This window comes from Coprococcus sp. AF21-14LB, assembly GCF_003458885.1.
Taxonomy (GTDB): Bacteria; Bacillota; Clostridia; order Lachnospirales; family Lachnospiraceae; genus UBA9414.
Window position 1 is genome coordinate 1 of record NZ_QRVX01000019.1, and the last position, 46486, is coordinate 46486.

Annotated in this window: 51 protein-coding genes and 1 pseudogene; 6 read left to right on the forward strand and 46 right to left on the reverse strand. The window is 37.8% G+C overall.

The window, feature by feature from the left end; all coding sequences use genetic code 11:
- Positions 1-159: 159 nt before the first annotated feature.
- From DWX73_RS13940 to DWX73_RS06480, 13 genes are all read right to left on the reverse strand, one after another.
- Entirely contained in the window at positions 160-384 is a 225-nt protein-coding gene (locus DWX73_RS13940) for a DUF262 domain-containing protein (protein WP_242996681.1), read from the reverse strand.
- Positions 354-692 carry a DUF262 domain-containing protein gene (locus DWX73_RS15510; protein WP_242996668.1) on the reverse strand — a complete coding sequence of 113 codons (339 nt, stop codon included), beginning with the start codon at positions 690-692 and terminating at the stop codon, positions 354-356. Before DWX73_RS15510 ends, DWX73_RS13940 begins: the two co-directional genes overlap by 31 nt.
- Before the next feature lie 203 nt (positions 693-895).
- Positions 896-1429 carry a hypothetical protein gene (locus tag DWX73_RS06430; RefSeq protein WP_118347966.1) on the reverse strand — a complete coding sequence of 178 codons (534 nt, stop codon included), beginning with the start codon at positions 1427-1429 and terminating at the stop codon, positions 896-898.
- Positions 1410-3689 carry a DEAD/DEAH box helicase family protein gene (locus DWX73_RS06435; protein ID WP_199413542.1) on the reverse strand — a complete coding sequence of 760 codons (2280 nt, stop codon included), beginning with the start codon at positions 3687-3689 and terminating at the stop codon, positions 1410-1412. The genes DWX73_RS06430 and DWX73_RS06435 overlap by 20 nt, the downstream gene beginning before the upstream one ends.
- A gap of 25 nt (positions 3690-3714) precedes the next feature.
- Complete coding sequence (locus tag DWX73_RS06440) at positions 3715-4164, reverse strand: hypothetical protein (RefSeq protein ID WP_118347968.1); 450 nt, start codon at positions 4162-4164, stop codon at positions 3715-3717.
- Between the two features lie 118 nt (positions 4165-4282).
- Complete coding sequence (locus DWX73_RS06445) at positions 4283-4660, reverse strand: TnpV protein (RefSeq protein WP_118347970.1); 378 nt, start codon at positions 4658-4660, stop codon at positions 4283-4285.
- Positions 4661-4670: 10 nt separating this feature from the next.
- Positions 4671-6167, reverse strand: a complete 1497-nt coding sequence (locus DWX73_RS06450) for a MobA/MobL family protein (protein WP_199413543.1) — start codon at positions 6165-6167, stop codon at positions 4671-4673.
- Between the two features lie 339 nt (positions 6168-6506).
- Complete coding sequence (locus DWX73_RS06455) at positions 6507-6734, reverse strand: DUF5348 domain-containing protein (protein ID WP_005340457.1); 228 nt, start codon at positions 6732-6734, stop codon at positions 6507-6509.
- A gap of 173 nt (positions 6735-6907) precedes the next feature.
- On the reverse strand, positions 6908-7150 hold the full coding sequence (locus tag DWX73_RS06460) for a complexin-2 (RefSeq protein ID WP_118347972.1): 243 nt from the start codon (positions 7148-7150) through the stop codon (positions 6908-6910).
- A 91-nt stretch (positions 7151-7241) separates the two neighbouring features.
- Complete coding sequence (locus DWX73_RS06465) at positions 7242-8396, reverse strand: AAA family ATPase (RefSeq protein ID WP_118347974.1); 1155 nt, start codon at positions 8394-8396, stop codon at positions 7242-7244.
- On the reverse strand, positions 8393-8716 hold the full coding sequence (locus DWX73_RS06470; RefSeq protein ID WP_023921617.1) for a plasmid mobilization protein: 324 nt from the start codon (positions 8714-8716) through the stop codon (positions 8393-8395). Before DWX73_RS06470 ends, DWX73_RS06465 begins: the two co-directional genes overlap by 4 nt.
- Positions 8694-9794, reverse strand: a complete 1101-nt coding sequence (locus tag DWX73_RS06475) for a site-specific integrase (protein WP_118347976.1) — start codon at positions 9792-9794, stop codon at positions 8694-8696. Before DWX73_RS06475 ends, DWX73_RS06470 begins: the two co-directional genes overlap by 23 nt.
- 21 nt (positions 9795-9815) lie before the next feature.
- On the reverse strand, positions 9816-9998 hold the full coding sequence (locus DWX73_RS06480) for a helix-turn-helix domain-containing protein (RefSeq protein WP_022250156.1): 183 nt from the start codon (positions 9996-9998) through the stop codon (positions 9816-9818).
- A 233-nt stretch (positions 9999-10231) separates the two neighbouring features.
- Between DWX73_RS06480 and DWX73_RS06485 the strand changes: the two genes are divergently transcribed.
- The 3 genes from DWX73_RS06485 (at position 10232) to DWX73_RS06495 (ending at position 11827) form a co-directional block, all read left to right on the forward strand.
- Positions 10232-10759, forward strand: coding sequence for a helix-turn-helix domain-containing protein (locus tag DWX73_RS06485; RefSeq protein WP_023921615.1), 528 nt, complete (start codon positions 10232-10234; stop codon positions 10757-10759).
- Positions 10760-11211: 452 nt separating this feature from the next.
- Entirely contained in the window at positions 11212-11592 is a 381-nt protein-coding gene (locus tag DWX73_RS06490) for a plasmid mobilization protein (protein ID WP_118347978.1), read from the forward strand.
- Positions 11576-11827, forward strand: a complete 252-nt coding sequence (locus DWX73_RS06495; protein ID WP_118347980.1) for a hypothetical protein — start codon at positions 11576-11578, stop codon at positions 11825-11827. The genes DWX73_RS06490 and DWX73_RS06495 overlap by 17 nt, the downstream gene beginning before the upstream one ends.
- Before the next feature lie 53 nt (positions 11828-11880).
- Here DWX73_RS06495 and DWX73_RS15740 read toward each other — a convergent pair.
- The 32 genes and pseudogenes from DWX73_RS15740 to DWX73_RS06655 all read right to left on the reverse strand — a co-directional run bounded on the left by DWX73_RS15740 (position 11881) and on the right by DWX73_RS06655 (position 42151).
- Positions 11881-12654, reverse strand: a pseudogene (locus tag DWX73_RS15740) (DUF6904 family protein).
- Between the two features lie 422 nt (positions 12655-13076).
- The gene (locus DWX73_RS06510) at positions 13077-14462 is read right to left on the reverse strand and encodes an ATP-binding protein (RefSeq protein ID WP_118348045.1); all 1386 of its coding nucleotides are present in this window, start codon (positions 14460-14462) and stop codon (positions 13077-13079) included.
- 38 nt (positions 14463-14500) lie between these two features.
- Positions 14501-15031, reverse strand: a complete 531-nt coding sequence (locus DWX73_RS06515) for an O-acetyl-ADP-ribose deacetylase (RefSeq protein WP_118347986.1) — start codon at positions 15029-15031, stop codon at positions 14501-14503.
- Positions 15032-15050: 19 nt separating this feature from the next.
- On the reverse strand, positions 15051-15461 hold the full coding sequence (locus tag DWX73_RS06520) for a peptide deformylase (protein WP_118347988.1): 411 nt from the start codon (positions 15459-15461) through the stop codon (positions 15051-15053).
- Positions 15461-15802, reverse strand: a complete 342-nt coding sequence (locus tag DWX73_RS06525) for an arsenate reductase family protein (protein ID WP_118347990.1) — start codon at positions 15800-15802, stop codon at positions 15461-15463. The genes DWX73_RS06520 and DWX73_RS06525 overlap by 1 nt, the downstream gene beginning before the upstream one ends.
- Before the next feature lie 9 nt (positions 15803-15811).
- Positions 15812-16498: a PAS domain-containing protein gene (locus DWX73_RS06530; protein WP_118347992.1), complete on the reverse strand. Its 687-nt coding sequence runs from the start codon at positions 16496-16498 to the stop codon at positions 15812-15814.
- A gap of 3 nt (positions 16499-16501) precedes the next feature.
- Positions 16502-17014: a YaiI/YqxD family protein gene (locus tag DWX73_RS06535; protein WP_118347994.1), complete on the reverse strand. Its 513-nt coding sequence runs from the start codon at positions 17012-17014 to the stop codon at positions 16502-16504.
- 53 nt (positions 17015-17067) lie between these two features.
- Complete coding sequence (locus DWX73_RS13530; RefSeq protein ID WP_158556830.1) at positions 17068-17235, reverse strand: hypothetical protein; 168 nt, start codon at positions 17233-17235, stop codon at positions 17068-17070.
- 36 nt (positions 17236-17271) lie between these two features.
- Complete coding sequence (locus DWX73_RS06540; protein WP_058351593.1) at positions 17272-17454, reverse strand: hypothetical protein; 183 nt, start codon at positions 17452-17454, stop codon at positions 17272-17274.
- A 9-nt stretch (positions 17455-17463) separates the two neighbouring features.
- Positions 17464-18612: a DUF429 domain-containing protein gene (locus DWX73_RS06545; RefSeq protein WP_118347996.1), complete on the reverse strand. Its 1149-nt coding sequence runs from the start codon at positions 18610-18612 to the stop codon at positions 17464-17466.
- Complete coding sequence (locus DWX73_RS06550; protein WP_242996670.1) at positions 18613-19299, reverse strand: hypothetical protein; 687 nt, start codon at positions 19297-19299, stop codon at positions 18613-18615. It lies immediately after the preceding gene.
- A 1-nt stretch (position 19300) separates the two neighbouring features.
- Entirely contained in the window at positions 19301-20101 is an 801-nt protein-coding gene (locus DWX73_RS13950; RefSeq protein ID WP_242996672.1) for a helicase C-terminal domain-containing protein, read from the reverse strand.
- Between the two features lie 77 nt (positions 20102-20178).
- Positions 20179-22548: a hypothetical protein gene (locus DWX73_RS06555; protein WP_242996673.1), complete on the reverse strand. Its 2370-nt coding sequence runs from the start codon at positions 22546-22548 to the stop codon at positions 20179-20181.
- A 19-nt stretch (positions 22549-22567) separates the two neighbouring features.
- On the reverse strand, positions 22568-24409 hold the full coding sequence (locus DWX73_RS06560) for a phospholipase D family protein (RefSeq protein ID WP_118348002.1): 1842 nt from the start codon (positions 24407-24409) through the stop codon (positions 22568-22570).
- On the reverse strand, positions 24402-25604 hold the full coding sequence (locus tag DWX73_RS06565; RefSeq protein ID WP_118348004.1) for a DUF6361 family protein: 1203 nt from the start codon (positions 25602-25604) through the stop codon (positions 24402-24404). The genes DWX73_RS06560 and DWX73_RS06565 overlap by 8 nt, the downstream gene beginning before the upstream one ends.
- A 14-nt stretch (positions 25605-25618) precedes the next feature.
- Positions 25619-28708, reverse strand: a complete 3090-nt coding sequence (locus DWX73_RS06570) for a type I restriction endonuclease subunit R (RefSeq protein WP_118348006.1) — start codon at positions 28706-28708, stop codon at positions 25619-25621.
- Between the two features lie 140 nt (positions 28709-28848).
- Positions 28849-29943: a restriction endonuclease subunit S gene (locus DWX73_RS06575; RefSeq protein ID WP_118348008.1), complete on the reverse strand. Its 1095-nt coding sequence runs from the start codon at positions 29941-29943 to the stop codon at positions 28849-28851.
- Positions 29940-31556, reverse strand: coding sequence for a class I SAM-dependent DNA methyltransferase (locus DWX73_RS06580; protein WP_242996675.1), 1617 nt, complete (start codon positions 31554-31556; stop codon positions 29940-29942). Before DWX73_RS06580 ends, DWX73_RS06575 begins: the two co-directional genes overlap by 4 nt.
- Before the next feature lie 137 nt (positions 31557-31693).
- On the reverse strand, positions 31694-31918 hold the full coding sequence (locus DWX73_RS06585; protein WP_118348010.1) for a helix-turn-helix domain-containing protein: 225 nt from the start codon (positions 31916-31918) through the stop codon (positions 31694-31696).
- Positions 31919-32085: 167 nt separating this feature from the next.
- Complete coding sequence (locus tag DWX73_RS06590) at positions 32086-33165, reverse strand: Piwi domain-containing protein (protein ID WP_118348012.1); 1080 nt, start codon at positions 33163-33165, stop codon at positions 32086-32088.
- A 345-nt stretch (positions 33166-33510) separates the two neighbouring features.
- On the reverse strand, positions 33511-33918 hold the full coding sequence (locus DWX73_RS06600) for a hypothetical protein (protein WP_118348016.1): 408 nt from the start codon (positions 33916-33918) through the stop codon (positions 33511-33513).
- A gap of 95 nt (positions 33919-34013) precedes the next feature.
- Entirely contained in the window at positions 34014-34304 is a 291-nt protein-coding gene (locus tag DWX73_RS06605; protein WP_118348018.1) for a hypothetical protein, read from the reverse strand.
- A 138-nt stretch (positions 34305-34442) separates the two neighbouring features.
- Complete coding sequence (locus DWX73_RS06610) at positions 34443-35189, reverse strand: helix-turn-helix transcriptional regulator (RefSeq protein WP_158556831.1); 747 nt, start codon at positions 35187-35189, stop codon at positions 34443-34445.
- A complete protein-coding gene (locus DWX73_RS06615; RefSeq protein ID WP_118348023.1) occupies positions 35186-35446 on the reverse strand; it encodes a hypothetical protein in 261 nt (86 codons plus the stop codon). Before DWX73_RS06615 ends, DWX73_RS06610 begins: the two co-directional genes overlap by 4 nt.
- A 4-nt stretch (positions 35447-35450) precedes the next feature.
- On the reverse strand, positions 35451-35957 hold the full coding sequence (locus tag DWX73_RS06620; protein WP_118348025.1) for a hypothetical protein: 507 nt from the start codon (positions 35955-35957) through the stop codon (positions 35451-35453).
- Positions 35947-37101 carry a nucleotidyltransferase domain-containing protein gene (locus DWX73_RS06625; RefSeq protein WP_118348027.1) on the reverse strand — a complete coding sequence of 385 codons (1155 nt, stop codon included), beginning with the start codon at positions 37099-37101 and terminating at the stop codon, positions 35947-35949. Before DWX73_RS06625 ends, DWX73_RS06620 begins: the two co-directional genes overlap by 11 nt.
- Positions 37102-38283: an SAVED domain-containing protein gene (locus DWX73_RS06630; RefSeq protein ID WP_147334778.1), complete on the reverse strand. Its 1182-nt coding sequence runs from the start codon at positions 38281-38283 to the stop codon at positions 37102-37104. It lies immediately after the preceding gene.
- Between the two features lie 313 nt (positions 38284-38596).
- Positions 38597-39136 (reverse strand): hypothetical protein, encoded by a 540-nt coding sequence (locus DWX73_RS06635; RefSeq protein WP_118348031.1) that lies wholly within the window; start codon positions 39134-39136, stop codon positions 38597-38599.
- A 62-nt stretch (positions 39137-39198) separates the two neighbouring features.
- On the reverse strand, positions 39199-40632 hold the full coding sequence (locus DWX73_RS06640; protein ID WP_118348033.1) for a relaxase/mobilization nuclease domain-containing protein: 1434 nt from the start codon (positions 40630-40632) through the stop codon (positions 39199-39201).
- The gene (locus DWX73_RS06645; RefSeq protein WP_147334779.1) at positions 40623-40946 is read right to left on the reverse strand and encodes a plasmid mobilization protein; all 324 of its coding nucleotides are present in this window, start codon (positions 40944-40946) and stop codon (positions 40623-40625) included. The genes DWX73_RS06640 and DWX73_RS06645 overlap by 10 nt, the downstream gene beginning before the upstream one ends.
- Positions 40947-41296: 350 nt before the next feature.
- Positions 41297-41743 (reverse strand): hypothetical protein, encoded by a 447-nt coding sequence (locus DWX73_RS06650; RefSeq protein WP_147334780.1) that lies wholly within the window; start codon positions 41741-41743, stop codon positions 41297-41299.
- Between the two features lie 129 nt (positions 41744-41872).
- Complete coding sequence (locus DWX73_RS06655) at positions 41873-42151, reverse strand: hypothetical protein (protein WP_242996676.1); 279 nt, start codon at positions 42149-42151, stop codon at positions 41873-41875.
- 287 nt (positions 42152-42438) lie between these two features.
- Here DWX73_RS06655 and DWX73_RS06660 point away from each other — a divergent pair, with 287 nt between their 5' ends.
- The 3 genes from DWX73_RS06660 to DWX73_RS13955 all read left to right on the forward strand — a co-directional run bounded on the left by DWX73_RS06660 (position 42439) and on the right by DWX73_RS13955 (position 44561).
- A complete protein-coding gene (locus DWX73_RS06660) occupies positions 42439-43113 on the forward strand; it encodes a helix-turn-helix domain-containing protein (protein ID WP_242996678.1) in 675 nt (224 codons plus the stop codon).
- Between the two features lie 186 nt (positions 43114-43299).
- Positions 43300-44289: a site-specific integrase gene (locus DWX73_RS06665; protein WP_330413516.1), complete on the forward strand. Its 990-nt coding sequence runs from the start codon at positions 43300-43302 to the stop codon at positions 44287-44289.
- The gene (locus DWX73_RS13955) at positions 44286-44561 is read left to right on the forward strand and encodes a hypothetical protein (RefSeq protein WP_330413517.1); all 276 of its coding nucleotides are present in this window, start codon (positions 44286-44288) and stop codon (positions 44559-44561) included. Before DWX73_RS06665 ends, DWX73_RS13955 begins: the two co-directional genes overlap by 4 nt.
- Positions 44562-44672: 111 nt before the next feature.
- Here DWX73_RS13955 and guaA read toward each other — a convergent pair whose 3' ends face one another.
- Positions 44673-46214, reverse strand: a complete 1542-nt coding sequence (gene guaA, locus DWX73_RS06670) for a glutamine-hydrolyzing GMP synthase (RefSeq protein WP_118348039.1) — start codon at positions 46212-46214, stop codon at positions 44673-44675.
- Positions 46215-46486: the final 272 nt, after the last annotated feature.

Sequence of the window (46486 nt, forward strand, 5' to 3'; positions counted from 1 at the left end):
CTTCTAATTCTTCCAATGATGACTGATTTAACTTTGTCAATGTAGTTTCTATCAAATCGTCCAGATTGCCTGTATATTCATATTTTTTTCCATCTTTAAATAACAAGTCATTAAAAAACAAATAAAATGCTAAAAATCTTGTAACTAAATAAGAGCCTTTCATCCTCGATCTTTTTTATACTCAATACGTGTAGCTTGCAAAAATTCCTGTGATGCAACTACTTCAGTTATCATATTTAACCCTCTGCCATGATACAGAGCATTTCTAATTTCTTGCTTATTTAATTTTGTTCCACCCCTATTAACTCTATCAAAAATATCAAATAATATTTTGTCCGGCGTAGGTGGTAAAATCACATGTGAATATACTTGATAATCTTCCAACTGAGACTGATATATTGATAATCTTCCAACTGAGACTGATATATTCCCAATTCATCTACTAAATTCTTGAATTTTTTTCCATTCAAAAATTTCAATATCTTTAATGATTTTAATGGAAAACCATCACTTAAAAAATCAAATAATGTTGATAATCTTTGCTTTCCGTCAACCACTACATATGTAGAATTGTTCTGCTGTTTGAAATAAAATATTGGTAATGGTAAGCCCATTAAAATACTTTCTATCAATTCACACTTCTGTTTAGGACCCCAAACTTCATTTCTTTGAAAATCAACTTCTAATATCAATTGCTTTTTCTTATATTTCCTGTAAAGTTCATATATTGAAAAATCCTTTTTCGTTACCCTAACAGACTCAAAAATTGGCTTTTCCTCATCTCCAAAGTACTCTAACTCATTTTAATTCTTCTTCATTTTCCAATAAAACTTCATCTTCTATTGACATTTGACTCATCCCTGCCTTCCTATTTTATATTAAAAAACACAATGTATCAGAGCACCCGAATCGTTATCATCTCATCAAGTCCAATCTCTCCAATATCACATTCTTCTTTTCCACGAAGATATGTCTGCATATGGTAAAACATCATACACTCCCTAAGGTATTTCAACAACTCTTGTGTCCGACGTTTATATCCATATGCTTTTAATAATGTCCGTAGTTTCATTCTCACATAATCTTGTCCGTCCAAATAAAGAATCTGCACTCGTTTCATTTTGAAAAATAAATCAATATCAAAATAATCCGTAATGAAGGCTTCTTCTTCCACATCCTTACCAAAAGAATGAAAATCTTTCTGAATAGCTGGAAACTCCTTATCTATTTCTGGTTTGTCGCACAAATAATCTGTCCAATAATGCACATCCAAATATAATTGACGCAAATTTGTTCGATAATATGGACTTAAATATTGATTATCTTCTTTCCAAATTTTTTCCAACATGATACTCGCTGTCTTAGTTCCCATGTCCAGACTATGTATGATACAAGCAAGATCAAATGAATCATAATATAACTCTATCAATTTTATCCCCCTTCACACCATTACATTGTCTACAAAGTATCTGCAAATTCTCTGCCACAGTTTTTCCACCTTTATTCATTGGTATCACGTGGTCTACCTGAAAGAAAATACGGTCTTTGCCTTTTGCTCCACAACAAGCACAGGTATAATTTCCATCTGTATCTTTTGACTTAGCAAATGCTGTATCTCGAAGATTTTTTTCCAGTTCCGGATTTACCTTTCCAATCTCAAACAATGGTAAATCCTCCAGCTTTCTAATACCTCGCTGCACGTTTTCTTCTTCATCATAAATATGCGGATTAGACAGTTTTGTTAACTCTATATCCAGTTGCCTCCAGAAATACAATTTTCGTCCAAAAAACAGTTTTAACAAATTATCATCACTATTTTCCCATAAGGCATTTACATATTCTGTTTTCTGTCTCTGCCCCATATCCTCATCCCAAATATGTTTTGCAATCGCAGCGACATCTAACTTGCTTCTGTCTATATCATCAAATGAATAGAACTGAGGAGAAGTTTCGTACTGGGCATAATACTTTAAAATTCGTATCACATCTTTTTCTTCATATGGCGGTATCATTTCTCCTAAGAAAAACGTGTTTCTACATTGCTCAGCCATTTCCTCAAGCAATTCTTCTGTCGGATATTCTTCTTCACACTGAAAATTTTGGAACAGACTTGGTAAGCCTTTCATCAATTCTTCATATGCTTTTTTCGTACTGTCATATACCATCACTTGATAGGAAGAATCCACTCCATTTTCTTCCAAATAGGTAAACGCATACATTCCAATCGGAATTCTTTGTACAAATGGTACTTTTTCTAATACTGTGGTATCTACAGAATCGTCAAGCACAGAAGCAAACTCTTCTATTTTAGAAATCGCTATCATGCGTAATTCATGCTTCATATGCTCTGTTGAATTATCTGTAAATTCATTATTTCCACTGAACAGACTGTCTGGATTTACCCACGCAATATGTTCATTCCAATTATCTACAAAAGAAACTATATATGCTGAAGAAGTTCCGCCAGCAGCTTCTCCTCTAAGTGCCCGTCCTATCATCTGTGTCATAAGGATTGTAGAAACAGTTGGTCTTGCTAAAAATACTGTTTTGGTTTGTGGCAAGTCCACTCCCTCTGTCAAAATATTTACATTCACAAGTACCTTTACTTTTCCTTCTCTATATTCTTCTAATTTCCTCTCGTTGTCTTCTTTGCTGATTCTCACTCCTGTCACAGAATCTTTTACATCAGACACAATGAACTCCGACTTTATTCCCTCTTTATTAAACAACGCACTTAGATGAATTGCATGAACTACATTGATTGCAAATACTATAGTCTGTCCATACTCTTTCTCTTTTGCCTTGTATGTCTGGACAATCAGCTTGTTTCGTGCTGCACTATCTGCCATTTGTCCTGCTACATCTTCCGGCAATACGTCCAATCGTTGGATACTCTCCCAACCATTCAAACCTAATGATTCTCCATACATTTCATCTGTGTAATAACTTTCAAAAATAGGTTTTGATAAAATACGTCGATTTATCAACTCTTTTAACCCTATCTGATATGTAATACCTATGTTTCCATGAACCGCCTTTCCACCTTGTAAACCGTCCTCATAAATTTTTGCCAAAAGTCCCTGTTCCCCATCAGCAGTACGGAATGGTGTAGCAGTCAATCCAATCAATTTTACATTTGATACCTTTGTTTTTACATAATCAATTACTTTTCGATAAGTTTTGGCAGTAGAATGGTGTGCTTCGTCTACAATTAAAAAGATTTCCTTTTCGCCCTCGATCCATACATCTAAGCACTGTAAATTTCTACCTATGCTATCCTTGCTCATAATCAACAAATTGTCCGTGGGTTGAATATCAATAGTTCTATCATGGGTAGATGCCCCAGATATAATCCTATACTGGAAGGACGGAATATGTGGTATTACCTCTGAATACGCAAACTTCTGAAAAGATTCTGCTGCTTGGTCAAGTAACATCTGACGATGTGCAATCCACAATATTTTCTTTTTCTGGTCCAGTGCATTTCTTAAAAGCCACATAGAAGCTGTGTACGTTTTTCCTCCACCAGTAGGAAGTACAATCATGGTGCTATACTTCGCATTTTTATTCATAATATCGAGATTTTCCATTGCACATTTTTGATGTTCATATGGTATTCTCGCATTTGCTCCCTTTTTAGGAAACACTTTTCCAAACGATTTCACTTCTATGTAATCTTTTTCCATCATTCGTAACCTCTAAATTTATTATATTTTACGCATTTACCATTCGTTGCCTTTTCTGTGCTTCAATCAAGGTATCTCGTAAATCGGTCTCTATCTCTATCATTTTCACTTCAATATCGAATTGTCTGATACATTTCGCAAGAACAGATGTACCTTTTATTTTTTTTATCTCATCTTCATCACATACTACAATAATTTTTCTGTATATCTTTCCCTCAATTTTTTCAAGGAGAAGCATTTTCAGAATATCATTTGCAATCTTATTATCTTGAGCTTTCTTGGGTTTTCCAATATGTGCATAAATTTCTCCAATTATCCCATCCGCTTTAGAATAAAAATCGGGTTGCATGAATGTATTGCCTACAAAGATTTTTGCATTTTCTACCAACTCCACGCCCAACCAGTCATTTACCTTCTGAAAAATAATCTGCTCTGCCATTTGTTGCTCAATAGAACTTGATTTTTCTTCTTTTCCCATGACAACCCTCCTCAAAATTGTAATGAATACATAAATAGTTTACCACATACATTTCTATAATTCCATTATAATACGCCATAAAATCGTAAATAGGACAGTCATCAGACCGCCCTCCAATCTACGCATATACAATTTCTTTCAACACTGCTTCCTCCGCACTATGCTGGATATTATTACACATTCCAACCCACAACATCTGATTTTCTACCTTCAACTGTTCCGTCACTCCCTGCTTTTCTTTCATCTGCTCCACCAGTCTGTCCATCATCTGATTACACTCTTCGTCAATCTGATGCAAATGTTTATTTAACTTTCCAGCAAGCACCAGCTCCAGATATAGTCCTTTCCGATGCTCCTGCAAATATGTCTTTCTCAACATTCCATACTTTCCAATCGGATACTCTGTCTCTTCCGGGAGGTACAGGTCTGGATAATACAGACCGTCCTCTCCTAAAGTATAACTGATTCCATTTTCTCCCATAATGTGTTTCTCCATGATTGTCCTCCTATCTTGCTCCCCGATCTTTGTTCTGACTACGGGTATGCTGTTTATTTTTCTGTTCATTCTGTATTTCTTGTTTCTTTTCTGCCAGCTTCGCCCTAATACCATGCGCTACTGGCTCTTTTCCTGTTTCTTTCTTCCATTTTTCTATTGCAGTTCGATACTGACTATACTCAGTTTGAGAAGCCTTAAAATCCTTTAAAAATTCCTGTACACTTCTATATCCGATTTTCTGCACAATCCTTGGAAGATAATCTTTCATATCTCTAATCTGGCTTTTCAGTTCATCAATTTCTTTCTGCAATTCTTTTTTCTTTCTTCCTTTAAACCATCCCGTGACTTCTGACAGTTCTTTCTTCTTTGCAGAAAGCTGTTTTTGTTTCTGTTGAATTGCACCGTTTTGATCTTCCAGTTCTTTATTCACTTTAAATAGTTTCGGATACTTTGATGCAAGCCCCGTCATTTTAGGTTGTTCCGGTTCTGCCTTTTCTTCTTTTGTTGTCTTGACTGCTGCCGTGCTATTTTCAGCAACATGCTCTGGGTGTTCTGCTTCCGTTTGCTCTGTCTGTTTTGGCACTTCCCTGGGTTTCTTAAAAAGCACACTTGCTATCAAAAACTCCAATGCCTCGACCGCCACTGTTACAACTCTGGAAAATAATCGTGGTCTGTTTCCACGCCGGGCAATTGATTCCCTGATTGGCTCCGTGATTTCTTTCCGCTTCACTTCCATTATCTTCAGTTCCGGCACTCCACTAATCAATGCCATATCAACAGCTCTGTTCCATTCCCGGCGTTTTTGATTATCCGCTTCTATTTCCTGTGCCTTCGGATTATTTTTTCCGATTTTCTTTGTTGCAAGATAAACACTGCCACGCTCAAATACCTGTAGTTTCTGTTTCTCGTCCTGCACATAAATATTGATTAAATCTGTATAAGAATGCTTTACCTCATCCAGAAATGAATTGCACTTGAAGCGTTCATCTTTCGCAGTAAACAGCTTCTTCTCATAGACTTCTCCTTTCTTCACAATACTGCAGCCTTCTCGAATTTCGCCATCTTCTCCTAATATCTCTTTCTTGGTTCGGACATGTTTTCCATTTTCATCATAAAACATATTTCTGCTGGCAATCTTAATGATTGGTTCATCCAGTAGTTTCCGTTCTGCAAATATCAAATGAATGTGATAATTGGTCTTTCTTTTATTGTGGTGCAAAGCAGCAATACACTCTGTTCCATAATTCTGTTTAAAATGATTTGTAAAAAGCTGTAGCAATCTATCCGGCTGATATTCTGTAAAACTCTCTGGCAAAGCAATGATCAGTTCTCTTGCCTCAATACATTTTCCTTCTGTTCCACTTTTTGCAAATTCTTCCTGATTACATTTTGCAAGTTCCCGCCAGAATTTCCGTTCTGTGGTTTCATAAACTGCATAGAGGTTTTCTTGTTTTGCATGACTGGATATATAAGTGATCCTGCCTTTTACATTGCTTAGTTTTGTCATTTGAATAAATGAATTTCTTCCGATAGGCACTCCCTCCTTGTCTTCGGCAAAATAAATTCTGCCATATCATTTGTGAGTGGATGCATCGGCATCCGTTTACGAACTATCCGCCTGTCGGCGGAACAGCTCCCGGCAGCGAAATATCCTGAGTACAAATCTTTGATTTGTGCGATGGGTGTATTTCGCTCTCAAACGCCGAGGGCTTTGTGAGATACTACCTGCTTATGCCATAACTTGTCTTTAGTTTTTTATTTTGGGCGTATCCGCCCTCTTTTTCTGCCCGTATCCGGGCTTATTTTTTCACTAACAACAAACCGACTATTACTCTTCCTGTCTGCTTTATTCCGGTATCCTTGCCCGTACATACTCCAGATCTCCGCAATACGGTGTTCCAACCAAATACCATTCTCTCGCCAGATTCATTTCCATTCGTGTCTTTACCCACTGATCATCAACTAGAACTTCCAGACATTCTCCACAGTGAAATCCCGTATCAATCCATAAGTCTGATGACAATAATCCATATCTTTTGTTATAACTGTTGTAACCTAATCTTCCTTCTCTCATGGTGTCATTCTCCCTTCATTTATCATTCCGCAGGGACGCCCTGAATCAGGGCCCCCTTTTGAAAAGTTTTTTCTTCGCCAATCAACTACCGGCTACACCTTACAGACCTTCTCTTTGTTTGCTATCTACAGGTGCGTGGCACGCTCCTGTCATAAGGTCCTCAAGCAGAATCCTTACCAACGAAAGTACTCATGCATTCCACACTTATCCAAGTACTCTTGTCTTGCCTTTTCCTGTTCTTCCTCGGTTGGTGCTGTTTTGAATGTTGTATATAACTGACGTTTTACCATACTGTCTAATTTTTCCATCAATGCTTTTTCTATCTCCGTCAGATATTCTTCGTTCCCGGCAAGATGATACTGGAACAATGCCAGTAATAAATCTTTTGGTATCTGTACCTGTAATTTTCTTTCCATGTTTCTCCTTTCCGTGACGGTCGTGACGATAGTGACGATATTTTCGCTACCGTCACGCTATATAAAATACCGTCACAACCGTCACATATCGTCACGCTTGTTTTCCAACAAATGTCAATCTGATTTTTCTTCCATCGTGTCCCCGTTCTGTTTTATACTGGATTCCATAATCCAGAATCAGACGTTCCAGGCTGACATTTAATTTTCGTGATAATGCGTTCGGCTGCATTTCCACCTGCAATACTTCCACAAGCTCTGTTGCTGTTCCTGCCCACTCTAGTGTAGTTTCTGTTACAAGCTCTTTGATTTTTTCCAACACTGGATCTTCTGGTTCTTTCCAAAGTTCCGTTTCTGTCTTGGTAAGTTCCCAGACACATCTCTCCCGGTTAAAGTTCAACCATAGTTTCTGATCCTGCTGGTCACGCCCTGCCACTTCCAGAACTGCCTTATTATCTGTCCGTTTTTCTTTCTGCATGACGAACGCTCCATCCGCAGCTCCAAGCAATCCATTCGTACCGGAAATCATATCAAAACTATCTGAAGATTCCATTTTCCTTGTATGATGCACAACCAGAAAACAGATACCATATTTATCACTGAATGCTTTCAGCTTCGTTACAATCTCATAATCGCTGGCATAACTGAATTTATCTCCACCGACCTCTCGAACCTTCTGAAGAGTATCAATGATAATCAATCTTGCGTCTTTATGCTCTGTTACAAACGTTACAAGCTGTTTTTCCAGTCCGTCATTGAGCGATTTAGATTTTGTAGCGAAATAGAAATTCTCACTGCCTTCCATTCCAAACATCTGTGATAACCGCTTTTGCAACCTTGCATAATCATCTTCCAATGCCAGATACAGAACCGTTCCCTTTCTGACTGAAAAGCCCCACAATGGAAGTCCCTTACTGATGTGATACCCGATCTGTGCCATAAAGAATGATTTTCCAATTTTCGGCGAACCAACAAACAGGTAAGTTCCGTTATACAGAAGTCCATCTACAATTGGCAGTTTTGGTGGATATGCGGTATCGTATAATTCCATCATAGAAACTATTTCCAGATCATCTGGATTCTTTTTATTTGCTGATTTTGCTGCACTTTCCGCATTATTTGTGGCTTGCAGATTGCCCTTACCGGGCAAATCTGCTATACTTTGGTTGGTTTTTAAATTTTGTAATGGCTGTTCCACATCTGCGCCAACAGATGCAATCGGAGCAGTCATTTTTTCTTTTACTGTCATTCACTATCCCCTTTCAATCCATACAATGTCTCTGCAACCAATCTCAGGGTACTCAGCAACTCTTCGTTTTCCTCACTGCATTTTTCCAGATGTTTCAATTCTTCATAAATCTCTGCCATCTGATTTCGCAATGCTTTATAGACTCTTGGGTTCCCCTGTACCACAATTTCCCGATCAGTTAATCGTTTTGTGATATAGTCCTGCTTGCTAAGTCCTGACAATCGGACACATGCATCAATCTGCTCTGCTTCTTCCGGTGATACCCGGAATGCTACGATTTTGTTTCTCCATCTTCCTTTACTGTCCAGATTTTTCTCCATTTAATTTTTCCATCCTTTCAATATCCAGCTGTTCTGCCATCTGTGTCTGCTCACTTGGAAACAGATGTGCATATCGGTAAGTGATATCAATGCTCTCATGTCCCATTCGATCTGCAATTGCTAATACCGTAAATCCCATATTGATCAATAACGATACATGGGAATGTCTCAAATCATGCACACGGATTCGCTTCACCCCAGACACTTTTGATCCTCTGTTCATTTCATGATGCAGATAAGATTTGGAAATCGTGAAAATCCGTTCGTCCTCTTTCGGCTCATACAGCATTTTCAGATAATCCTGCATCTCATCACACAAAAACTGCGGTATCTTAATGGTTCGATTACTTTTTAATGTCTTTGGTGGTGTAATCACATCTTCCCGGTGCAACCTCTGGTAGGACTTGTTAATCCGTAGTGTATGCGTTTCAAAATTGAAATCTGCCGGTGTAAGTGCTAATAATTCGCCCATGCGAAGCCCACACCAGTAAAGTATTTCAAACGCATAATAGGAAACAGGCTTGTCCATCATGGCATCTGCAAATTTCAAATATTCTTCTTTTGTCCAGAACAGCATTTCCCGGTGTTCCTCTTTTCCCATATTTCCTGCTTTCTGTGCTGGATTAGATGGAAGATGGTAAAAATTAACTGCATGGTTGAAAATAGCACTTAACTGACTGTGAATTTTCTGCAGATAAGAGGCGGAATACGGCTTTCCATTTGGCTGCCGGATCGCAAGCAATTCATTCTGCCATGCAATAATGTCCCTTGGCTCAATTTCTCCTATTTTACGCTTTCCGAAATAAGGAAGAATTTTAGTTCTGGCAATATTTGTTTTCGTTCCCCAGGTATTATCACGAATTCGATTTTGCATATCCTCCACATAAATCTCATAAAAGCTTTCGAAAGTCATATCCAGTTTGGCTTCTTTCTTCAGCAATAGCTCTCGTTCCCACATCTGTGCTTCTCGTTTTGTAGGAAATCCTCTTTTTGATGACTGGTGCGTTTCTCCTGTCCAATCGGTATAACGATAGACTACTCGCCACTTTCCAGTGGCATTATCTTTATGAATACTCATACAAATTCTCCTCTCTTTCTCTTACATTTCGCTGTAACATACTTTTTTGCGGAAATAATTGGTGTTTACTCTGCCAGCTACCGTAAGATAACCCAGCTTCTGTAATTCTTCATTTAGCTGTTTGACAATCTTATAAGCATAAGACTTGGAAACACCCAGTTCCGCTGCAACTTCTTCTACTGTCATAAAAGTTCTGTTCGTCACATCGCATCTCTCCTTTCTATCTTAACGTATTTTGTTTAGGTTATTACATTTGCATGATACTAAACATTTTAATTTAAGTCAAGAGATTTTATGAGAATATTAAATTTTTTTGTTTAAGTTCTTCTTGCTATCCGAAATTGCTCATGCTATACTGAACCTAAACAGAATTGTTTTATTTTCTATCACAATTAATTACGGCAACACAAATGACCACTATAAGGAGGCAAACAAGAATGGCAATCGGACAACGTATCAAATATTTTCGTAACCGCATCGGCATGACACAAAAGCAACTCGGAGAACAACTGGGATTCATGGGAAAAACCTCAGATGTCCGCATGGCTCAGTATGAATCTGAAGCCAGAGTTCCTAAGATTGATCTTGTAAAACAAATGTCTCAGATCTTTGATATCAATACTCATGCCTTAACAGTTCCAGATATTGATACTCACATAGGTCTGATGCATACACTATTTGCACTGGAAGATATGTATGGTCTAAAGGTAAAAAATGTAGATGGGCAGCCTCATCTCTGCCTTGACTCTTCCATATCTACTCCCGGCTCCTCTGTCGATGAAATGCTTCGTTCATGGATGGAACAGGCTGACAAACTGAAAAACGGTGAAATCAGCAAGGAAGAATATGATGAATGGAGATATAAGTACCCGGAACTGGATACTTACCAGAAACGTGCCAAGGTACCATCTCAGGAATTGAGCGACTACCTTGTACAGGGATTACTTGATAAGAAAAAGAAATAATAGAAAAGAAAAACCTTACTGATATTCAGTTTTTTATTTCTGAAAATCAGTAAGGTTTCTTTATATACGTTATGAAATAAAATTTTTATCTCTTGAATAACCACAAAATGTTGCCATTTTGTTTCCAATCACTAAACAAATTTGTTTGCAGCCCGCATAAATACTGAGTTCTTATAATTGTGTGGATTACTCGAACTCTTCCCGAGTTTTTTATCGGCAACTCATAAATGCTGATATTCCCTGCATTTCAGGCATCTCTATTTCGCTAAATATCGCTCTTTTCGCATCGTTTTCAAAGTTTTTAGTAGCAAATTAGTTGCAGTATCTGCACCGATAATTTTCCATCGGCTTGATATAATCTACTTTTTTATTACTCACAATGAATAAATTCTTGTGGCTGTCAGGTTATCTATTACGCCTGCTGCCACAGCCAAAACGAAAGGAGCATTACCATGAGTAACAAACATAAAAATCCAACCATCAGCTTCAGAATTACTGACGCTGAACGAAAACAAATCGAAGCCCGGATTCTTGCCAGTGGAATGATGAAGAAAGATTACTTTGTCCGTTCCTGCATCTATAACCGCATCTGTGTTGTTGGTAAGAAAGAAACTATATATCCTTTGATACAAACTGTAAATGCGTTGTATCTGCAATTACATGAAATGCAAAAGGAATTTACCGCATTAGACTGCACTCCCGATACTCTTCCTTCATCAGAAGCCATTAAGGACTTACAGATTGAATACACTAATATGCTAACAGCTATTATCGACCTGCTAGATGGTGCAAAATATTTGTGGGAGGAAGACTGTCATGAACAACAATTTTAATTTTCAATTTGGTATGTATGATCCTGCTACGGACTCCATCATTGTTAATACCGGCAAGAACTCTATTCTTGTTATCCGTTGTAAGGAATGTAATTCCATAGTAATCTTTGATGACCCAAATGATATTGTATATTTGTACCGGTTGGCAGAGGAATCGCCTCTTCTGTACGCCAAACTGGCATTGAAAGACAATGGCTTGCAGGGTTATGTCGACGCTATGAATGAATTTAACTGAAACAATTTCCATTCCATCGCACCAGTCTCATGCTTTTCATGGGGCTGGTGTAATTACCATTCAAAATCATCCGGATATTCTACCTTCGGATCATGTAATTCATATATCGTTGTCTTGTATTCTTTTGCCCAATATCGCAAATCAGCTTCCATATTCATATAGGCTTGAGGTTTCTTTACAATACGTTTGGCAATATTTCGAAGCTTGTCCTTTCTTTTTTCAACATCTGTTTTTAGCAATTCTATATTACATTTATCAATATAATGTGTGGCATAATATAGAAAACTCTCATCCGCTCTTTGCATTAATTGTATGAGCTTTTCTAATTCTTCGTCGCCAATTGCTTCTCCGAGCGCCTGCCATATTCCCGCGCACAAAACATCCAAATTTGCTTTATCTCTAATATAATCTGAATATGGAATCGTTGGCAATTGATCGTCTATATCTGTACGTTTGCCTTTCGCTCCGTAATATTCAGACGAGAAAATGTACATCTTTGGAACCGATGCCGCCACAAAAACTGCCTCCGGGAATAATACCTATACACTGTAATACACATTCTGAGTAGGCGTAATTTGTTCATGCCATTTCATAATGTCCTCTCGCATTCCATTATCTTCCAAAACAATATCTCTATCACCCATAAAAGCATGTCGTATATCATAGCATATTCCTAGCAATCGATTCTTAACTCCATAATAAATCTCAGTCTGGTCGTCGTCTAATCCCGTTATTCTGTATATACTTTCTACCAGTTCATAAAAATCCTTATAATCTCCCTGTATTGTAATGCCTGCCAAATGTTCTGTCGGTTTTGTCTGTAGCACTTTGATACACCTCCGTCATATGTACATTTTCCTTCTCATATCGTTCCCCAAGCTGTGGAATAATTTAAATATTTCCTTTGTGGTTGAGGTGACAGAGGAAGTGACATTCCTTATCACCTCATTGTCACTTCCTATTTAAGTTTCCGTACTAATTCTCTTTCCTAACCACATCATAACCACTTTGGTTAAGATGTGGTCATGATATGGAACATCATCTCTCAATAATTCTAAATTCCTATCGCAAGTATCAGCTTAGTCTCACTATTATTCAAATACGCCTACTTAACCGCATTTTAACGACTTTTTTCAGTATCATCCAGTCTCATCCGGTATCAAATCTCATGAGACTATGTTGAGACTAACTTGAGACTGCATGAGACTAAGTCAATTCAAAGTCCATCTATATTGTCTTTTGTTACGCATTACTCATCATCCGTGATTTCCCAGTGTCCGCTAAAACCACGTCCAACATAACATACATTATCCATTTCCTTTATATGGCGTTTAATTGTTTTAGAACTTACACCTAATACAATTGCCATCTTTTCTGTACTTATTTTTCTGTCCTTACGAATCAAGTCCACAATCTGAACATCTAACTTGTCTTGAGGGACATCTTGAGGGACATCTTGAGGGACATCTTGAGGGACATCATAGTTCAGGTTCGGCATCACTACAGTAAATTGATATCGATCTGAGCGGAATGATGGTTTTTTGCTCTCATTATAATTTATTTGAAATTCATATCCACTGATAATCTTTCCAAACCCACTACCTTTACGCTCCATATATCCAAGCCGATTAAATACATCGGCAAGAACCGGATTTCTTCTGGTTGAAGGAACTGTAAGAGGATCTCTGTCCTGAATCATGGAACCATCCGGCATTCCTCCCGGAGAATAGATTTCCATTCTGTCATCATATATGTCAATATGCACTTCACTTCCATTTACCAGATAGTCACGGTGAGCCAAAGCATTTACAAGTGCTTCGTGATAGCTTCGCTCTACATACTCCGGCATTTCTTCTCTTGAATTCGCAGTCTTACGCCACTTCATTTTACAATTACGCTTGATGAATGCCTCTCCATTTTCAATCAGGGAAATAACACTACCTGAATACTCCGCATCATCTAACGCATCAACAGCGCCACCGCTTTTATTTAATCCATTCCACCTTGTGCAAAATAATCTTGAACAACGAATCGGACTTTCATCAGCAAGTAATGCCCCTGCATTTGTTAATTCGCCCTGCTCATTTACTAACCCAAATGAAATCAAATCTTTATCATCAAAGCTATTGCCAGTCCATTTTTTATATCTTTCTTTAAGCTTTGAAAATGCATAATCTTCCACCTTATAGGTAGAATTCTGTGAATCATATGATGTATTCTTTCCTCTAAGAACAAGACGCTTCAATTCAGTCGCAGTTGCCTTTACACTTTCATTTCCAACACGAACATAAGCTTCCAGTACACCATCTCCTGAATAATAATATGGTGTCTCGTCGCCTTTATACACATCAAGTATGACCAAAACCTTCCCATCTTCGGTTTTATGGAATCTAAGCTTAAACTCCGGTATCGGATCAAGTCTTGTCTTAATTACTTCACTAATCTTTTCTGCATCACCTTCCGGATCTTCAAGTCCGATAACCATCCCCTCATTAGAAATACCAAAAATCAATGCTCCACCAAATGTATTTGCAAAAGCACTTACACTTTTACACCAACTTTTAGGTTTCTTTTCTTCCAGTGCACGCTTTTTATCATATTCAGTTGCTTCACCAATTAAATCTTTTATATTCATAACAAACATCCACTTTCTGTTTTAATAATAGTCTTTGCTTAATTCAATTTTTTATACAACTTATCTACTTCTGCCTCATAGTTACGGTATGTTTCAGAATCAAACAAAACCCATTCTACAAGGTCAAAGCTATTCTTGTTATCCTCCAAAAATCTGCTTACCGTCTTTACCGCTATCTTTGCTGCAAGTTCTACTGGAAAGCTATACACTCCGGTTGATATAGAAGGAAATGCGATACTTCTTATCCCATGCTCAAGTGCCACCTGCATTGAGTGAAAGTAGCAACTTGCAAGAAGTTCCTCTTCCTTACTTCTGCCTCCATTCCAAATCGAACCCACAGTATGTATCACATAATCGCATGGCAGATTATATGCTTTTGTAATCTTTGCCTGACCTGTCTCACAACCATGAAGAGTCCTACACTCTGCTAAAAGTTCCGGTCCTGCTGCCCTGTGAATTGCACCGTCAACTCCACCTCCTCCTAAAAGAGAGTTGTTTGCAGCATTGACGATTGCCTGAACATCTGTAATCTTCGTAATATCACCTTTTATCGTCTTGATTAAATACATCTTTCCACCTGCCCAATTCTTATATTACTATTCCATTGCAATGGTCAATCTCATGCTGAATAATCTGTGCTGTCCATCCAGAATACTTTCCATGCTGTTTCTTAAAGTTCTGATCAAGATAGTCCACTTCTATTTCCTGATATCTCGTGCATGGTCTTACGCCTTTCAGCGAAAGACATCCTTCCTCAGTCTGATACACTCCGGATTTCTTTGTAATTATCGGATTTATCATTGCAAATTGAAATGGTCCGGCTGCTACTACAATGATATTCTTTTTTACCCCAATCATATTGGCAGCCATACCAACACAGTGTTCTAAATTTGCTCTAAGTGTATCAAGCAAATCAGTCACAATCTGTTTATCTGCCTCTGTTGCATCCACTGACTTCTGTGCCAGAAACAACGGATCATACATTATCTTCTTTACCATTAATTCCATCCCTTCCATACATCAGGCTGATATCCAAGTGTAGATTGTTTTCCATTTCTTACTACTGGTGTTTTAATTACCTGCGGATTCTCAAGTACCTTTTCCAGTTTATCTTCATCAGCAATATACTTAATAAGAGCAAGCGTATCCTGGTCTTTACCATCCCAGTTAATCATGTTTTCAAGTCCACCATTAGCCTGTGCAACAGAAGTAAACTCTCCCTTACTCATGCCTTTTTCTTTCATATCAATGAACTGATATTTAATGCCACGCTCCTTGAAGAAGCGTTCTGCTTTCTTTGTATCATTACATTTCTTAGTTCCAAAAATCTGGATATTCATCTGCTTCACCTACCATAAATCATAAAGTTTCATTTTCTCTGTATTTCTATATTCATGCTTCTCATAGTACCCAATCAGCTTTCCTTCATCTCGAAGAGCAACCATATATACATCCTTATTTTGTTTTTCATTGTGAAAAGTATATACAATATTGTGGTTATCATCTTCAATAAACCAATCAACTACTTGCTGTATCTTTTCTCTAGACGCTTGGTTATGACATTCCATGAGGCTTCTTCCAATCAACTTTTCTCCGCCCCATTTCTCATAGTTAAGTACAGCCGCCGGATTCATATAAATAATTTCATGATTCAAATTGCATATTACTACTGCACATCTATCCTGATCCACGATACTCTTATAAAAACTCACATACGACTTGAACTTTATATTTTTCTCATTATTCAGCCGTTTCTGCAAATGTGGTTTCTTTCTGTGATAATAACTGACAATTTCTCCCGACGGTATCCATATCTGTGCCTCATTAATCTTATCAAGAACCGCATCAATAATATGCTCATCCGCTTCTGAGTCAGGAACTTTTTCATTCTCAGTTACATACTTTTTGTATTCTTCATATACCCATGCAGTAATCTTATCTTTCTGCTTCATCTTCAGATTGTTAAAAGACTTGTTCATCTGCAAAAGCCGTCCATCTATTTTCTTATGTATTTTTGTTTTCTTGCTCTTTGCCATTGATTAATCTCCTTCTTGTGTCCGTGCCACTAACACCATCTTCTCAAACGACTGTGCAAATCTCTTATCGTCTTCCTCCGTCCTTTTCTTAGGGTCTGCGCTCCCGCTCCGGTCCGCGCAAAGCTGATGTCCACCGGACATCGTGCGCCCTTTCAAATGATTCTTATGAGAACCTCTCCTTGCTTTCTTATTCAGGTGTCGTTCCATTAACATCTGGTCAATATTTTCATTTGTGTACCATTTTCCTGATTGATGAATTGCATACGCACCTTTTCCAAGTGCCATTGCTGCTACTCCGTAATCCTGTGAAACAACGATGTCTCCTTTATGACAAATACTGATCAATTTATAATCAACTGCGTCTGCTCCTGCACCAACCACAATGACTTCACTGTAATCAGAAGTCAAAATATGATTCGTATCGCAGAGCAATGCAACATCGATTCTATATTTTTCTGCCACTTCTTCTACAATACGCACAACAGGACAAGCGTCTGCATCTACAAAAATCTTCATATTACCATTCCTTTAATTAACACGATAATCAAAACCATTTTCATGTTCCAAAATCAAATACTTCTTCCATCAAAATGTGTATATCTATTACATCCCTTACAATAAAATGTAACAGAACCTATACCATCATCTGTTATAATTACTTCGAGTTTTTCTTCATATCCACAATCAGGACATCTCCCTGTTTCACCAGTATTTGAAAATCTTTTAATAATCTCCATCTACTTCTGTGACTTATTCATATACAACACCTAACATTAAAATATTACTTTTATTATTCCTGCTAAAATCAATAATCCAATAATCACTAATCCAAATCCCTTTAACCCATCACTAAAAGAATGTTTTTCAATGGATTCATCCACTCTATCTTTGACCATCTCTTGTAAAAGTAATTCATCTTCAGAATCAATTCTTCCGTTATGATTATAATCTTTCATGCATACTCCTTATCCTTTAGGAATGACCATCTGCATTTTTAGCCCTTTATCGTCTGTAGATGGATTCTCCGGTATTATCTCTGTCCTACCCTGTGCATCAAGATTTGCTGTGACTGCAAGACAGACTGCATCCAAAATATCATCTGGTTTACACCCTAACTTTTTTGCAGATGTTCTCACATATTCCTCCGATACCCCTTGCAAATACCTTGATAATACCTGAACGCGGTCAGTGATTCCTTCTTTCTCCGATTTATTCGTCATAAGAACCTCTCCGTTCAGTCGTGCAAAGCACACCTCCGGATGGCTTTCTCTGATTACGTTCATATACTCTTCATTTGACAGTAAAAACTCATCTACCTCTCTCATTTTAGGAATAATGGCTATCGTCTGTTCTGATAAACCTTTTCCAATCGCTGATAAGTTTGCATCTTTCTGTTTATCTTTTATAAACTCGTACACTGCCTGTCTCGTAGGAACCGCAAATACGGTTGAAGTTCTAGGCTTTACAATCTTTCTTGCAATGCCATCCGGTCTTTTCTCATACTGCTCTATATTGCTTGGAAGTCCTATTACCATATCCACAAGCATTCCATCAAATTGTGTGGTATCAAAAACCATTTTTGAGAAATCACTATATTTCTTCAAAGATAGCTCCCCGTTACTAATTATAGCTGTTATCCAACCACCTTTGCATCCATCAACCCCGACAAATATTCCTTTATCTAAAATCTGTTCGTCTTCTTCCTGACATAAATCAAACATCTTTGCCACTTCTACAATATGGGCAATATTTTTATTACCGGCATATCTGTTTGAATCTGCAAAATCATCTTCAATACTAATCCATTCCAAAGTATTGACTTCCTCTATAAGAGGCACATCATATTCCAAAATACCAACATACATTTCAAGAACAAACTGTTGCTGATAGTATGTCATATCCATGAGCCTATGTAACTTTATATCTCTTCTAGAAATACCAGTTTCTTCAAAAAGTTCCCTATAAGCCGCATGCTCACTGGTCTCTTCCGGCTCAACTTTTCCACCAACGAAATTAAGCAGTCCCTTATAAGGATTTTTCGCACGCTTACATAAAAGAAGCTTTTCTTTGTTTTTATCAAATACAACTATACAATTACAATGCCTGAATCCCATTTATTCACTTCTCTCCGGTTGCTTGTCCAACCAATTCTCACCATCATATTCTTCAATCTGATTTACTATTTTATTAAGAAAATTTCTTAAATACTCGTTATCTTCCCTTCCTTGGGCAAACCACACATTAGACTGTCCAAATCCATACGCAACACCCTTTGATTTTCTTGGAACTTTCCATTTATTTGCTTTTCTACGTGCTGGTCTCGGCAAGAGTACACAATCCGCTTTCTTTGCTATTGCATTGTATGCCTGATCATAATATCCTTCTTCATCATCAGACGGAAACCTAATCACCTCGTAATTCCTATACACCGTTGCATGTTTATACCACCCAACAACATAAGTTTCTTTTTCTATGGCATCCGGATATAATGCACAATAAACTACAAGTACATCGTCTACCTGAGTTTCATTCTTGCAGGCTTCACATCCATCAATCTTCTCAATCTTCAATTGATTCCTTGTCTCACCGTTCGTAGATTTTGTCTCTACAAATCCAAGACAATACTCTCCTTCTGGATATCCCGCATCCTTTGAAAGAGGCACTACATCAAAGTTATGTTTTTCATGAGCATCAAGATTCTCTTTAACATAAGAACCACCACCTTTAGGCTCATCTTTTCCCGGCACAATTCCCTTATAGTAATCCATCCACGCAATGTTACAAAATAAAATTCTCAACACATCAACCTTCTTTCCCTTTTGAGAATGGACTCAAATCAATAAACAAATCTTTTAATTTTCTCGTATCAGTAAATTCTCTGAATAAGTATTCTAGTAATTCTTCCTGCCTGGCTTGTCCCAATGTTAATCTATAAAGTGAAAGTATCTTAATGAGTCTCTCATAGTTAACTTCATCTTTGCTCATAGGATACATCGGTACAAGCCTTTCAATCTTTACTCTCTGATTTTTTCCAAAACACCAGAATGGTACAAGTTCTGATTGCTCTGATTGTTTCTCTGCTTTTGCAGCCTCAAACATTTCTTTCCAAATATCTCTTTTAAATTCAATATCTCCGTATTTATCTGCAACATTCTGTCTGATTGCAAGACACTTAAATCTATTGATTCTTCCTTCCCTTTGTTCCAAATCAATCGGATTACTTGGCAGATTCCAGTGCATTATTACACGACAGTAATTATGGAAATCAAGTCCTTCCTGACCAATTGATGTCGTTGCGAGCACAAATGGTCGCATCGGTGAGTTAAATGCATTTCTGATATTCTCTTTACGCATGACTACCTTTGAATTATCTCCAGCATCTTTTGTAAATCCAACAGCATAACTAGACCTGATCCGGCATCCCTCACTTTTCTTATCCAATCCGTTAATACGTTTCTTAAATGACGGATATGTATCGGCAATATAGGTTGCAGTGTGTATCCTCAGAGAATCCATCATCATCTCATGTATTATCTGGTTTTTATTTCCTTCAGTCTGAAATCCCGCTGTCTCCCCAAGTATATGAATGTACTCATCGAACATTGCCTGAAAACAACCATCTTTACAATATTTTAATACATTCTGCCAGTGAGAATTATCATCTCGGCATCTTCCATAAGTCAGATCAATAATAGCCGTAGCTCCGGAAGATTAAAATTATTCACAAATACTTTAGCAAGTGCTGTAGCCCTAGCTGTACTTTTTCCATTTGAACGATAAATACATATTGCAGGTGAACCAAGCACCATATTTACAAGAGTATCTACTAAATCATCCGGTCTTCTTCCCAAATGAATTTCTTCCGGTGCATTCAGGTATTCTTTCAGCTTGTCAATATGAGCGAGAAATCCTTTATTTCTCTTGTCTTTGGACAAACTGCTACTTTCAGATGTAGTATCCTCGTCATCAGAATTCATTTCCCATACAATGTCATCTATCCAATGCTTCGCATATATTACACCATCCATGAGCATAGGGGCAAGGTAATACCATCTTCCATCTTCTTTGTTGTTTGCTGAGTGTCCATATTTTTCTTCTATCTGATTCAGTCTGTAATTTAATGCCAATCTGACTGACTTTTCAATTTGCTCTAATGATTCTCTATTATTCAGTGATGTAGCCGGTGCATACATATCTGCCATGGTTTTTGACGGATACAGTAACGCAAACAGACTCATCCCCCTTACTTCGCCATTTGACACATTAAATCGAAGCCTCGCAACCGGATACCTCCTGGAACCTTCTGCAAAATAGCCTGTATTCTTCTTATCCTGATTCTTACTCTGATGAACCAGTTTTCCAACAGTGAGTCTCTCAGCTTCATATGAGACCATGGCTCCTATCATTCTCGGAACCATCTCCCATGCAGAAAATACAAGTATTTTTGAGAAACCTTTACTATTCTTATAAGCACCTCTCATTTCATAATATGGCTTTGATGGTGGTACCCACATATATTTTTCCGCACCATTTATAAATGCTTTTTCCTTCAGTGCTTCCAGCCTCGCATTTGTTTTTGGAAGCTCTTCATATTTATTTATCTTGGAGCGATTTAGCCAAAGAAGGTTTTGCTGTTTCTCATTACCGAATTTCTCCGAATGTTTCGTATAATACTTTTCAATCTGTTCCTTTATCTTATACTTTTTCATAAAAGACATAAGATATGGGCAACTCTTTACATAGTCTACCGGGAGAGAATATCTGGAATCTGTAGCTGACAATAATTTTGCCATTTGTATGTAGGAATTTATATCATTTGCGTCTACATGCAAATGATTTTTTACGCTACTATCATCCGTGTAATCTCCGGAATCCATGACAGAAATCCTCTCTGTTCTGCTCACCCCTTGATACATAGCATTTTCTGCCTGCTCCTTAATATTGATGATTGCTCCATCTCCTGCTTTAAGTTCACTTAGTGCAATCGAATAATTTTTCCATATCTCTTTGAATCTGGCATTCTTATCAGCATCATCAAATAAAAAGTCCATCACCTGATAAAACTCTGCATAGTGCTCATCCAGCTGATTTTCATCTATTTCTTCAAGTGTTGAATACAATTTGTACGGAGTCGCCGATAGAAGCAACACTCTTGTGTCATGTCCTCCAAGAAAGCTATGTGCCAGTATACCAAGTTCGCTGTCATCTGAGGAGAGCAGGAACTTAAACCGCTGAAATTCGTCCATAATAACAAGATCCGGCTCAAGCATTGATACACTAATTCTGGCAAACATTATACGAAGCTTATTCATTACATAATAGTTGGAATAGGTAAGCTGTTTTCCATATCTTCTCTCTTGTAAATGATTAAGCAGCATATCTCTAATAACCGGATACTCGGGATAGTCAAGAAGCTTCTGTATCACATTCGCAGGATATTTTCCAGCGGATTCCTTCTCACACTCAGATACTCTGTTCTCAAAACTCCATTTTGCCCAGTTCCATGCTTTTACTGCATCCATAATCATAAATTTTTCAAGCGATATCTTATGTCTGCTAAACTCCGGTATCCTCTTTAAAATAGCATACATCAGTGCTCTTTCCTGCACACTTCCACCACCGGAAGTCATACGAAATGAAGTTTCCGGAGTAAGAGGAATCAACTGAATAAATCCCTCTTTTACAGATGAATCATTCTCCTGTTCTGTAATTCTAAGATGCTGCATAGACAATCTGGTATCTGATACCGAACCAATCGCATTGTTCCCTGTAACATCCAGTTTTCTGATATTTTGATTCGCTATATTCTGATTTGAACATATATAGATTACCTTGAACAGATCATCTTTTTCTTCCATGCGTAATCTCGCAGTCTTTACAATGGTTCCTCGGGCAATCAGAGTCTTTCCCATTCCGACCTCATCCGCCACAAGCACTCTGTTCTGTCCATTTCGGAAAAGAAAATCCACTCTGTCTACAGTAGCTCTTTGAAAATCTTTCAGACTGTTCAAGGTGCGTTTTTCAATATCATCTATATTAAATTGTGGCATAAAATCACCTCTAATCTCTTTATCTTCTGATTTTCAAAGTATTGCAAAACGTATCATACAGTTCACGAAACTCATCCGGAATAATCTCCTTATCCGTTACCATCTTAAGCACATATCCAATATCTCTAAACCTTTCCGGTTCTTCTACGGATGTTTTTAACATCTTCTCATATAAGACTGGCATTGCATCATTTGAGTGTTGAAAGATTCCTGATTCTCCTATTTGTTTTTTCTCAAGCATAGAAGCCAAATAATCATCACCCAGTACAAATGCAATATATTCCACAAATGATGCTCTGTCTTTTACTATACTATTTACAACTGCACTCTCTCTGTCCTCAGGAAAGCCTATTGTCGGAATCATGATAATCCTATGAATTTCATCCTCACCTTCTTTTGCTGTAAGCTCATAGAACTCGGATAATTGCAGAATCTCAAGTTCTGTAAACTCGATCTTCTCACATAAAGTATGCTCTTGCTTTGAATTAAAAGGTGAAACCATAATAGTTTTATCACTTGTAACCCCTGGAAATTCTACTGTTACCTTATATTTTCCGTAATTGTCTTCTGTAATGGTTGCTTTTCTCTTTGCTCTACACAGTTCTTTAATTTTCTGTTCCAAAGCATTTTTATTATCACCATCTATATCCTGAACTGCATCCATTACTGTTACTTTTTCAAAGGGATTTTTTACATCATCCGCTGGACCGCAAAAAATATCCTTCAGGAACTTCTCTCCATTAAGATACTTATTCTTTGTTCCAAGCCACAGCATCATTTCAACATTCTTATTGATTGCAGAATAAGATGCATTCATAGAACCAAGATAAAGGTCTACATCTGCATATTTTCTTCTGATATATATTTTGGCATGAATATCCTGTTTCATTTTATCTGTCATTTCATCAGAAATCGCATCTTCTCCATCCACAATCTCATCTTTCAATACATAAATTGTAAAATTTTCAGTATCCATTTCCTTCAGCTTATTCAATTCTGATCTTCTCGTTATGAGAGTCCTCTTACTGTCTGATAAACCTCTTTCAGCAATGTTGAAATCTGCAATAACACTCTCTGAAAGAAATGGCGACATCACTACCAGTTCATGGAATGTAGAGTCAGCACTGTTTCTATCGATAGAAAATAACACATCCTCCGACATCTGATATGCGTTTTTTCCTATGCCAAGTGGCAGTATCTCAAAATTCTCTCCAAATTCTTTACTATCAAGCGAAAACGATACATCTGCCAGTTCTGCTTGCATATTTCTGATAAGCGTTCTCTTCTTACCAGCATCCTTCACATTGTTTGATACACTTTCTGACAGAAAATCCAGAAAATTTATAATCGGCTTCGTCTTTTTCTTTTGGCGTACCATTCTGCTACTATCCATAGAAAAACTAACATCCCAGCTTCTGTCGAAGGTTAAATTTCGGCTCATTACTACAAACCGATACTTCTTATCTCCATCTTTATTCACATAGGACAATACCCATGTTTTCGGATGAAATGCCGGATATCTTCCAAGCTGCCTGTCTTTTGGTAATGCCACTTCCACAACCATTTTTTCAAGAAGAATAGATAGTGCTGTTGGCTTCAATGGTGCTTTTATCTGCCCTGCTTCGCAGAATAAAATTATCTTGTCAGACACTTTCTGCAGTGCATTCAGCATACTGATAGGATTCTGCATAAGCTTGCTGTCTGTTTCCTCAGATAAGCCGAGACAGATAGCTACTGCTGTAAGTGCTTCTAAGTCAAGGGAATATGTAGTTCCTATTGCCTTATCAAGCTTGTATCCATCGGGTGGCATGAGAATAATGTTATAATCAGTCCTGTCACAATTCGAATCCGGTCTAAACATCAGAACTCACCTCCCCGGAATAAATATCATTGATAATCCTTCTGGCATTTGAGAATCTGTAGTCCAGTTCTCCACCACCAACCCATTTTGAATGGTCAAATTCCTTTGTTCTATTAAGTTTTGCTCTGTTAATACCTTTTAGTTGTCTTTCTCTTTTTTTAATAAGTTCGTCCGCTGCATCTATATCTAATGCCTTAAATGCTTCCTGAAGTTTACTTAGGAACAGATATGTTCCCGGATTATGGAGTTCTAATTTATTAAATACAGCACTAAGGTCTACATTTGCTCTTCGCTTTACTTGTGGCTTAAGTCTATCCCACTCGCTGACAGCTACTTCATTCTCTTCTTCTGACAACATCACATTAAATCGTACCCTTGCCATATATACAAGATTGTTAAATTCACAGGCTAGTTTCATCATGTACGAAAGCTTCTCTTCAACTTTCTCTGATAAATCTGCTGCCATTGAAACAAAATCTTCATACTTGTTCATATCAATGCGATTTTTTAGCACATATTCAAGTAATGATCCTTTTGCCCCCTTTTGTATTTGCTTATCCAGATATAATGCCTCTTCGTTTGTAAGTTCAATCGTCAGATTATCTCTCCAATTATCATAATATATAGGCAGATTCCAAAAATTAACATTCATGATATCTCCTGCATCCGAATCATCTTTCTCATTTTCTTCTGCCTCGTCATTCCTATTACCAAGTTTTGCAGAGGATTTCTGTGTATTTAGTTTCATTGCCAACGAAACATATTCAGGTATGGATAATCCATAATCACAAAAGATTCCATAAGTACGAATACCATTCCAATAAATATCTGATGGTTTTCTTGCAACCCAACCCTTTGGCAAAACACGAGTTCCAATGACACCTTCTGCCTTTGGATTTGACTCGAGCAATTTAATTCCACACTCTTTTTCTTCCGTGTCTATTGCTCTTAAAATTCGATTTACATCTTTACCATATCTACCATCAACCGCATCTCTGAGGATATATGGAACAATGAGAAAATACTTCGCTCTGGTCTGGATTGTAGATGTTCCCGGGAAGAAATAATTTGCAAAAGCATCACGAACAATGCCGATGCCAAGTTCATCGACAGCTCCCTGTTCACTAAGAAGGCTGATTACATCAAGTGCCTTCTGCCTGTCTTCTTTCGAAAAATCTATCCATCCCAACTGCATTTAATCACTCCTATCTAAAACTTAGTCACATATGTATCTTCCACATACGTCTCAGGCGTTGCTTCCTCTACCACCCCTGATTTTGGGTCAAAAATAAACTTTTTCTTTAATCTCTCATAGAGTACGGAACCAACTGTTTCCATAACCTGCTGCATCATATCCGGGTCATCGAAAAGCTTTCGGAAGAACTGGTCGTTCTGCTCATATCGCTCTGCTGCCATGTTCGGGAAATCTTTTGCAAATAGCAACATAAATGTGGAACGGTCATTATTCTTAGCGTAGCTTTGCCACTTCTCCTGCGTTGCATAATCATTCTCCATCTGCACAAGTACCTTATCCATCTCTGTAAAATTCGTCCCATATTTGTCATTTATCTTGTCTATAATTGCAGTCAGCGGATCTTTCTTAGGTTCACGATGTCCGGCTTCTCCAGAGATAGGAGTAAAACCACCATCCGTGCTTTCCAGCTCAATCGGTCCTTCGTAATCCTTTTCCAGACGATAATACTCTAAGAGAACTTTATCATCTATATCAATCTTGCCTGCTCCACCACCTTTTGGAAGCATAGTGTATAAGAACTTCGCGTAAACACTGAATTTATGGATATCCTTATCAAATAGTCTGCATACCTGTGTGATATAAGCATATACACGGTTAAAGCTTGCAAGTGTAGACTTAAATACATCCTGTCTCTCTATCTCCAATACATGAAAACGGTCTACTGCCGGACGCAGCTGTCCCTGCAATTTACCCAGATCACCTGCTGTCTGTTCTTCCTTCTGATAGAATAAATCCGCAAATTTGTCTACCTCTGAAGTCTGATATACCCGAAATCCATCCAGGGTATTCTTCATATCATACACAACATTCGGGTCAGTCTCTTCCAATAATACTGTCTCTTCATAAAAAGGTTCAAATGATGCTTTAATATCTTCTGCTGAATTAACAAAATCAAGTACAAAAGTATCCAATTTCCCTCTTGTGGTTCTATTGAGTCTTGATAAAGTCTGTACTGCTTTTACCCCGGATAACTTCTTATCCACGAACATGGTATGGAGCAGTGGTTCATCAAAACCGGTCTGATACTTCTCAGCAACAACCAGTATTCCATAATCATCCGTATGGAACGCTTCCGGCAAGGACTTTTCCTTGATTGTCTCTCCAGTCTTGGTCTTATTCATTCCTTCTTCTGTGTAGGGCGTACCATCATCATTTACTTCACCAGAGAATGCCACCAGCACTTCAAGGTCTTTGTATCCTTTTTCCTGAATCTGACGTCTGAATTCCTGCACATAACGAACTGCATGAAGTCTGGATGGTGTAACCACCATTGCCTTTGCCCTTCCACCCATCTTATGTCTGGTCACATTCATAAAATGTTCCAACATAATCGCTGTTTTCTGTGAAATATTATGTGGATGCAATGTCTCATAATTCAAAATTGCTTTTGCACCGGCTGTCGTATCAAATACCGGGTCATCCTCTATTGTCTTCGCAATCTTGTAATACATTTTGTATGTCATATAATTCTGAAGTACATCCAGAATAAAATGCTCCTCAATAGCTTGTCTCATGGAATATACATGAAAAGGTCGATAGCGTTTGCCCTCAGGGTCACTTGGGTCTTTCTGCCCAAACATCTGTAATGTCTTACCCTTTGGTGTCGCAGTAAATGCAAAGAAGGAAAGGTTCTTATGAATACCCTGAGATGCAAGTTCATCCAAAAGACGATCTTCATCATCCTTTCTATTCTTCTCCTCCTCTTCTTCCATCTCGGCATATTCTTTCAGAATCTCTTCCGTATCTGCCAATGCCCGTTTCAGTTTTTTCGCTGCATCACCAGTCTGTGATGAATGTGCCTCATCTACAATAATGGCAAATCTCTTGTTTGCTGCATTTACCTCTTTATAGATAACCGGGAACTTCTGTAATGTTGTAATAATAATTCCCGCACCATTTTCGATTGCATCTTTTAATTGCTGTGAGTTCTTATCAATCTTCTGAACCACTCCTTCTACATGGTCAAACTGATAAACCGTTGACTGGAGCTGGCTGTCCAATACCCGCCTATCTGTTACAATAATGACAGACTGGAAAATCTTCTCATCCATATCATTGTGCAATCCCGAAAGCCTGTGAGCAAGCCAAGCAATGGAATTTGACTTACCTGAACCTGCACTGTGCTGAATCAGATAATTCTTACCTGAACCATTTTCCTTCACATCTGCAAGAAGCTTCGTTACCACATCCAGCTGATGATATCTTGGAAAAATCATTGTCTCTTTCACAAGATTGCCTTTTTTATCATATTCCTGCTGTAAGTGCATATACTTCTGCAATATTTCAAGAAGTCTGTCTTTGCATAACACACTCTCCCATAGATACGCAGTATCATAACCGTCCGGATTATTTGGATTACCCTTACCACCTACATTTCCGGCTCCAGCACTTCCCTGATTAAAAGGTAAGAAATATGTATGTGCACCTTCCAGTCTTGTAGCCATATACACATTTGTAAGGTCTACCGCAAAATGCACCAGTACACGCTCCTTGAATGCAAATATGGCATCCTTTCCGGCTCTGTCAAACTTATACTGATTGATTGCATTCGTGGTACTCTGTCCGGTAAACTGGCATTTCAATTCCATAGACACTACCGGAATACCATTCAAAAACAATACAATATCAATGCTATTCTCATTCTTCAATGAATAATGAAGCTGTCTGGTACAATGGAGAATATTAGCCTCATACTGTATTCTGCTTGTCTCATTTAAGGAGGTCTCCGGTTTCCAGAAAACAGCTCTAAACTTGATTCCACGGTCTATAAATCCATGACGCAGTACATTTAGAAGGCTTGTCTGCTTTACTTCACGGGAAAAACGGTCGATTAACTGTTTCTCTGCCATAACATCATAAATCTTAACAAATCGCTCCCACTGCTTGGGCTGGCTGCTCTTCACAAACTCGATAAAAGTACCTTCATCCAAACCACTTGTACGGTTAAATGAAGATGGTTCACCCTTGGTATATCCACCTAAGTGAATCAAGTAATCTTCGATATCCTGCTCAAATCTTTTTTCTTTTACATCAAAATCTGGCACCGACTACACCTCCTTCTTTCCTGTTACTACTTCGTAGATAAGGGATTTTTTGTATTCCATCAGTTTATTAATAAATAATTCTGTGTTATCAATTTTTCCGTCTATTTTCTTGCATTTTATCTCAAGTTGTTCCAATGCATCTATTTGATATTCCATCGAGGAATTGTAAATGACATTCTAGACAACAAATCTTGATTCATATTACTTATATTAGAACCCTGACTATATTTTTCTAATTGCTTTCTAAAATCAGGACTTCTGAAATAATAAAGCAAAAATCTACTATCAATTATGTCAGGTCTAATATTTCTGAATCTAATACAAAACCCACTATATGTAAGCGGAAAAGTAATATTGTTTACCATTACTGCTCTTCCAACTAATTCCTTACTTCCATTTGAACGGACAAATACAATGTCACCATCCTTCAAATAATAATCTTCTGAAATATCTGACTCCGTAATAACTGTAGAAAACTGTTCTTCATTGTCTAAAAAGAGATACTGTTTAAAATCACCAACCCCCAAAAATTTAACTCTTATTCCTTCTAATGTATCAGTGAAGTTCAGTCCATTTTTCATCTGACTTATAAATCCAAGATGGCAAGAAATACCTTCATTTACGTTCGTCACTTCATTAATCAACGATAATTTGTATTCCTTCAACTTTTCAATGATAGTCTGCTGTTTTTCTATAATAGCATCAATCTGGGAACACTTTGAATCTAGATACTTAACAATTCTACATTGCTCATTGTATGGAGGGACAATTATTGGATAATTCATCAATGTTTCTGCATTCAAAGTCCATCTATTTTCATATGACACACCTTTTCCATGTGCGAAAAAAGCCATCATCCAATACTGAACTTTAAAATAATAATCGTAATAATTTGGATTGTGTCCCTCACAGTATCTTAAATTAATATATGCAGGACTAATTACCCCTTTAATCTTTGAAATACTGCAATTCGCACCACTGTATAAATCCATTGGGTTAATAAGCAAATCATCTACATCAACAGGATTATAATTGTAATAACTTTCTGCTATCTGTCCCTCATTATTCGATATATCACGTACTTTCACACCAGCTCTTGCCAGTGAAAGCACTATTGGGTTTTCTTGATGAGCCTCTTCCTTCTTTCTAACAAATCCATGTTTTACTCGCTCAACATTCCAGTCTGATGGAATATCACCCATCCACCGAATCCCACTATCCTTCATTTCTCTCATAGGTCAAACACCTCCTCAAGACTTCCGGACAGTTCTGTTTCCAGCTCCATAATTTCTGCCATAATCTCCGCTGATGGTCTTGGTGCCTCATACTTGTAGAAGTATCTTGTAAAGGGAATCTCATACCCAACCTTGGATTTCTTCTCGTCTATCCATGCATCCGGTGCAAATGGAAGTACCTCGCGCTCAAAATATTCCTTAATATCTTCCTTGAGTGGTACATTTTCTGTATCTCTAAGAGAAGCATCCGGTTGAGGTTTTTTATTCTTCAGAATAGGATTTCCCTCTTCGTCACACAGTGGTCTTTCCACCACAATCTTTGTATATCCAAAATCAGCATTATCATAAATCTGACTTATCTCATTCTCTACAAAATCTCCATAAATTTGTGTAATCTTTGCAATATCCTTCTCGGAAATATCATTACGCTTATTTCCAAGTGCTTTACGTCTCTTCACATACAATTCATTGGCATTGATTAACTGAACCTTTCCCTCACGGACAGTTCCAGCTTTTTTATTGGACAATACCCAGATATAAGTAGCGATACCTGTGTTGTAGAAAATATCATTTGGCAAGGCAATAATTGCTTCCAGTAAATCATTTTCAAGTATGTATTTTCTGATTTCGGAAGGACCGGAACCTGCATCGCCCGTAAACAAAGGAGACCCATTATGAATAATGGCAATTCGGCTTCCTCCTTGTTTTATATCCTTCATTTTTGAAATAGCAGTCATAAGAAACAACATCTGTCCATCGCTTGCTGCAGGAAGTCCTGCTCCAAATCTACCGCCAAACCCAAGCTTTGCTTCCTCTTCTACCTTTGCCTTTTCATTCTTCCACTCACGACCGAAAGGTGGATTTGAAATAATATAGTCAAATGTATTCCCGGCAAACTGGTCATCTGATAAGGTATTACCATTCTTAATATAATCCGCATTATTTCCTTTTATCAGCATATCGGATTTACAGATAGCAAAGGTCTGGTCGTTAATTTCCTGTCCGAATGACACCAACTCTGTTGACGCATTAAGACTATGTAAATATTCCTCTGCAACAGAAAGCATTCCTCCGGTTCCGCAGGCAGGGTCATAGATGGTCTTTGCCACATTATTACCGGAAAGAATATCGTTGTCATCATTAAACAGGATATTCACCATAAGCTGTATTACTTCTCGAGGAGTATAATGCTGTCCCGCATCTTCGTTATGGGACTCTGAAAACCTTCTGATGATTTCCTCAAAAATATAGCCCATTTCAAGGTTGGAGATTTCATCCGGGTGCAGATTTCCTCTATCTGTTGTGTACTCCTTCAGCACTATGTAGAGAATCCCCTTGTTTACCATGGTTGTAATATGTCCGTCAAACTTGAATTTCTCCAGGATATTCTGCACATTCTCAGAGAATCCATTCAAATAATCTCTGAAATTATCTTCAATATGATCCGGGTCATCCATCAAACGCTCAAATGTGTATTTACTTGTATTATAAAAATCAAATTTAGATGCCTTACGGAGCAGTACATCTTTCATCGGCAGATTTTTTACTTCATCATATTTCCTTAAAACTGCATCCTTAGTATCGGATAAAATACAGTCAAATCGTCGAATCACTGTAAGTGGCAGTATTACATCACCATACTCATGAGCTTATATACTCCGGTTAGCTTATCCGCTATCGCCCATATCAAGTCTGCTTTCTGATTTATCTTCGTACTTCTTGTCGCCATTTTTTCTTCCTCCTGGTCGATTTATTTCTCTTTTTTCACTTTGCTGTCATCAACATAATCAACAAGATCTGCAAAATTACAGTTCAGTTCCTTGCAGATTCTTTCCAACACAGACAGCTTTACAGATTCACCATTTGTCATCTTTGCCATCGTACTGGAACTAAGACCGGTTTTCTTACATAAATCGCCTTTATTCATGTTGTTATCAATCAGCAGTTTCCATAATCCGTTATAACTAATTGCCATAATTTTTCCCTTTCTCATCAACAATACTATGCCAATTAACACTGGTACCATTATACCACACAAATTGCGAATACTCAATTTGCATTTGCGAATATAGGATATCGTTTTTCAAAGAAAAGGGAGCAGCATATCTAACCCAAAAATCTTACAAGAAGCCAAAAACTATCTTACAAGAAAAACAACCTATCATCCATTTTACCCTCGGGTACGAAATCTCTATTTTTACATATCTTATCCGCATATCCGGTTGTAATAGGAAGCCTCATTTTATGTGTTGAACCCACATGCAACTGCGACAAGTAAAGAATCTGTGTAAGAATATGCGCCATTGAAACATCACCACATTTTTTCTCAACTAAGATTGGATTAGGTGAACCTTTCTTATTCTTCATATCTGTAGTAACCAGATATCCCTTGTTATTGTTGTAAACACAGTATCCCATTGCAGGATTCATAACCTTATCATCTTGTAGTAAGATAAGTTTTGAACTAACATTCTTTCTGACTTCAATAATGCTGTACTCTATGCCCTTTGCCCCGAAATAGTTCCTGTACCAATCATCGTTTTCATTACTGAAACCATCTCTATGAATAACCACATTCTTTGGCATCTCTCCATATCTGTCTTCATAAGAAAAAATCACCTGATCAAATATATCCTGCAATATTCTTGTTGTTATCTTCTCTCCTTGCTGTGGAGTCGTAGGTTTATAAAACCCAAGTAGCCTGCCATATTTATCAAAAACTACTGAACACGCTGGATAATGAATTCCCTTTGCAACTGTTGCAACATCAAGACCAACAAAACAATCTACATTTCCCGGCATATCTTTTACAATCCATGGAATACCTCCAGTTTTACCAAGGATTCCAAGAATAATATTATGAAGGTAATACTTTGATTTATTGCCTTCTGATTTACCTCTGACAAATAGTTCAGCTGTTTTCATACTTATCATCTGCGAAGGAATATTTGCTTTTGCCCATATTGTCTTAAATGGATTATATGGTCCATCCTCATCAATGCTGTCTGGAATAAGTGCAATTACAATGTCTATTCCCTTAACCTTCTGCAATCTGTTGGCAGCTCTCTTATAATCAGTCAAATCTCCAAGCTCGTATTCTTCCTTAATCATTGGGTCTGCCTGAATATCGAGTAGTCCCTCCACTATGTATTTATCTTTTTCGCCTTGATACTTTCCAAGCTTTGCAAATGAATAAATTTCATTTACAACCGCCTTCATCATGTCAAATGTATTCTTAGGATAAATGTATCCAATCCTTATTTTTCTATCTGTCTTCCGATAGATCCATAATTAAACACCTGAAATTCCTTGCCACATTCGAGAGCTTTATCCTTACCACAAATCAATTTAGGTAAAGGAACCATTCCTTTTGTATATCCTATTTCTTCAACTGTACATGTTCAGTGTTAAATTCCAAATCAGCCAACTCAGAAAGAGAACCTATATCCTTAATAAAATCTATATTCAACTGTAATCTGGTTTGCATATCTCTCTTAACATATGAATCTATCTGAAGCGAAAAAGGAGCATCTATCTGTCCAACTTTTTCTCTTGTCAGTACAGGTTTCAACGCCTGCGGATAATATGGATATGATTTACCCGGTTGCAATTCCACTTTAACCACTTTTGTATCATCAGGATTTTTTCTACACGATATCCTTCTTTACGCTCAATATAGTATGCCTTAAGACTATCCGCAAAATCCAGTTTATCTGTAACTGTAAAGTCACAGATTTCCGTTAAAATACCTGTCTGATTGTTCTTCGCCCAATCATTTTTCACTTCCATCCCAATAGGGTCAACACCTTTTACCAAATAATCATTTACTGTAAGATTTGAAGTAAAAATACTTCCAGTATCAAGTCTAAGATAAGCCTTTCCATTATCTAATATTTCAACCCAGAAATTGTATTTTCTTTCAAGACTTATTTCTTTGTTCTTAGATATAAATGTTTTGAATCCTTGATTTGTCATAATCCATTTACTTGTGACACTACTCTTACATGAATACTTACGATATTTATCATACACCATTACCTCTGATAAATTTTGTGTAATAAAATGTTTGATTAACTCACAATATATCTTTCTGTTCTCCAGACTGGTAGTTCCTTAAATCCCTCGTATTCAATGGTAAAATCGGCATTGGGGACAGTTCCTTCAATTTTCTCAGTAGTATATATCCTCTTTCCATCTTCAAATACTCCCACATGAAAATAATTTCTTAGTTTCCATGCAGCACCTCTGATAATTGAAAATGCGTTATCAATCTTCTGTGTATGTAACTGATATACATGTAAGCACGTTGCTCTGACAATATCTTTAGAAGAAAACACTTCCATACGTAAATCCTTTTCCATTTGAACCTCCAACTATATATAAGTTTGTATATAATATTTCCATGCTAACTTAATCTTACGACATCACCAGTCGTATTAATGCGACTGGTGTAGAAATTAATACAAAAAAAGAAGCCAACACATGACTTCCTTTCTCACTTATTTTTCATAATTTTTTACTGCTTCTTTTAATTGTTCTTGCAATTCATTTCTTAACTTCTCAGGTTCTATCACCTTAAACATATTTGCATACTGCATAAACCACCCTGTAAGTGTCACACTATTCATCTTTGAAAACACAGCTCTGCAACTTCCATTTGCTTGTTTCCTTACCTTTACACTACTACCTGCAAAATCATATAAAATTGCGTTTGTAACCTGATTTGGCTCATACTCTACTTCAATCCTTATGGATTCTCCAGAAAAATGATTCACACTCTTTTCAATATACTCCTGAATATACAATTCCGGATTTTGACCTATCTTTTCCTTTGCATCAATCGAATACTCTTCTGATATTGTCAAATTCTCAACACGGTCAAGTCTGTAACTTGTCAATCCATCATGATTGTCGTGCGACCCTATAAGATAATAATTATTGTCCGACCAATATATCGTATACAGATTTAAGATATAAACCTTTCCTTCTCGTCTAAGAACCTTCTCCATGTTGTCGTTTATCTCTGTGTATTGAAATTGTATCTTTTTATGCATAAACATGGCTTCAAGCATTATTTCTATATATTCACCAAGTTTTGTATCTACTTCTACATTACAAGATATAGGCATCATCATATGAGAAAATCTACTTCTTCCTCTCTTGCTGGTAAGTTCTAACAGTTTTTCTCTAATCTTATTAGCCTCTGCGACCGATACACATCTGGCCTGCTGAACCGCATCCATCATAACCTTAATCTCCCAGTCATCAAATGCATGCTTGTCCATATACCAGCCTGTTTTTTATCCTTTGCCTGTTCTATTGGATAGCCACAAGACTGAAGCATCTTTACATCTCTATATATTGAACGACGATCCGTCTTGCCTATTACATATTCGTTTTCAAGCTTATCCACAATCTGAGTTGCATTGACTGGGGTCTTTTTATCAGTTGTTTGAAGTATCTGCAATACTCTGATTACCTTTTCTTTACGTTCTGCCGCCATAAAGTTATCCTCTCATACATTTATTATCTTCAATCTTTTCTTTATACTTATCACTATTCCTACAAGCCTTCGGAGTCGGATGAGCTCCCCCACCTTGCCAATCACCAGTTATCTGCCAAATTTCATAATAATACAGCCACTCAATAGCCCACGGCACAATAGTTTTAGCTATTGAATAATGCTTCATCCATTCTTTATTTCCTGGTTTATATAAACAAAGCTGAACTGTTCCCGCATTGAAATCAGCGTTATATTTATGAGGAATTTTCATATATGTTTCTGAATCCAATTTTTCATTCACAAGCCAAGTCAAAGGACTTTTTCCAATTCTATACTCTATTTTTATTGTATATTTTTTAGAAAATGGTCCTGTTTTAACAACCCCAACCCACGTCAATACGCCGTTTTTAATATTAGCTTTTGATTCTGGATACATTAGCTCTAAATCTGTTTTTTGATCAACAAGTCTAAGCAACGGTTCTCCAAAATACTTTTTCTTTTTACTCTCCATAAAATGTATGCCCCGGTATCGGTTTTGAATCTTCATCCACTACAGTAGAAACGCCACCCTTTAGATTACTTGTATAAAGATTTTGATTCTCGCGCGCTATTCTTGTTTCTTCTCCAATTCTATTGTATGCCCTATTGGTTACCTTATCGCCAAAACATGATTTAACCAACTTACTTTGCTCAACCACACCTTCAAGAAGCATAGGCTTTGTAATAATTTCCTCTTTCGCTCTTTCCAACCAATCAAAAAATGCTTTTGCTTTTTCTGGCTCAATTGCCCACTTATCAGCAAAATTCTCTTCTTCCATAACGGGATTACATATTTTGTATTTTCCACTTTCATCTTTCTCAATATAGTAAGCCATACGACTTAGAATCCCATTTAAAGCATCATATACATTCGTCTCATTATTGTACGCCCTTGCAGCTAGAGTAGTAATTATTATTGAAATTGGAGCTACCCCTTCTTTGTCATTAGCAAAAGAAATATCTCTATGTCTTTTAAGAAGCTGAATGGCTTTCTGCAAAGGTGTTCTTACAGAATATGTAGGTACATCATCTATTTCAACTTGATTTTTCATTGCAAAAGTCCTCTTTGACTCCAAAAGAACTGTTTTCATTCTGTCTTCAAACCACAACTTATATTTTGCTGGATTACTAAATTTATCAATATACGAACCATTATCTAACTTATGAGTCAGCCTTATTTCAGTCTTTTCAGGTTCAATATATAAATGATTCTTAGGCACAGAAGGCAAAATGTCCATATGAAATTCATCATATCGAAGTGTCCAACATCTCTTTCCCTCATCTTCTAACATTTCATTATATGTTTTATGTTCTTTAAGCCTTCGACCTACTATTTCCTTGATTTCAGATGCCTTCATCTCACCTCCATTTTTCAACAGACATACAAGATCAATATCATAATCATCTTCATCAGATATAGGTTTTATCACAGTTCCTAAATTTACAGAACCCTGTGGCATTATCTTAACATCCAAACTGGGATCACAATCACCCAACCACTTACCAACAGCGTCATAACTTTTAATTGCCTTGTCCAACATTGTATCTGATATGGATATTTCATCTACAATATATTCATATAGTTTATTAATATAATTTTTCTGCTCTTCTACCATTTATTTACCTCCAATCGTAATTGTTTCAATGAAGTCTTTCGACTGTTCTACCTGATCATAAATAATAAGTGTAGGATCACATTTTGGCATATAATCCATACCTGTTCTAATAGCAAGTGAATTAGGCATTGCCGGAAATACAAGAACCTCTTTAATTTCAGGATTATCATTCTTTATTGTTTCCATACAATTCCTAAAAGCTTTGATATAATCATCAATAATCCCCTTATTAGTAACAAAAAGTCTATTAGGATTCTCAATCGTAATCTTGTAAGTTGATATTTCTCCAACTGTGTGCTTTACTCTAGAATCAATTATGTCTGCACTTAGAGAAATATTTATAGCAACTCTTTTCTGATTGACCTGTTCTGGCATTTGGATAATAAAATTCACAATATCCTTATTATCTCTATCCCAAGACCATTTATCTTCTTTTCTATGGCACTGGAATACTGATATATTAGCAATATCACTGATTTTTTCGCCCAATTTAATTAACAATGGAATTGGCGCAAGTGCAAATATCGAAATATTTTCATTTTCATGAATGCACTGTTTTATGACTCTTTCCACGCCCTGTTCTATTGCTTTCTCTTGAACAAAATAGAACTCTTTTGTACCATCACTAAAAGGCATATTAGAAGAACCAATTAAATTAATATATCTTTCACTCGGGATTTTCTTATCACTCACTAATGCTTTACAAAATTGGACATTATCAAATTCAGGTTGATAATTTTTGATATTTGCAAAATAGCCTACCATATACGATTGCTGTACATTATCATATTCAGTCAACCAATAAACTCTGTTTTCATGGCTTTTCTTCATCTCTCTAAGCCTTACAACAGGATATATCTCTGGATTGTCATCTATGGTCTTATGACATTTCGCACACATAAGCATAAGATTATCTGTAGAATTAAGCTCTTCAACGTCCATTACTTCTCTATATCTTGCGCCGCCTTTACTTACCGCTTCAATATGTGCTTTCTCCCCATAATTTCCAGTTTCCATTGTAATTGGATTTATACCAAGGAAACAATTACATCCCTCGAATTCACATCGTCCTGCCGATATCCCCCACAAAGATCTTTCAATTTTAACTGGTATTTCTCTGTTTCTATCACTTTTCATCCTTTCACCACCAAACTTATGTTCTGTTTCATTAAATAATATCACAATTTTTTCCCATTTTCAACACGTAGCAACTATATATAGTGTATTTGCACTTCATCCGTCATAAATATAGTATAATTTAAACATACATACATCATATATAAACATTTATCGTTAGAAAACTTCCTTTTTCATGTCATCGTTATTTAGTACTTACCCCCTCAAAATATGTTTCTCAACTCCTTTTATAACTCTATCCTATTATATTATATGTCGCATTAATGTGACACACAAGAAAAAATTATAACTTATTAAATATCTACTAAAATAAATTCAGGTACTATAACACTCGCCATAGCACCCAAACCATCAAAACTCATCTACTATTTCTTTTATACTCGTCCTTCTTTGCCTGCATTCCCTCCTCATATATCCTGTCGAACACTTCATATCGTTCCTGATGTGCCATATTGACTCCCAACTTATCAATCACACGATTAAACATCTTAATCCCGGCAAAATACTCCATATCTCCATAATTAAAAACCTTAGATAACACATCCACTGGACACTCTGAAATCTTCCCCGCATCAATACCCAACATATTCATCTTTTCTTTTATCTGTTCCGCTCGCTCTTGTATAAATTCTTCTGACTTATGCTCCTCATAATAGTCTGTCAAAAGCTTGGCTTCCTCATAGACAGAACTAAAATCTGTGCTTAGCCCCACAGTTTCAAAATAAGCCTTTACCATCGCAAACGCCGAATCTGTTCCTTTGGTATCAAACGGATAACAACGGACTTTTTCAGCTACACTCATTCTCATATAATCAGCCTTATCAGCTGGTAATCTCATCGTTTCACCATACTCCCGAATATCATCATTCTGTAAGCCAGGTTCAACATTCACAGCCATGACATCAGTATCTGTTTCTACAGTGCTTTCAGCATTTGTAATGGCAGTCTCTGCAAACGTTTCTACCTCTGTTTCAGCTCATCATCTACAACCGCTTCAAACTCTGGTTCCGCAATTACATCTGCCTCAACAGCATCATCCAAAGCAGTATTCTCTACTTCCACAACCTCAGGCACCCGATATGGATTCTCCGGCACATTATCTTCTACAACCTCCGCCATATCCTCCATATCTCCAACCGGTATCCGCATTTCCAATTCAGCCTCTGCCAGACTTCCATCCCTCTCAAGGCACCGTTCCACCGCTTTCAACTTCTTTCGATTATCCTTCTTTTGAAGCTTTATCTGTTCCAAACGCTCCCGGTATTCAGTCTCCGAAGCTTCAGACAATTCCAAATCTTCCGCAGTCTTGCATGACCTTTTCTGTAAAACCCTGTCCCTGTACATTTCCTTCTGTGCCTTGCACAGTTCCTCATCCACCTGTTGTAATCGTAGCTTCAAGCGGAACAAATCTCCATATGACTTCACATCATACTTGACCACCACCAGATACTCTTCCTGAAGCTCATGCATTTTCCGTATCTGCTCATACAGATAAGCAGATTTATAAGTAAACCGCTTTTTCTCAGCCAGCCGCAAACGATACATCCTTGCATAGCACTTTCTCTGGTACGGTGTAAGAACAGCTTTTCTGACCGGCAGCAATGAAACAGTTCGATTTACAGGAGATGCAAGACTCGCGTTCCCATATCGAAACATAGCTTCCAGACTCTCCCTGCTCAAATCCTCCGAAATGGTATCCAGTCTTTTAAACCGCTTCATCCCCGGAATCTTTACAGCGATATGCTTGCCCTGTTTTACTTCAAATCCCAGCTTCTCCAGAAGGAAAATAAAATGCTCCATATTTTCTGCACTAATGGCACAAAATAAGGCATCCTGCTTGATCCATTTGGAAAATGCCTGCTCACGTTCCCACTGTGGTCTTGCCATATTCTTCGGTTCCTTGCTGTATTCAGCCGGAGTGATATGAAGTCCGTATTCTTCACAGAGCTTATTGGTTATGGGCTGGAATTTGTATTTCCAGTCACCATCCCGACACTGAAACTTGTATCCGGTCACCATATTTACACTGTTGATTACGATATGGGCATGAAGATGCTCCCTGTCTGTATGGACAGCCACCACCGTCTCATATTCCCCTGCAAATGCCTCCTTGGCAAACCGCATTGCAATATCATACATAATCTCCGGTGTTCCCTCTCCGGGTTTCAGGGATATTACAAAATGATATCCTTGCCTTCCTCCGGTTTTGCCAAACATCTGCTTTGTCGCCTTCATCTGCTGGTAAGCCATCTCCGGCAGGCAGTTGATACCGCCTGCCAGATTTGCTTCCCCAAGCTTTTTCGGTTGTAAAATATAGTTGATGGAATGCTCCAGATGAATGTCTATTCGAGCCTTGCTGCTTGCCTTCATATGCATCATCTTGGTTATTGCCACCTGTTCACCACCTCCTGTAATAAGTCCTTTATCTGTTCAAGCAGATGATTTCCCGTCCGCATGGTGCTGTCAAAGACATAACCACACCCGTTAGCAGTTCTTGTCATCTGGTTGTAATTGTTGCAAAGACCGGAAATCTGACTGATTAGATTCCGTCTGTCATAAGCAAGCGTTGTATCTACTCTTCCACCATGAGTAATCAGATACCTTACATAATCCGATAATTTCATGTTGTTGGCTTTGGCATCATACTCTGCCTGCTCCCGTTCCTCATCCGACAAGCGGATGGTAAAATTCTTCCTTGGTTCTATCAATTGTCTTCTTCGTCCTATAAGCAATCCCTTCTTTCGTTTCTTTTTCTTTATCCGTCATTGGAAGTTCCCTTTAGGCTACCCTGTTTCCAAAACTTGTGTAGAGAGAATTTGCCAGATACGTAAAACGCAGTGCGTTTTACAGAATCTGGTTAGGGGGAGCAAAATCCCCCCTAAGACCCTCTACATATATGCCCCATTCGGGGCAATTATTTGTAATATCAGCTGTACTACTAGCTCCCATCTGTATTACTGTCGGTATTACCATAAAATAACCTGTATCACACCCGGTATTACTTTTTATAACTTTGTAATACCAGGTGTATTAACTTCTTATGACCTACTTGCCACAGTTACGTCAAAAACGACATCGCATAATTCGCAATATCATCATCCAATATCTCCAAAGATTCTTCAGAAACTTTGGAAGTTTCTTCACTTTCTCCCAGTGTTGTCTGCGATATCTCATGTGATATCAGATTATCAGTCTGCATTACAGCCAGACCTTTCACTTGCTCCTCGACAATCAGCTTCACTGCATTAATAATCCTGTCTGCTTCTCCAGACATTGCATTCTGGATTGCCTCTCTCTGGGCATTCAACTCACAAACAAGACGCTTCTCTCTCTCATCCTGCTTTATGCCCTGAACCACCCTTATCAACGCACTTTTTATAAACTTGCTCTTATCTCCAAAACAGGGTTCTATGGCACCTCCGGTCAAAAAACTCCAGATTTCCATATCTTCTTCCCTGTTCAGGTTCAGACGGAAGCTGATTGTCACACTGTCACCACGTGCCATACTGCCTCCTTTCCGGTTTCCAAGGTTCATACGCTTCAGATATCTTTTGATTGCAACAGCCAAATGCTTTTGCTATAATGTATTTGCGAGATACATAGCGAAGCTTTGGCTTTGCAACCAAGTCCTTTCCTAATCGGATTGGACTTTTTCTTTTGCCTGATAGCCGCATTCCTCAGCCACCATGCCGGCTTTTCGCGTCAGGTCATCACCCGGATTGTAGTAATCTGCATATCCGTAAATCTTCTGCTCGAAGTATTTACGGGGGCATTTCCCACGCATGGTGTAGTACCCTCTAGCATCCAGTTCGGCATTGTATGCCTTAATAACTGCGTATGCCTTTGTCATACCAACTCCCAGAATCTGACTGACTTCCTTTGCATCAATAAATGCTTCCTTTGTTGTTATCATACGTCTCCTCCTTTCCATTAAATTTGCATTATAGATACGGATTCAAAACCTTCTGTTAAATCACTCAAGTTATAACCCGTATTTTTAGTTCGTGTTTAATCATAATACATCTTTTAAAACATGTCAATGGATTTTTACAAAAATACGCACTTGCAATTCGTATTCATTCATGGTATAGTATTTATAACGTTATATATCAGTTAGTTTTTGATACGGATTTCTTATTTTTACGCAAAACACGAATCAAAATAACTGAACAGTAACAGTAATAAAAGGAAGGTGATGATATGGCTTTATCAGATGACCAGCGTTTTGCCATGTATACCGCAGAGGAAATCGGTAATGCAATTAAGAAACGCCGCAGACAGTTAAAGATAACGCAGAAAGAATTTGCCCAAAGACTTGATAAGTCGGAGCGTACCATTCAAAAATACGAATCCGGCGAAATCACCATGAAGATTGATTTAATCAAACAGGTGGCTGATGAACTGGATATTCCGTGGCAGGAGCTTCTGGAAGCAAAGTCTGATAAGATTGGTATCGTATCCGCAGAAGAGGATTTTCCATCTTATCGCTTCCATAACCTGTCAGACGTTATCAATGCTTTATTTGCCATAACAGAGATTAAAGATATTGCATTCCAACTCTCCTGCACCAAACCGCCTGAAAATCCTGAATGGACTTCAGCCCTCATGGTTGACGGCAAAGGAAACGGAACCTATAATGCAGACTTCTGTCTCTTTATGGAAAACTGGATGAATAAACTTGCCGCTTTACAAAGCGGCTCCATAAGTCAGGAACAGTTTGAAACCTGGAAAAGAGAAACTTTGGAATATTACTCTGACAGCTTCTTCTCTGATTTCAGTTCACAGAGAGAAAAAGCAAAAAAGAACAAGGGAATAAAAAAGAAACCCGATTATTCAACCATTCAGATTGTTTCTACCAAAGAAGAGGGCAACTAAAAAACTCATTTATTTTTGCAAAATTGTAGATTATATCATAGCCTTTGGAAAAATGCACCCATAACTTGAATTTTCAAGCTGGTGCGATACATACCGCATTATGCGGTTCTGCTTTAGAACAATATCCGATACAAGATTTTCGGATAATTCTAAAGATACCTACAATTTACAAAGGAGATGATGTTTATGCCAGCTTACAAAGACAACAAGACTGGTAAATGGTTCTGCAAGTTCTACTATACGGACTGGCAGGGCAATAACCGACAGAAGTGGAAACGAGGCTTCGCCACCAAAAAGGAAGCTCTGGCTTATGAAAGGGATTTTCTTGAAAAGCAGTCCGCTAACCCGGATATGACTTTCCAGAATCTCTACGAACTTTATATGGAAGATATGACCGCCCGCCTGAAGCAGTCAACCATCCTGACCAAGAAGCATATTTGTGAAACTCACATCCTGCCTTTCTTTGGCAAGAAGCCAATCAACGAAATCAAGGCTTCCGATGTGAGAAGATGGCAGAATCAGTTGATGAATTCCCCAAAAGGATATTCAAAAACTTATCTGAAAACCATCAATAATCAGCTCACCTGCATGATTAACTACGCAAAACGCTTCTACGATTTAAACACAAATCCCTGTGGTCAGGCAGGAAGCATCGGACAGGCAAAGGCAGAAGAAATGGATTACTGGACTTATGATGAGTATATTGCTTTTCGTGAGGGCATTAAGAACAAGCCTCTATCCTATATCTGCTTTCAGGTACTGTATTGGACCGGAATGCGTGAAGGGGAGCTTCTGGCTCTTACTGCTGCTGATATCGACCTCGCTGCAAAACAGATCGATATCAACAAAACCTATCAGCGTCTTCACGGAGAGGATATCATTACCACCCCAAAGACAAGAAAAAGCAAGCGAAAAGTTCCGATTCCGGATTTCCTGTGTCAGGAACTGCAGGAGTATATGAATTCCCGCTATATGCTTGCTCCGAACGAGAGGCTATTCCCTATTACCAAATCCTATCTCTCACATGAGATGGAACGTGGCTGTAAGAAAACAGGCGTAAAGCGGATACGTATCCATGATATCCGCCACTCGCACGCCAGTTACTTATCAATCAGGGGTGTGATGCACTTATCCTCGCAGACAGGCTTGGACACGAAAAGGTATCCACAACATTGAATACTTATTCCCATCTGTTTCCACATAAACAGCAGGAGCTTGTCAGCAATCTGGAACAACTTGCAGCTACGGTTGGTGTCACGCCAACACCGGAGCCACCAATGGGAAATCCACTGCTTGAAACTATAGGAATTTCCTATGATAGTAACATGGCAAGTGATTCAGCTACTCCGGATATAGCATATGCCAATGCAGGACTTCCATATGGTCCTATGCCAAAAGAAATAGCATCAGGAAAAGTAATCCCGATGCCTCAAAGAAAAGCTATTTAAAAAACAAAACGATGTGAAATAGAGTAGTTGCGGTTAGTAGCAAAATAGTAGCAGAGCAAAAGAAAAAGTCCGGGAATGCCCTGTTTATAAGGCTTCCCAGACTTGTGGCTACTATTCGAACTCAATCGTTGCCGGCGGTTTTCCAGTACAGTCATACAGTACTCTGTTAACCCCTTTTACTTCATTAACGATTCTGGTTGTCACTTTTCCCAATACTTCCCAAGGAAGTTCTGCACTTTCTGCTGTCATAAAATCACTTGTAAGAACTGCGCGTAATGCAACTGCATAATCATAAGTTCTCTCATCGCCCATACATCCAACAGAACGCATGTTAGTCAATCCTGCAAAATACTGACCTAACGTTGATGCAATACCGGCTTTTGCAATTTCTTCACGATAAATTGCATCTGCTTCTTGAACGATGCGTACCTTCTCCGGTGTAACTTCACCAATAATTCGTACACCAAGTCCAGGACCTGGGAATGGCTGACGGAATACAAGGTATTCTGGAATTCCCAATTCCAGTCCCGCTTTTCTTACTTCATCTTTAAAGAGCAGGCGAAGCGGTTCAATAATTTCTTTAAAATCAACACAGTCCGGAAGTCCTCCAACATTGTGGTGACTCTTGATGACAGCTGATTTTCCAAGTCCGGATTCTATTACATCCGGATATATTGTTCCCTGTACAAGGAAGTCTACCGCACCTATTTTTTGTGCTTCTTCTTCAAATACGCGGATAAATTCTTCTCCGATAATTTTACGTTTTGCTTCCGGCTCTTCTACTCCGGCAAGTTTTTTATAAAAACGATCCTGTGCATTTACACGAATGAAGTTCAGATCATAATGACCTTCTGGGCCAAATACAGCTTCTACTTCATCTCCCTCATCTTTACGAAGAAGACCATGATCTACAAAGACACAAGTCAGCTGCTTGCCAACTGCTTTGGAAAGAAGTACCGCTGCCACAGATGAATCTACACCGCCGGACAATGCACATAATACTTTTCCGCTGCCAACTTTCTCACGAACTTCCTGAATTGTTTTTTCAACAAAGGAATCCATTTTCCAGTCACCCTTGCATCCACATACGTTATACACGAAATTACTAAGCATTTTGCTTCCTTCCTGGGTATGCATAACTTCTGGGTGAAACTGTACCGCATAAAGATTTTTCTCTGGAAGTTCCATAGCAGCCACCGGACATACTGGTGTATGTGCAGTAATTTTAAAATGTTCCGGCGCTTTTTCAATATAGTCTGTATGGCTCATCCAGCAAATTGTATCTGGTGATACATTTTCAAATAATTTTGATGTAGTATCTACAGCAACTTCTGTCTTTCCATATTCACTGACCGGTGCTGTTGCCACATTACCGCCAAGCATGTATGCCATCAGCTGGGAACCATAGCAGATACCAAAGATCGGAATTCCAAGCTCAAATATTTCTTTCGGGCATCTCGGAGAATCTTCTCCGTAAACACTGTTTGGTCCTCCGGTAAAAATGATTCCTTTTGGATTCATTTCTTTAATTTTTTCTAAACTTAATGTGTATGGATGAACTTCACAATAAACGTTACATTCTCTGACACGTCTTGCGATTAACTGGTTATATTGTCCTCCGAAATCAAGAACGATTACTAATTCGTTTTTCACGTATTTTCCTCCTCAAATAGGTTCTCGTTTTCCAAATAAAAAATGCCACTGACATTACAAACGCCAATAACACGTTTTTATTATAATGTAGCAATGGAAAATTGACAAGAGAATTCTCTAAATCTCTAAAAATTCTCTTGCATAGGGCTTATCTGCACTTACACGGGAGTTTGACAGTTGAATCATTGAAAATCACCTTGCAGGCCTTATAAAACCTGCATTTTTTATGTCAAATTTTATGTTTTTATATGTACTTGTTTGTAATAGTGTGA

Bases quoted from the DNA above. Each gene is read 5' to 3' on its own strand.
- DWX73_RS06520 (WP_118347988.1), bottom strand. From the start codon at position 15,461: ATGGTAAAGAAGATAATGTATGATCCGTTGTTTCTGGCACAGAAGTCA.
- DWX73_RS06495 (WP_118347980.1), top strand. From the start codon at position 11,576: ATGAACAACAATTTTAATTTTCAATTTGGTATGTATGATCCTGCTACG.
- DWX73_RS06615 (WP_118348023.1), bottom strand. From the start codon at position 35,446: ATGGCGGCAGAACGTAAAGAAAAGGTAATCAGAGTATTGCAGATACTT.
- DWX73_RS06540 (WP_058351593.1), bottom strand. From the start codon at position 17,454: ATGAAAGATTATAATCATAACGGAAGAATTGATTCTGAAGATGAATTA.
- DWX73_RS06660 (WP_242996678.1), top strand. From the start codon at position 42,439: ATGGCTTTATCAGATGACCAGCGTTTTGCCATGTATACCGCAGAGGAA.
- DWX73_RS06515 (WP_118347986.1), bottom strand. From the start codon at position 15,031: ATGTATTTAATCAAGACGATAAAAGGTGATATTACGAAGATTACAGAT.
- DWX73_RS06555 (WP_242996673.1), bottom strand. From the start codon at position 22,548: ATGCCACAATTTAATATAGATGATATTGAAAAACGCACCTTGAACAGT.
- DWX73_RS06665 (WP_330413516.1), top strand. From the start codon at position 43,300: ATGCCAGCTTACAAAGACAACAAGACTGGTAAATGGTTCTGCAAGTTC.
- DWX73_RS06575 (WP_118348008.1), bottom strand. From the start codon at position 29,943: ATGAGAGAAATGAAGGATAGTGGGATTCGGTGGATGGGTGATATTCCA.
- DWX73_RS06450 (WP_199413543.1), bottom strand. From the start codon at position 6,167: ATGACAAAACTAAGCAATGTAAAAGGCAGGATCACTTATATATCCAGT.
- DWX73_RS06435 (WP_199413542.1), bottom strand. From the start codon at position 3,689: ATGATGGAAAAAGATTACATAGAAGTGAAATCGTTTGGAAAAGTGTTT.
- DWX73_RS06655 (WP_242996676.1), bottom strand. From the start codon at position 42,151: ATGATAACAACAAAGGAAGCATTTATTGATGCAAAGGAAGTCAGTCAG.
- DWX73_RS06530 (WP_118347992.1), bottom strand. From the start codon at position 16,498: ATGGCAAAGAGCAAGAAAACAAAAATACATAAGAAAATAGATGGACGG.
- DWX73_RS06455 (WP_005340457.1), bottom strand. From the start codon at position 6,734: ATGAGAGAAGGAAGATTAGGTTACAACAGTTATAACAAAAGATATGGA.
- DWX73_RS06565 (WP_118348004.1), bottom strand. From the start codon at position 25,604: ATGCAGTTGGGATGGATAGATTTTTCGAAAGAAGACAGGCAGAAGGCA.
- DWX73_RS06650 (WP_147334780.1), bottom strand. From the start codon at position 41,743: ATGGCACGTGGTGACAGTGTGACAATCAGCTTCCGTCTGAACCTGAAC.
- DWX73_RS06545 (WP_118347996.1), bottom strand. From the start codon at position 18,612: ATGGGATTCAGGCATTGTAATTGTATAGTTGTATTTGATAAAAACAAA.
- DWX73_RS06610 (WP_158556831.1), bottom strand. From the start codon at position 35,189: ATGATGGATGCGGTTCAGCAGGCCAGATGTGTATCGGTCGCAGAGGCT.
- DWX73_RS06525 (WP_118347990.1), bottom strand. From the start codon at position 15,802: ATGAATATCCAGATTTTTGGAACTAAGAAATGTAATGATACAAAGAAA.
- DWX73_RS06605 (WP_118348018.1), bottom strand. From the start codon at position 34,304: ATGGAAAAGGATTTACGTATGGAAGTGTTTTCTTCTAAAGATATTGTC.
- DWX73_RS06465 (WP_118347974.1), bottom strand. From the start codon at position 8,396: ATGACAGTAAAAGAAAAAATGACTGCTCCGATTGCATCTGTTGGCGCA.
- DWX73_RS06475 (WP_118347976.1), bottom strand. From the start codon at position 9,794: ATGAGTATTCATAAAGATAATGCCACTGGAAAGTGGCGAGTAGTCTAT.
- DWX73_RS06560 (WP_118348002.1), bottom strand. From the start codon at position 24,409: ATGTTTAGACCGGATTCGAATTGTGACAGGACTGATTATAACATTATT.
- DWX73_RS06470 (WP_023921617.1), bottom strand. From the start codon at position 8,716: ATGGAGAAAAATCTGGACAGTAAAGGAAGATGGAGAAACAAAATCGTA.
- DWX73_RS13950 (WP_242996672.1), bottom strand. From the start codon at position 20,101: ATGTTCGATGAGTACATTCATATACTTGGGGAGACAGCGGGATTTCAG.
- DWX73_RS06510 (WP_118348045.1), bottom strand. From the start codon at position 14,462: ATGAATATAAAAGATTTAATTGGTGAAGCAACTGAATATGATAAAAAG.
- DWX73_RS06620 (WP_118348025.1), bottom strand. From the start codon at position 35,957: ATGGAGAGTAAAAAGAAAAAGTATTTTGGAGAACCGTTGCTTAGACTT.
- DWX73_RS06460 (WP_118347972.1), bottom strand. From the start codon at position 7,150: ATGGAAAGAAAATTACAGGTACAGATACCAAAAGATTTATTACTGGCA.
- DWX73_RS13530 (WP_158556830.1), bottom strand. From the start codon at position 17,235: ATGGAGATTATTAAAAGATTTTCAAATACTGGTGAAACAGGGAGATGT.
- DWX73_RS06535 (WP_118347994.1), bottom strand. From the start codon at position 17,014: ATGAAGATTTTTGTAGATGCAGACGCTTGTCCTGTTGTGCGTATTGTA.
- DWX73_RS06440 (WP_118347968.1), bottom strand. From the start codon at position 4,164: ATGGGAAAAGAAGAAAAATCAAGTTCTATTGAGCAACAAATGGCAGAG.
- DWX73_RS06590 (WP_118348012.1), bottom strand. From the start codon at position 33,165: ATGATGAAGGCGGTTGTAAATGAAATTTATTCATTTGCAAAGCTTGGA.
- DWX73_RS06625 (WP_118348027.1), bottom strand. From the start codon at position 37,101: ATGGTAGAAGAGCAGAAAAATTATATTAATAAACTATATGAATATATT.
- DWX73_RS06485 (WP_023921615.1), top strand. From the start codon at position 10,232: ATGGCAATCGGACAACGTATCAAATATTTTCGTAACCGCATCGGCATG.
- DWX73_RS06445 (WP_118347970.1), bottom strand. From the start codon at position 4,660: ATGGAGAAACACATTATGGGAGAAAATGGAATCAGTTATACTTTAGGA.
- DWX73_RS06585 (WP_118348010.1), bottom strand. From the start codon at position 31,918: ATGGCAATTAGTTATAACGGATTATGGAAACTGCTGATTGATAACAAC.
- DWX73_RS06635 (WP_118348031.1), bottom strand. From the start codon at position 39,136: ATGGCTGTGAATGTTGAACCTGGCTTACAGAATGATGATATTCGGGAG.
- DWX73_RS06490 (WP_118347978.1), top strand. From the start codon at position 11,212: ATGAGTAACAAACATAAAAATCCAACCATCAGCTTCAGAATTACTGAC.
- DWX73_RS06600 (WP_118348016.1), bottom strand. From the start codon at position 33,918: ATGACAAATCAAGGATTCAAAACATTTATATCTAAGAACAAAGAAATA.